This is a genomic window from Streptomyces sp. NPDC058663, assembly GCF_042716745.1.
In the GTDB taxonomy this organism is placed as follows: domain Bacteria; phylum Actinomycetota; class Actinomycetes; order Streptomycetales; family Streptomycetaceae; genus Streptomyces.
Genome location: NZ_JBHXRV010000002.1, coordinates 147810 through 203597 on the forward strand (window position 1 = coordinate 147810; position 55788 = coordinate 203597).

General features: G+C 68.0%; 62 protein-coding genes and 1 tRNA gene (2 of these 63 running past the window's edge). 53 read left to right on the forward strand and 10 right to left on the reverse strand.

All coding sequences use genetic code 11. The annotated features are described in order from the left end of the window. Positions 1-101: the 5' portion of an MFS transporter gene (locus ACFWVV_RS01910; RefSeq protein WP_384342659.1), read on the reverse strand. 1483 nt of this gene lie to the left of the window's left edge; 101 of the gene's 1584 nt are visible here — the first part of the coding sequence; the start codon lies at positions 99-101; the stop codon falls past the left edge of the window. A 113-nt stretch (positions 102-214) separates the two neighbouring features. Further along, a complete protein-coding gene (locus tag ACFWVV_RS01915; protein WP_384342657.1) occupies positions 215-883 on the reverse strand; it encodes a TetR/AcrR family transcriptional regulator in 669 nt (222 codons plus the stop codon). 328 nt (positions 884-1211) lie between these two features. On the opposite strand from ACFWVV_RS01915, the gene ACFWVV_RS01920 reads away from it, so the two are divergent. The 4 genes from ACFWVV_RS01920 to ACFWVV_RS01935 all read left to right on the forward strand — a co-directional run bounded on the left by ACFWVV_RS01920 (position 1212) and on the right by ACFWVV_RS01935 (position 4304). After that, positions 1212-2654, forward strand: a complete 1443-nt coding sequence (locus ACFWVV_RS01920) for a M6 family metalloprotease domain-containing protein (protein WP_384342655.1) — start codon at positions 1212-1214, stop codon at positions 2652-2654. A 170-nt stretch (positions 2655-2824) separates the two neighbouring features. Next, positions 2825-2897 (forward strand) — tRNA-Arg (locus ACFWVV_RS01925). 181 nt (positions 2898-3078) lie between these two features. Next, positions 3079-3993 carry a hypothetical protein gene (locus ACFWVV_RS01930; RefSeq protein WP_384342653.1) on the forward strand — a complete coding sequence of 305 codons (915 nt, stop codon included), beginning with the start codon at positions 3079-3081 and terminating at the stop codon, positions 3991-3993. An 80-nt stretch (positions 3994-4073) separates the two neighbouring features. Next, positions 4074-4304: a hypothetical protein gene (locus ACFWVV_RS01935; RefSeq protein ID WP_384342652.1), complete on the forward strand. Its 231-nt coding sequence runs from the start codon at positions 4074-4076 to the stop codon at positions 4302-4304. Positions 4305-4358: 54 nt separating this feature from the next. Here the strand turns inward: ACFWVV_RS01935 and ACFWVV_RS01940 are convergent, their stop codons facing one another. After that, positions 4359-5978 carry a tyrosine-type recombinase/integrase gene (locus tag ACFWVV_RS01940; RefSeq protein WP_384342650.1) on the reverse strand — a complete coding sequence of 540 codons (1620 nt, stop codon included), beginning with the start codon at positions 5976-5978 and terminating at the stop codon, positions 4359-4361. A 171-nt stretch (positions 5979-6149) separates the two neighbouring features. On the opposite strand from ACFWVV_RS01940, the gene ACFWVV_RS01945 reads away from it, so the two are divergent. The 3 genes from ACFWVV_RS01945 (at position 6150) to ACFWVV_RS01955 (ending at position 8653) form a co-directional block, all read left to right on the forward strand. Continuing rightward, entirely contained in the window at positions 6150-6344 is a 195-nt protein-coding gene (locus ACFWVV_RS01945; RefSeq protein ID WP_384342648.1) for a DNA-binding protein, read from the forward strand. A 500-nt stretch (positions 6345-6844) separates the two neighbouring features. After that, the gene (locus ACFWVV_RS01950; protein ID WP_384422588.1) at positions 6845-7615 is read left to right on the forward strand and encodes a zinc ribbon domain-containing protein; all 771 of its coding nucleotides are present in this window, start codon (positions 6845-6847) and stop codon (positions 7613-7615) included. Positions 7616-7750: 135 nt separating this feature from the next. Then, complete coding sequence (locus tag ACFWVV_RS01955) at positions 7751-8653, forward strand: MBL fold metallo-hydrolase (protein WP_384342645.1); 903 nt, start codon at positions 7751-7753, stop codon at positions 8651-8653. Positions 8654-8734: 81 nt separating this feature from the next. Here ACFWVV_RS01955 and ACFWVV_RS01960 read toward each other — a convergent pair whose 3' ends face one another. Next, positions 8735-9598, reverse strand: coding sequence for a helix-turn-helix domain-containing protein (locus ACFWVV_RS01960; protein WP_384342643.1), 864 nt, complete (start codon positions 9596-9598; stop codon positions 8735-8737). Between the two features lie 360 nt (positions 9599-9958). On the opposite strand from ACFWVV_RS01960, the gene fabG reads away from it, so the two are divergent. The 18 genes from fabG (at position 9959) to ACFWVV_RS02050 (ending at position 22203) form a co-directional block, all read left to right on the forward strand. Continuing rightward, positions 9959-10663 carry a 3-oxoacyl-ACP reductase FabG gene (fabG, locus tag ACFWVV_RS01965; protein ID WP_384342641.1) on the forward strand — a complete coding sequence of 235 codons (705 nt, stop codon included), beginning with the start codon at positions 9959-9961 and terminating at the stop codon, positions 10661-10663. 799 nt (positions 10664-11462) lie between these two features. After that, positions 11463-12440: a ParB/RepB/Spo0J family partition protein gene (locus ACFWVV_RS01970; RefSeq protein ID WP_384342639.1), complete on the forward strand. Its 978-nt coding sequence runs from the start codon at positions 11463-11465 to the stop codon at positions 12438-12440. A gap of 97 nt (positions 12441-12537) precedes the next feature. After that, on the forward strand, positions 12538-12768 hold the full coding sequence (locus ACFWVV_RS01975; RefSeq protein WP_384342637.1) for a hypothetical protein: 231 nt from the start codon (positions 12538-12540) through the stop codon (positions 12766-12768). Positions 12769-13015: 247 nt separating this feature from the next. Continuing rightward, positions 13016-13621 carry a hypothetical protein gene (locus ACFWVV_RS01980; protein WP_384342636.1) on the forward strand — a complete coding sequence of 202 codons (606 nt, stop codon included), beginning with the start codon at positions 13016-13018 and terminating at the stop codon, positions 13619-13621. 183 nt (positions 13622-13804) lie between these two features. Further along, positions 13805-14038 (forward strand): hypothetical protein, encoded by a 234-nt coding sequence (locus ACFWVV_RS01985; RefSeq protein WP_384342634.1) that lies wholly within the window; start codon positions 13805-13807, stop codon positions 14036-14038. A 34-nt stretch (positions 14039-14072) separates the two neighbouring features. Beyond that, positions 14073-14357: a hypothetical protein gene (locus ACFWVV_RS01990; protein WP_384342632.1), complete on the forward strand. Its 285-nt coding sequence runs from the start codon at positions 14073-14075 to the stop codon at positions 14355-14357. Next, positions 14354-14542, forward strand: coding sequence for a hypothetical protein (locus tag ACFWVV_RS01995; RefSeq protein ID WP_384342631.1), 189 nt, complete (start codon positions 14354-14356; stop codon positions 14540-14542). Before ACFWVV_RS01990 ends, ACFWVV_RS01995 begins: the two co-directional genes overlap by 4 nt. 203 nt (positions 14543-14745) lie before the next feature. Beyond that, complete coding sequence (locus tag ACFWVV_RS02000) at positions 14746-14997, forward strand: hypothetical protein (RefSeq protein ID WP_384342629.1); 252 nt, start codon at positions 14746-14748, stop codon at positions 14995-14997. Next, a complete protein-coding gene (locus ACFWVV_RS02005; protein ID WP_384342627.1) occupies positions 14994-15326 on the forward strand; it encodes a VRR-NUC domain-containing protein in 333 nt (110 codons plus the stop codon). Before ACFWVV_RS02000 ends, ACFWVV_RS02005 begins: the two co-directional genes overlap by 4 nt. A gap of 152 nt (positions 15327-15478) precedes the next feature. Then, on the forward strand, positions 15479-15685 hold the full coding sequence (locus tag ACFWVV_RS02010) for a hypothetical protein (protein ID WP_384342625.1): 207 nt from the start codon (positions 15479-15481) through the stop codon (positions 15683-15685). Then, positions 15685-15969, forward strand: coding sequence for a hypothetical protein (locus tag ACFWVV_RS02015; RefSeq protein ID WP_384342623.1), 285 nt, complete (start codon positions 15685-15687; stop codon positions 15967-15969). The genes ACFWVV_RS02010 and ACFWVV_RS02015 overlap by 1 nt, the downstream gene beginning before the upstream one ends. A 116-nt stretch (positions 15970-16085) precedes the next feature. Further along, the gene (locus ACFWVV_RS02020; RefSeq protein WP_384342621.1) at positions 16086-16496 is read left to right on the forward strand and encodes a DUF4190 domain-containing protein; all 411 of its coding nucleotides are present in this window, start codon (positions 16086-16088) and stop codon (positions 16494-16496) included. A 269-nt stretch (positions 16497-16765) separates the two neighbouring features. Continuing rightward, complete coding sequence (locus ACFWVV_RS02025; RefSeq protein WP_384342619.1) at positions 16766-17428, forward strand: ParB/RepB/Spo0J family partition protein; 663 nt, start codon at positions 16766-16768, stop codon at positions 17426-17428. Continuing rightward, the gene (locus tag ACFWVV_RS02030; protein ID WP_384342617.1) at positions 17425-18864 is read left to right on the forward strand and encodes a ParB N-terminal domain-containing protein; all 1440 of its coding nucleotides are present in this window, start codon (positions 17425-17427) and stop codon (positions 18862-18864) included. Before ACFWVV_RS02025 ends, ACFWVV_RS02030 begins: the two co-directional genes overlap by 4 nt. Then, positions 18861-19394 (forward strand): hypothetical protein, encoded by a 534-nt coding sequence (locus tag ACFWVV_RS02035; RefSeq protein WP_384342615.1) that lies wholly within the window; start codon positions 18861-18863, stop codon positions 19392-19394. The genes ACFWVV_RS02030 and ACFWVV_RS02035 overlap by 4 nt, the downstream gene beginning before the upstream one ends. Positions 19395-19480: 86 nt before the next feature. Beyond that, positions 19481-20038, forward strand: coding sequence for a GIY-YIG nuclease family protein (locus tag ACFWVV_RS02040; protein ID WP_384342613.1), 558 nt, complete (start codon positions 19481-19483; stop codon positions 20036-20038). Positions 20039-20126: 88 nt separating this feature from the next. Continuing rightward, a complete protein-coding gene (locus ACFWVV_RS02045) occupies positions 20127-20678 on the forward strand; it encodes a hypothetical protein (protein WP_384342611.1) in 552 nt (183 codons plus the stop codon). Beyond that, positions 20665-22203: a terminase large subunit domain-containing protein gene (locus ACFWVV_RS02050; protein ID WP_384342609.1), complete on the forward strand. Its 1539-nt coding sequence runs from the start codon at positions 20665-20667 to the stop codon at positions 22201-22203. Before ACFWVV_RS02045 ends, ACFWVV_RS02050 begins: the two co-directional genes overlap by 14 nt. 53 nt (positions 22204-22256) lie before the next feature. Here ACFWVV_RS02050 and ACFWVV_RS02055 read toward each other — a convergent pair whose 3' ends face one another. Further along, positions 22257-22721, reverse strand: a complete 465-nt coding sequence (locus ACFWVV_RS02055) for a hypothetical protein (protein ID WP_384342607.1) — start codon at positions 22719-22721, stop codon at positions 22257-22259. A gap of 258 nt (positions 22722-22979) precedes the next feature. Here ACFWVV_RS02055 and ACFWVV_RS02060 point away from each other — a divergent pair, with 258 nt between their 5' ends. After that, positions 22980-24803 carry a hypothetical protein gene (locus tag ACFWVV_RS02060; RefSeq protein WP_384342605.1) on the forward strand — a complete coding sequence of 608 codons (1824 nt, stop codon included), beginning with the start codon at positions 22980-22982 and terminating at the stop codon, positions 24801-24803. Here ACFWVV_RS02060 and ACFWVV_RS02065 read toward each other — a convergent pair. Next, positions 24775-25296 carry a hypothetical protein gene (locus ACFWVV_RS02065; RefSeq protein ID WP_384342602.1) on the reverse strand — a complete coding sequence of 174 codons (522 nt, stop codon included), beginning with the start codon at positions 25294-25296 and terminating at the stop codon, positions 24775-24777. The genes ACFWVV_RS02060 and ACFWVV_RS02065 overlap by 29 nt on opposite strands. A gap of 192 nt (positions 25297-25488) precedes the next feature. Here ACFWVV_RS02065 and ACFWVV_RS02070 point away from each other — a divergent pair, with 192 nt between their 5' ends. From ACFWVV_RS02070 to ACFWVV_RS02095, 6 genes are all read left to right on the forward strand, one after another. Next, the gene (locus ACFWVV_RS02070; protein ID WP_384342600.1) at positions 25489-26160 is read left to right on the forward strand and encodes a hypothetical protein; all 672 of its coding nucleotides are present in this window, start codon (positions 25489-25491) and stop codon (positions 26158-26160) included. Between the two features lie 100 nt (positions 26161-26260). After that, a complete protein-coding gene (locus tag ACFWVV_RS02075) occupies positions 26261-26689 on the forward strand; it encodes a head decoration protein (protein WP_384342598.1) in 429 nt (142 codons plus the stop codon). Next, positions 26686-27735, forward strand: coding sequence for a major capsid protein (locus ACFWVV_RS02080; protein ID WP_384342596.1), 1050 nt, complete (start codon positions 26686-26688; stop codon positions 27733-27735). Before ACFWVV_RS02075 ends, ACFWVV_RS02080 begins: the two co-directional genes overlap by 4 nt. Further along, on the forward strand, positions 27732-27947 hold the full coding sequence (locus tag ACFWVV_RS02085) for a hypothetical protein (protein ID WP_384342594.1): 216 nt from the start codon (positions 27732-27734) through the stop codon (positions 27945-27947). Before ACFWVV_RS02080 ends, ACFWVV_RS02085 begins: the two co-directional genes overlap by 4 nt. A 105-nt stretch (positions 27948-28052) precedes the next feature. Next, positions 28053-28346, forward strand: coding sequence for a hypothetical protein (locus ACFWVV_RS02090; protein ID WP_384342592.1), 294 nt, complete (start codon positions 28053-28055; stop codon positions 28344-28346). A 251-nt stretch (positions 28347-28597) separates the two neighbouring features. Continuing rightward, complete coding sequence (locus tag ACFWVV_RS02095; protein ID WP_384342590.1) at positions 28598-28957, forward strand: hypothetical protein; 360 nt, start codon at positions 28598-28600, stop codon at positions 28955-28957. 173 nt (positions 28958-29130) lie between these two features. On the opposite strand, the gene ACFWVV_RS02100 is transcribed toward ACFWVV_RS02095, so the two are convergent. Then, positions 29131-30150 carry a hemolysin family protein gene (locus tag ACFWVV_RS02100; protein WP_384342588.1) on the reverse strand — a complete coding sequence of 340 codons (1020 nt, stop codon included), beginning with the start codon at positions 30148-30150 and terminating at the stop codon, positions 29131-29133. Next, on the reverse strand, positions 30147-31481 hold the full coding sequence (locus tag ACFWVV_RS02105; protein ID WP_384342586.1) for a hemolysin family protein: 1335 nt from the start codon (positions 31479-31481) through the stop codon (positions 30147-30149). The genes ACFWVV_RS02100 and ACFWVV_RS02105 overlap by 4 nt, the downstream gene beginning before the upstream one ends. 421 nt (positions 31482-31902) lie before the next feature. Between ACFWVV_RS02105 and ACFWVV_RS02110 the strand changes: the two genes are divergently transcribed. The 3 genes from ACFWVV_RS02110 (at position 31903) to ACFWVV_RS02120 (ending at position 33842) form a co-directional block, all read left to right on the forward strand. After that, positions 31903-32940, forward strand: coding sequence for a sporulation protein (locus ACFWVV_RS02110; protein ID WP_384342584.1), 1038 nt, complete (start codon positions 31903-31905; stop codon positions 32938-32940). Positions 32941-33042: 102 nt separating this feature from the next. Beyond that, positions 33043-33498, forward strand: a complete 456-nt coding sequence (locus ACFWVV_RS02115) for a tellurite resistance TerB family protein (RefSeq protein WP_384342582.1) — start codon at positions 33043-33045, stop codon at positions 33496-33498. 80 nt (positions 33499-33578) lie between these two features. Then, positions 33579-33842: a GlsB/YeaQ/YmgE family stress response membrane protein gene (locus ACFWVV_RS02120; protein ID WP_384342580.1), complete on the forward strand. Its 264-nt coding sequence runs from the start codon at positions 33579-33581 to the stop codon at positions 33840-33842. 251 nt (positions 33843-34093) lie between these two features. Here the strand turns inward: ACFWVV_RS02120 and ACFWVV_RS02125 are convergent, their stop codons facing one another. Both ACFWVV_RS02125 and ACFWVV_RS02130 read right to left on the reverse strand, forming a co-directional pair. Beyond that, a complete protein-coding gene (locus ACFWVV_RS02125; protein WP_384342579.1) occupies positions 34094-35041 on the reverse strand; it encodes a M56 family metallopeptidase in 948 nt (315 codons plus the stop codon). A 4-nt stretch (positions 35042-35045) separates the two neighbouring features. Then, positions 35046-35483: a BlaI/MecI/CopY family transcriptional regulator gene (locus ACFWVV_RS02130; protein WP_384342577.1), complete on the reverse strand. Its 438-nt coding sequence runs from the start codon at positions 35481-35483 to the stop codon at positions 35046-35048. A 228-nt stretch (positions 35484-35711) separates the two neighbouring features. Here ACFWVV_RS02130 and ACFWVV_RS02135 point away from each other — a divergent pair, with 228 nt between their 5' ends. From ACFWVV_RS02135 to ACFWVV_RS02220, 18 genes are all read left to right on the forward strand, one after another. Then, positions 35712-36287, forward strand: a complete 576-nt coding sequence (locus tag ACFWVV_RS02135) for a TerD family protein (protein ID WP_384342575.1) — start codon at positions 35712-35714, stop codon at positions 36285-36287. A gap of 87 nt (positions 36288-36374) precedes the next feature. After that, positions 36375-36638, forward strand: a complete 264-nt coding sequence (locus tag ACFWVV_RS02140; protein WP_384342573.1) for a twin-arginine translocase TatA/TatE family subunit — start codon at positions 36375-36377, stop codon at positions 36636-36638. A gap of 46 nt (positions 36639-36684) precedes the next feature. Further along, positions 36685-37266, forward strand: coding sequence for a TerD family protein (locus ACFWVV_RS02145; RefSeq protein WP_384342570.1), 582 nt, complete (start codon positions 36685-36687; stop codon positions 37264-37266). Positions 37267-37580: 314 nt separating this feature from the next. Next, positions 37581-37955, forward strand: a complete 375-nt coding sequence (locus tag ACFWVV_RS02150; RefSeq protein WP_384342568.1) for a hypothetical protein — start codon at positions 37581-37583, stop codon at positions 37953-37955. Next, positions 37945-38364, forward strand: a complete 420-nt coding sequence (locus ACFWVV_RS02155; protein WP_384342566.1) for a DUF6093 family protein — start codon at positions 37945-37947, stop codon at positions 38362-38364. The genes ACFWVV_RS02150 and ACFWVV_RS02155 overlap by 11 nt, the downstream gene beginning before the upstream one ends. Next, positions 38361-38762: an HK97 gp10 family phage protein gene (locus ACFWVV_RS02160; RefSeq protein ID WP_384342564.1), complete on the forward strand. Its 402-nt coding sequence runs from the start codon at positions 38361-38363 to the stop codon at positions 38760-38762. The genes ACFWVV_RS02155 and ACFWVV_RS02160 overlap by 4 nt, the downstream gene beginning before the upstream one ends. Continuing rightward, complete coding sequence (locus ACFWVV_RS02165) at positions 38759-38995, forward strand: hypothetical protein (protein ID WP_384342562.1); 237 nt, start codon at positions 38759-38761, stop codon at positions 38993-38995. Before ACFWVV_RS02160 ends, ACFWVV_RS02165 begins: the two co-directional genes overlap by 4 nt. Continuing rightward, positions 38992-39438, forward strand: a complete 447-nt coding sequence (locus ACFWVV_RS02170; protein ID WP_384342560.1) for a hypothetical protein — start codon at positions 38992-38994, stop codon at positions 39436-39438. The genes ACFWVV_RS02165 and ACFWVV_RS02170 overlap by 4 nt, the downstream gene beginning before the upstream one ends. 259 nt (positions 39439-39697) lie before the next feature. After that, complete coding sequence (gene lexA, locus ACFWVV_RS02175) at positions 39698-40426, forward strand: transcriptional repressor LexA (protein WP_384342558.1); 729 nt, start codon at positions 39698-39700, stop codon at positions 40424-40426. Between the two features lie 557 nt (positions 40427-40983). Further along, positions 40984-44370 carry an RHS repeat-associated core domain-containing protein gene (locus ACFWVV_RS02180; protein ID WP_384342556.1) on the forward strand — a complete coding sequence of 1129 codons (3387 nt, stop codon included), beginning with the start codon at positions 40984-40986 and terminating at the stop codon, positions 44368-44370. Positions 44371-45094: 724 nt separating this feature from the next. Continuing rightward, complete coding sequence (locus ACFWVV_RS02185; RefSeq protein WP_384342554.1) at positions 45095-45595, forward strand: hypothetical protein; 501 nt, start codon at positions 45095-45097, stop codon at positions 45593-45595. Between the two features lie 117 nt (positions 45596-45712). Continuing rightward, on the forward strand, positions 45713-46303 hold the full coding sequence (locus tag ACFWVV_RS02190) for a hypothetical protein (protein WP_384342552.1): 591 nt from the start codon (positions 45713-45715) through the stop codon (positions 46301-46303). A 26-nt stretch (positions 46304-46329) separates the two neighbouring features. Beyond that, entirely contained in the window at positions 46330-46656 is a 327-nt protein-coding gene (locus ACFWVV_RS02195) for a hypothetical protein (RefSeq protein WP_384342550.1), read from the forward strand. A gap of 57 nt (positions 46657-46713) precedes the next feature. Further along, the gene (locus ACFWVV_RS02200; RefSeq protein ID WP_384342548.1) at positions 46714-51681 is read left to right on the forward strand and encodes a phage tail tape measure protein; all 4968 of its coding nucleotides are present in this window, start codon (positions 46714-46716) and stop codon (positions 51679-51681) included. Next, positions 51678-52604 (forward strand): hypothetical protein, encoded by a 927-nt coding sequence (locus ACFWVV_RS02205; protein ID WP_384342547.1) that lies wholly within the window; start codon positions 51678-51680, stop codon positions 52602-52604. Before ACFWVV_RS02200 ends, ACFWVV_RS02205 begins: the two co-directional genes overlap by 4 nt. After that, complete coding sequence (locus tag ACFWVV_RS02210; RefSeq protein WP_384342545.1) at positions 52601-53533, forward strand: hypothetical protein; 933 nt, start codon at positions 52601-52603, stop codon at positions 53531-53533. Before ACFWVV_RS02205 ends, ACFWVV_RS02210 begins: the two co-directional genes overlap by 4 nt. Further along, on the forward strand, positions 53530-54618 hold the full coding sequence (locus ACFWVV_RS02215) for a hypothetical protein (RefSeq protein ID WP_384342543.1): 1089 nt from the start codon (positions 53530-53532) through the stop codon (positions 54616-54618). The genes ACFWVV_RS02210 and ACFWVV_RS02215 overlap by 4 nt, the downstream gene beginning before the upstream one ends. Positions 54619-54639: 21 nt before the next feature. Further along, positions 54640-55788: the start of a hypothetical protein gene (locus ACFWVV_RS02220; RefSeq protein ID WP_384342541.1), read on the forward strand. It continues 2274 nt past the right edge of the window; the window shows 1149 of its 3423 coding nt (coding positions 1-1149); it begins with the start codon at positions 54640-54642; its stop codon lies beyond the right edge, outside the window.

Consider the following 55788-nt stretch of genomic DNA (forward strand, 5'->3'; position numbering starts at 1 on the left):
AAGACGAGTGCCTTCCAGCGGTTGGGGTCGGGCGCGGCCACGGCCGCGGGGCCGGGTATCGCGCCGCCCCGCTTCGACAGGGGGAGGTCTGTTTCAGGCATGGAGGTAGCCACCTAGGGGTGCGAAAGGTAGGAAAAGGGACATTGAGCGGCATCCGAGGGGCACTGCCGGTACGCGTTACTGCTTGCTCTTGCTCTTGCTCTTACTCAAGGGGTCACTGAGGTCGGCGGAGGTCTTGCAGGGTCGCCGCGCTGCCGGGCAGCTCGGAGCGTGCGGGTGCTTCCAGCCCGTCGAGGAACAGCTGGAGGTGGCGGTGGACGAACTGGTCGAAGTTCATGCAGCCGCTGCCGGGCAGCGGTCGGGTGAGCTGGGACAGCGCGACCATGAGGTCCCCGACGGCGACGTCGGTACGGAGCCGGCCGGCCCGCCGGGCGCGGCCCATCAGGTCATCGATGGCCACTTCCAGGCGCTCGCGCCCGGCCAGCAGGTCCGCGTGCTCCATGTCGAAGCCCTCGGAGAGCATGGGGCACAGTGCGCCGATCCTCTCGTCGGCGGCCTCGTGGACGAAGCGCCGCAGGGCCCCGAAGGGGTCCCCGCGTTCCTCGGCGACCTCAAGGACGGCCGCCTCCGCGCGCTCGGCGGTGCGGGTCAGGACCGACACCACCACCTCATGGATCAGGTCTTTGCGGTCGGGGAAGTTCCGGTAGAGCGTGGCGTTTCCGACGACCGCTCGCCGGGCGATCTCATCGAGGGGTACGTCGGGGCCGTGCTCGACGAACATCTCGCGCGCCGCCGTGACGATGCGCTCCCGGTTGCGCAGCGCGTCGGCTCGCGGGCGCGGGGCGCGCCGCTCCGCGACGGACGTATCGGATTCGCTGGTCACCACGACTCTCCCTTCCTCTGCCGTTCCCGTACGGGGACGGGGCGGTCCGTCCGAACCGGGGACGAGTTCCCCGTCCAGACAGGGCAGCCCGTCCGAACCGGGGACGAGTTCCCCGTTTGTTGCGGACTCCCTTGCAAACGGGGAGACGCTCCCCGTTTATTTCCGCCTGACCCACCTTCCTCTATGTGACCTGAATCACAAGGAAACCCACCTTCGGCCCACCCACCGCGCGCCCCTCCACGCCTCACCGGAGGGTGAGCGAAGAGGAGCAGTCAGGACTGTCCGGGACGGAACGGACAGGGCTGCGTGGAGCGGAAGGCGATATTCCATGCAGCAGCCGCGCCCCCGCCCCGGGATATCCGGCGGCCCCCACCCCGGTTCCGGCGGCCCTCAGGCGGGCCCCGGCTGCCCCCACGGCCCCGGCCGTCTCCGGATCGGCCGTACCCCGCGCCGTACCCTCACCCTCGCCACCCTGGCCTCCCTCGCCCTCACGGTCGTCGCCAGTGCGAGCACTCCGCTCGGCGACCCCCGGCACGCCTCGTCGGGGCCCTCCAGGACCCTGCGGACCGCCGAGGGTGCGGGTGCCGTACGGGTGCGGCCGGAGCCCGCGGGGCCGCCCGGTTCGACGGAGGCGCTGGAGGCGGCGGTGCAGCCGTGCCGCATCACGGGCTCCCGCGGCGTGCAGATGTCGGAGGGGATGCCGACGCCGGCCGGCTACACGCGCTCCACCGGCGAGGTGCGCGCCCTCAACCTGATGATCGACTTCCCGGACGCCGTGGGCCAGGGCCGTGCACTCGACCGGTTCCAGGAGTTCGCGCCGCAGACCGCCGCCTGGTTCGACGCCAGCAGTTACGGCCGTCTGCGGTACGTGCCGGAGGCGCCGCTCACCGACTGGCTGCGCATGCCACTGCCCTTCGCGGGCTACGGGATAGAGCGCGGCGCCCCCTTCGAGCCGGGCTACCAGAAGCTGGTGCAGGACATCGTGTCGCTCGCCGACCCCAAGGTCGACTTCTCCGCGTACGACCTCGTGAACATCCTGGTCACGCCGAACGCGGGCCCCTCCGCCCTGGACACCGTCCTGTCGGTGACCTTCTCCGGCAACAGCGAGGCCCCGGTCGCGGACGGCGTCCCGCTCGCCAACACCTCGTTCGTCTACAGCCGGCAGGACGACGGCTCGGGCAGCTACCCGGAGACCGGTTTCCGCGTCCTGCCGCACGAGAACGGCCACGTCTTCGGCCTGCCCGACCTCTACACCTCGGACGGCGGCGGAGCGGTCGGCCACTGGGACATCATGTCCGAGGACTGGGGGGCCAACAACGACCTGCTGGGCTGGCACAAGTGGAAGCTGGGCTGGCTCGACACCCGCCAGGTCGGCTGCGCCGCCCGGCGCGGCAAAACCGATCTCACCCTGTCCCCGCTGGCCGCCCGCACCCACGGCCGCAAGCTGGCCTTCGTACCGCTCTCCGCCACCTCGGGCTACGCGGTCGAGGTGCGCACCCAGGCGGGCAACGACGACGCCGTGTGCAAGCCGGGCGTGCTCATTTACCGCGTGGACGCCGACGTGGACACCGGCAACGGTCCCATCACCGTCGCCGACAGCGAGCGCGACAGCGGGGGCTGCACGCGGCGCCCCAACGTTCATCTGGAGCTCTCCGACGCCCCGTTCGTCCCCGGTACGTCGTTCACCGACCGCGCGAGCGGCGTACGCATCGACGTCACGGGCCGGGACGCCCGCACCGGCAACCACCGGATCCGCATCACCCGCTCCTGACCGGCACCCGCCCCCCTGACAGCGGTCCTGACCCACCGGCGGACAACCCCATCCCGTTGCGCCCGCCTCATCCGCTAGGCTGTGCTGGGCCGCTCACAGCAGCAGCCCACGATCTTGCACTGCGTACGGGATCCCTCCCTCCGGAGCCCCGCCACGTTCCCGCAAGACCGGCCTCCGTAGCTCAGGGGATAGAGCACAGCTCTCCTAAAGCTGGTGTCGCAGGTTCGAATCCTGCCGGGGGCACAAGTTTGACCAGGCAATATGCACCAAGAAGGGCCTCTGGGGATCTCCCCGGGGGCCCTTCTTGTCCCTCCGGGGGACAGGCGGGGGACAGCCCGTTCACCGCTGTTCGACAATCTCTTTTTGTCGGATTCCCCTGACAGAGGCGACGCCCATCCTTGACACTGGCGCAAGGAGGCCAGACATGGTGAAGCGGGTTCCCACGGAGTCCAGGTTCTCGGAACTGGAGGAGCGCCTTAGAGATGCGGGCAAGGCCAGGGAGCATCGCGGGCTACTGCTGGCACAACTACTCACCGAGCTCTCTGCTGAAGCCTTGCAGTCGGCCGTCGACAGCGAGAGGGCCCGCGGGACGAAGTGGGATGAGATCGGTGCCGTGTTGGGTGTAACTCGGCAAGCCGCTCACAGCAGGTTCGTCAACGAGGGGAACCGCCGCCCAACACGCGTTGCGTTTGCCCTCGCCAGTGCCCGCAATCGGCAGACCCGAGCGTGGGAGAAGATCCGACGGGTAGTCGAATACGCCCCGTACCCGTGGAAACGTCTGGCCATGGAGGACTTCTCAGCGGATGATCCCTCCACGGCTTCGACATCGGCTCAAGGAGACGTCTCAGAGCGACGAGACGGGACAGTCGTGTCGGGGTCTCCTGTGCCCTCGGCCGCGGGGGAGGACCCAGACCGCTCTTGGGGGGCGGAGATGGCACGTCGTATTGCCTTGAGTGCCGCATCAGGCCAGCTAGTCATCACGGCGGCCCCTGGAGAGGGGAAGAGTCATCTTGCGCTGAATATGGCTCGCTCGCTAGCAGACGCGGAGGCGGTGGTGGTCATGGTGCCCACCCAGGCCCCGCAAATCTTCGGAGGGCATCACGGGGTCTACCCCCATGAATGCAGCTACCCGACTGACTCAACGGACGTTCAACAACCGGATCTACCTGGCTCGCACCCGCCACGCTCCGTGGCCGAGGCCGAGGCCTGGAAGTTGATCAGGAACGAATCCGCTCCTCCTCACCCCGAGGAGCACGCCACCGTGGACGCACAACTCGGCGAGATCCTGCGCCGGTTGGAGGCTCTGGAGGCAACCGTCGGCAAAGTTCGACGCACATAGAACTCCGCCGGGCCCAAGCGACTTTCGACGGAGGCAAGGGCCCGGCGGGACCACCCGCTCACCAACAGAGAGGAGCAGTCATGGGCAGTATGCCCTTATGCCGTGCCGAAAACGATGGTCCGCCGTGGCCGGTGGCGGTGTTCGCCGCGCTGATCTGCGGCTACGCCCTGGGCGTTCACCAGGAGGAACTTGGTGCCGCAGTACAGGCATCGGCGGAGTTCCTAGGGCCGATCGTGGCCGACCACGTGGTGGGTGCCGTGCTGGCCCCACTGGCCGCCGGCGCTGTGGCGTGGGTGAAACGCCGCCGGTGATCGTTTGAGCGTTGAGGAGGGGCCCGCACGGTGCGGGCCCCTCCTCTTCGTTGTTCAGGCTGCTCGGGCCGAGGACGGCTGGTCGGGGACGAGGGCGAGAGCGGGGGGCTCCTGGTTTTTCGCCTCAGCTCGGGTCTTGTCCGGGTCGGGAGTGGGGGGCTCGGGCGCGGGTGCCTGCCCTGCGCGCGGGACGAGGCCGAGAGCTGCGTCGGCGGCTTCCTTCTCGAACTGCGGCATGAGGGAGGTGTACGTGTCCGCGGTGAGGGAGTAGGAGGAGTGCCCCAGGAGTGCCTGGATGGCTTTCATGGAGAGGCCGGCGGCGAGACTGAGGGATGCGGCGCAGTGGCGGAGGTCGTGGAGGCGGATGGGCGGGAGGCCGAGGCGCTTGATGAGGCGGATGAATGCCTGGCTGACGTTGCGGGGGTTCCAGGGGTGCCCGTCAGCCATGGTGAAGACCTTGCCGCTGTCGACGTAGGGCCCGTACTTCTCAGGGTCCTCGCGGTGCTTGGCTTCCCACTCCCAGCGTTGTTCCTGCTGGACGTCGCGCCAGGCGAGGAGGAGGGCGTGCGAGGCGGAGTCGAGCTTGAGGCCACGCTTGCTGGCTCGGCTCTTGGGGGTGTCTTCGTAGGACCCGTAGGTGTTGCCGCCGGTGGCTATGGTCTCCACGATCTCGATGTAGCCCTCGACCATGTCCGTCTCCGCCCAGGGCAGGCCAACGGCTTCGCCGCGTCTGGGGGCGCGGAAGGCCATGATGTGCCACATCGGGTAGAGGATGTGGTGGACGGCGGCGTCGAGGAACTCGCCGATCTGCTGGGGGGTCCAGACCATGACGGGGCCGGGGATCTCGCCGGTCTCGCGCCACCGTGCGACGCGGGCGTCGGTCCATACGAGCGGTTCCGGCTTTTCGTACTTGGGGAGAATGACCTCGTCGCACCAGTTCTCGGTGATCGACTTCTCCCGGACAGCGTGGGCGAGGGCGCCGGAGAGGGTATCGAGGTACTTCTTCTGCCGTCCGGGGCCGGTGTCCTGGCGGGGTTGGGCGCGGGCTTCCTTGAGTGCGGCGCGGGCGGCGTCCCAGCGTTGGCGGTAGTGGTGGGGGCGCGGCTTGGGGGCTGCTTTCCAGGCGGCGTGGGCTGCTTTCGCTTCAGCTTCGGCGTGTTGGGCGGTGAGCCGGTTGGCGGCCTTGACCTCGTTGTATGCCCAGATGTCCTCGAACATCGCCTGGATGTGCTCGGTACGCAGGTCGATCAGCTTGAGGTGGCCGAGGGCGGGGATGAAAACGCGGTCGATGTAGTCCTTGTAGTCGTCGCTGGTGCCGCGCTTGAGGTCGACGCGCTTCCTGTGCCAGCGGTGCAGGTATTCGGCGACGGTCTCTTTCGAGGAGGTATCGACGCCGGCGGATTCGATGTCCCAGAGCTTCTGGGCGGCGGTCTGGGCATCTTTCTGCGTGACGAAGCCGCCTTTGCGGGGGCGTCGGCGTTCACCGCGGGGGCCGTCGGGGAGTTTGACGTAGTAGTACCAGGACCCGTGGCCGCGGGTGTCGAGGTTGGGGCATGCGGAGCCGAGTTCGTAGGTCTTGGGGGTGCCGTTGGTGTGGAGCACGGGCTTGCCGTCGACGTCGAGTCGTAGTGCGGTGCACTTGCATCGCTTGTAGGTGCTGCCGTCGAAAGCCACGAGTCTCCCCCTGGTGAGCTGGGTTGTCCTTACGTGTCTTGATCTTTCTGTAGCGGAGGTGGCGCTTCCTTGGTCGCCGTAGGCTTCTGGCCAGGGGCGCGGGGAAGAGGGATGTGCCCACTTATGTCTGTTTCTTCTGGTGTTCGTCGTTCGGGTTCCGGTTCCGTGGGGATGACCCTGGATGAGGTGCTGGCGCTGCCGGTGAGCGTCAGCGTTTCTGTCGCGGCGCGCGCGTTCGGAATTGGCCCGGACAAGGCGTACGCGCTGATCAAGGCGGGGGCTTTCCCTGCGAGGACCGTCCCGGTGGGCGACACGCTGAAGGTGGCGACGGTGACGATCTGGAAGGCGCTCGGGATCGAGCACTAAGAGGGTTCTGTTAGGACCTATTGGAGGCGGGGTCGGTCATCCGTTGGGTGGCTTGAGGCCCCGTTTGCACTGTCCAGAGAGCTGCGACCGGACGTCAAACTCGTAAGGAGTGCGACAAAGTCACCGTGACGCACATCACGCTCACCCGAGGGGCCTGGGTGCTTGTACGCCTCTGACCTGCCCTGTTGCTGAGTTAGGTCTAACCTGACCGACCAGTTCGATACTCGCGCTTTATTCAAGACGTAGTGTGGCCTATTAAGGAGCTAAGCAATCGCTAAGTGGCAGGTGATTGCGCTCCCGACGGAGGGACAGGCATGGGCGGGCGGCTAACCGGCTACGCGAGTACGGGGGTGCTACATCCTCACGAGGCAAAGGGGCTGCGTATTGCCGCATCTCTGCTGCTGGGCGAATCGCCGACGACAAAGGCCGACGTAGTCCGCTCCATCAACATGCAGGGGTACCGCACTGCCCGGGGCAGCGAGTGGCGAACCTCCGTGCTGATGCGCACCCTCCTCAATCCGCGCATGGCGGGTTTGGACGAGGACGGCAACCCGATCGACGGTCACGAGGAAGCGGTTCTCACCGTCGATGAACGCAACAGGCTCCACGCGAAGTACGGCGCTCCTGAGTCGGCCGAGGAGGGCGACGGGCCGGCACTGCCTCGTGAGGCGTACGACTACCTGGCAACCGGAGGTCTGTCCGCCTGCGGCGGTTGCCAGCACACGATGGTGGGCGCGCGAGTGACCGGCGAAGGCGCACCGAGCTATCGCTGCCCCTCCCCCACGGACAGCGCCCAGTCGTGCGGCCGGGTCCGCATGACCGCTGAGCTGCTGGAAACCGCGCTGGGCGAGGAGGTGCTGGCGGAGCTGATGCGCCCGGGCGTCCGTGATCAGCTCGGCCAGATCCAGCAGGACATCCGGGATGAGGTTGCCCGGTTGAGGGTTCACATCCAGGGTGCGAACCAGCGGTTCACCGAGCTGGGCGACTTGCACGGGCGGGGACTGCTGGTGAAGGCAGCGTTCCTCGCCGCGCAGAAGGCGACGAAGCAGGATCTGAAGGATTCGCGTTCCAGACTGCGGCTGCTGGAGCAGATCGAAGGTGTCGACCTCGGGCACGTGGAAGACCTGGTCGCCTGGTGGAACAACGCCCCCCAGGCATCGCGTCGCGCTCTGGTTGCCCTGGTGGTGGAGCGGGTCTACGTTCTGCCTTCCGGCCACGGGCCGCACGATCCGCATGAGCGCCTCAACATCGTCTGGCGCACCAAGAACTGACTGCCTCACACAGGGATACTGGTCCTTCCCCCACTCGGACCAGCATCGCTGCTCCGCCGGCATGCACCAACAGAACTGGAAGTTGTTTTGACCGCGCCGTCCCTGCGCCCTCTGTCCGCTACGACCTGGGCCTGGGTGCATGACCGCATCGCTTGGGGCTACAGCAACTGCGGGCTGATCGCCTGCGGCGATGAAGCCCTCCTGGTGGACACCCAGTTCACCCTGGAGGAGACGCGCGTCCTCCTGGACGCGGTACGCACTGCGGCCCCCGGCGCTGAGATCACCACCGTGGTGAACTCGCACGGCAACGGTGACCACACCTGGGGCAACCAGTTGATACCGGACGCCGAGTTCATCACCTCGGTTTCGTCCGGGGCCAATATGTGTCACGAGATGAGCCCCGTGCAGCTCACCGCGTTGAGCCAGTCACCGCCGACGACGCCCGTTGCCGCCTACGCGGCTGAGCACTTCGGGATGTTCGACTTCTCCGGCATCACGGTGCAGCCCCCGACTCGCACGTTCACCGGCCGCATGGACCTCCAGGTGGGCAACGTGCCGGTCGAACTCCTCGACCTGGGGCCGGGTCACAGCCACGGCGACGTCGCCGTGCACGTCCCCGACGACGGCGTGGTCTTCGCCGGGGACGCCCTTTTCAACGGCGCCCACATGGTGGTGTGGTCCCCGTCTCTGCGCGCCTGCATCACTGCGTGCGACACCCTTCTGGAGACAGGGGCTGCGGTCTTCGTCCCCGGGCACGGGAGGATCACTGACCGGTCCGGGGTCACGGCCATCCGTGATCTGCTGGCCCGCATCTTCGACGCGTCCGCCTCGCTCGCCACCGCCGGGGTGGACCTGCACGAGGCGGCTCGCCGGGTTCAGGCAGCTCACGGCGGGGCGCTCGCACATCCCGAGCGGCTTTTCACTGCCGTGGCCGCTGCGTACCGGGACGCGGGAGTCGGGGGTGTCGCCGCGGGGACGCTTCCCCTTGTCGAGGGAATGGCCGCACTGGCCGCTGTCCCCGCGGGTGGGCACAACTGAGGAAGGGCGGCGGCCCCGGCGACGCCGCCGTTTCCCAGCCCCGTTGGGGTCGTCGCCGGCAGGACCATCCATGACTCGGCGCTACCGGCTCTCCTGACGCCCAGGCTCTCTCACCGAGGAGGAAGTTCGGGCTATGGGGATGTCGGGGACAGCCCCGATCTCTGCTGCGGGGACGACGAGCATGAGGCGTTGCGAGCGTGCACCCATGGGCTCGTAGGCGCGGAAGATGACCTCGAACTCCTCGTCTCCGTGCCCGGGCAGGTACAGCCACCTGCGGTCGCCATCAGGGTGGGTGACGGTCGTGAGGTCGTCGGTGAGGAGACGGGCGGCGACCTTGTCGCGTTCCTTGATCTCGTGAACGACGGCCTGGAGGCGGTCGTGGCCGCGGTCGGCTTCCGCGCGCAGGCGTAGCTGTGAGGCCATGGGCTTGGCCCACCGCTCTTCCCAGTTGATGAGCTGCATCCGGGCTTCGGGGTATGCCAGCGCCCAGACCATGACGTTGACGCCGTGGCGCATCCAGGGCCAGTCGCGGCCGGCTGCCTCGTTGAACATCAGCACGTCCCACGCCCAGTCGGAGATGTAGGCGGGCCAGGGCTGGACGCGGATGAGGGCGGCGGTCGAAGGGTCGACGTCGGAGGTGGGCTTGAACGACTGCCGGGGCTCTTCGCCGCGTGTGTAGATGTAGAGGGTGTGGCGCTCGGCTTCGTTGAGTTCGAGGACGCGCACCACGCTCTCCAGCAGCTCTGGCGTGGGGTTCTCCAGCCGCCCCGATTCCAGCTTCTGGTACCAGCCCTCGGTGATGCCGAGGAGTGCCGCCATTTCCCTCTGGTTGAGTCCGGGCTCGGTCCTGTTCCCGAACATCGCCGTGAATCCTGCGACCTGTGTGGGATCACGCTTCTTGCGCCATTTACGCAGAAACGGCGTGATCCTACGGTTGCTGGACATGCGCGACTCACTCCCGTGTTCTAGGTAAAGACTTCTATAAGACTTACGGGACCCTAACGGCTAATTCCCCCAACCCGGACACCCCCCTCTCCGTCCAGGGGCACGCACATCCCACGCAGATCTTCCGGACATTAGTGGATCTTTGCCGCCATAGCTACCGCCCAGTAGCCACATCGGAAGTACCCGTAGTGCCAGTACCGGAAGTGGAGGAACCGCCTTATTGATCGAACTGGCTTCCGAGTCGGTGTCAGAGTTGATCTCCCGTCAGCCCTCTTACGAGGTCAACGGCGGTGGCTTGCGCCGGCGTGACCTGCCAGCACGGAGCCAGCAACGACCAGAACCGTGAAAAGGGGACCCTCCATGGGCCGCAGCGTTTTCATCACCGGTGGCAACCGAGGCATCGGCCTCGCAATAGCCAAGGCCATGGCCGCCAATGGGGATAACGTCGCGGTCACCTGTCGATCGGGGGAACCCCCCGCTGGGATTCTGGGCGTGTACTGCGACATCACCTCCGCCGAAGACATCGACGCGGCGTTCACACGGGCCGAAGAGGCGCACGGCCCCGTCGAGGTCCTGATCTCCTGCGCGGGCATTGCCCGCGACGGGCTCCTGATGCGCATGTCGGAGCTCGACTTCACGGACGTCATCGACACCAACCTGACGGCCGCCTACCGCGTGGCCAAGCGAGCCAGCCGCGGGATGCTCCGCGCCCGGTCCGGACGCATGATCTTCGTGTCCTCCGCTGTCGGCCTGCTCGGCGAAGCGGGCCAGTCGAACTACGCAGCTTCCAAGGCGGGTCTCGTCGGCTTCGCCCGCTCTATCGCCCGCGAGTACGGCTCGCGTGGCATCACGTCCAACGTGGTCGCCCCCGGCCTCACCGCCACCGAGATGACGCAGGCCCTCCCGCCGGAGCGCACCGAAGCCATGGTGAAGCAGATACCCCTGAACCGCATGGCGCAGCCGGAAGAGATCGCGGCCGCAGTGTGCTTCCTGGCCAGCCCCGAGGCGTCGTACATCACCGGCGCCGTGCTGCCCGTCGACGGCGGAGTCGGCATGGGCCACTGAGCCCACACCGGTCGGGCGCCAAGGGGGGTGCCCGGTCACCACACGGGGCCGCAAAGGAGCGGCCCCGGACAGAGGGGGCAACACAAACGTGGTCATCGACGCGCAGCGCGTAGCTGCGCTCGCAAAACAGCCCCGGCGGGGACGCTCGGGCAGCGAGAAGTTCGACCCCTCGGGGGTAACCCAGGCGCTGGGCCACCTCGGCGGGACGAGCAGCCGGCTGGCACGGCCGGTCCTCTGGAGTGCGGCTTCCTGCCTGAACCTCGTAGCGGGTGAAGGCGATGTTGGGCGGGGAAGCACTCGGGGGTCCACGGATGCCGAGGTGTGCGAGCACTGCCCGATCTTCGGGGATTGCTCGTCGGCCCTCATGGCGGGTGCTCCCGCCCCAGTGCGTCAGTGGCGTGATCGGCTGTCTCGGGGTCGCACGCTCGGCGACTGAATAGCAGGAGGGGAAAGGGCCTGCGGCGGTGCTGGATTCCAGCGCCACCGCAGGCCCTTCGCGCGTTGCGGGGGGGGCGGGCGGCGGTCCGGCGCGGGGGTGTCTGCCGGTCGGGGGCTGGCCCGGCCGGGGGGCTGCCGACAGCAGAGCGGGGCGCGACCGGGAGGGCGTCGGCCTAGGGGCTCAACCGCGCACGTCGGGGAGTTGTCGCAGGTCAGGGAGCGGGTGGCCCCGCATTTCGAGTGTGGCGCAGGTCACTTGCCCCCAGGTCAGGGGAGCTGGACCCTCCCCCCAAACCTAGTAGAATTTAGATACAAGGTGAGGGCAGGAAGTCACACCGAAAACACCTCTTGGAGATACGAAATGCTGCGCAAGCTCAAGATGACCCAGATCCACGCCAACCCGAACCAGCCCCGCGAATACTTCAACGAAGAGAAGATGGAGGAACTGAAGACCGCCATCGAGACCTACGGCCTGATCCAGGCGATCGAGGTCCGGCCCGACAACGAAAAGGGCGGGTACGAGATCGTCTCCGGGGAGCGGCGCTTCCGCGCACACCAGATGCTCGGGCTGACCACGATCAAGGCCACGATCACCTCGGAGAAGAGCGAACTCCAGCGGTTCAAGCGGTCGATGTCGGAGAACGTGAACCGTGAGGACATGACCCCCTTCGAGGAGGCGCACGGATACCAGCGCATCCTGGACGAGGAGGAGGGTGCGACGGTCGAGACGGTCGCCAAGGACTTCGGGAAGACCGTGGCCTACGTCAAGCTGCGCCTTCAGCTGCTGGACCTGCGGGTGGAGTTCCAGGAGCTCGTGAAGGAAGAGAAGATCGGCACGCAGGCAGCCGTGCAGATCGCACAGCTGAACTTCGCCAACCAGGGTGCACTGCTGAGCAAGTTCGTGCGGGGCGAGTTCAAGTCGGACAACGAGATCGTGCACTTCGCCTTCGCGATGAAGCAGCAGCAGGACCAGCCGGTGCTGATGATCGTCGAGGACATGACGGAGGAGGAGCGCGCAGAGCGCACCGCGACCCGCACCAAGACGCGCAGCACGCTGGATGACATCGAGCGGCTGATCGCCAAGCTGGACGAGATCGGGAAGACGGACCCGTTCAAGCTGGCCGAGGCCCTTGAGGGGCAGATCGGGGCCCGGCAGGCGCAGCTCAACCGGGTGAGCAAGACCCTCACGAAGGCACGGTTCCAGCTGAAGCAGGCCAAGGCGCATGCGGAGGCCAAGGAGGTCGTGACGGTCAACCCGGAGGCGGAGGCCCCGGCGGAGACGACGGTGACGGCCGCCCCGGAGGCCAAGGCCCCGGAGAAGGAACTCGTAACGGTCTGAGCAGGGGTCTGGCGGCCCGCGAGAGCGGGCCGCCCCTCGGCCTGGGGGCGGCCTCACGCCCCCTCCCGCAAGCCTCTCTGCCGCTGGAGCACCCGTCATGAGCAGCACTTCCCGCCGGCCGCAGTGGGCCTCCCTGCAGCGCGCCGACTTCGACCGCACCGCACACCACGCACTTCCCCTGGAACCGATTCCGGCGCGCATCCCGGCCGCCGTTGACAGGTCGGGGACCGAGGCCCTGTTCGGGGAGCCCGTACCGGCACCGCAGGGGCGGCCTCGCACCGCTCCGGCGAAGCCACAGGACGCCGACGGCCAAGACGAACTTTTCTGATCAGGAGACTGCGATGCCCGTACGCCTGGACCCGCCCGCACCGGCACGACCCGCCGGAGGCTGGAACCGCCTTTCCCTCAACGCGCACATGTGGCACGGAGGCCAGCAGTGCGCCCTGCGCCCTCGCTCGTACCCGACGTTCACCGAGAGCCAGAACACCTTCCGCGCCCGGTGGGGCGGTTTCGGAGACTGCATACAGCCCGGGGCCGACTGCCGGTCGTGCCCTCTTCTTCAGGCGAGGGAGGTGATGCCGTTGAACGCGCCCGCGGTGCTGGTCAGGATCGAGACGCTGCACGTCGGGGACATGTTCACCACGGCGGCGGTGGACAGGCTGTGGCTGACGCTGGGGCCCGAGGACATGTCGTTCATGGAGCGGGAGCCGTGGACGTGGGAACGTCTGGCCCGCCTTGAGGGGTGGGCGGTGGGGGCTCCGTACCGGGACGCCGCCAGCGCAGGGCTGTGGGTGCACCGCACCGCCCACGCTGTCGCTCCTCACGTGGAGGTGCGCACGAAGTCCTGGTCTTCGATGACGCGGCACGCGTTCCTGGTGGGTGGCGTGAGGGCGGCGCTGCTGACGTGCTCGGGCGGCTGCCGCCACGACAGCGGTGAACTTCTCAACAGCATCGGGCACTTCGTGCCGGAGGAGCCTGATGACGGCCCGCTGGGCATGCGGGTGTGGAGGGTGCCTGTGCCTGCGGGGGCGCGCGGTGACAGGAGGCTGGTGCCGGGCAGTGATCATGTCGCCCTTCAGGAGGGCAGCAGGCTGGTTGCCCGGCTGTCATTCCATGGCGGCGGGTGGTCGCAGGCGCAAGTGGCGGGGGCCTGGGCGGCGCTGCTGGATCACGTGGCCTGACGGCCTCGGCGCCGGGACTTCGGTCTTCTGGTCCCTCGGTCCCTCGGTCCCCCGATCGGGGCTGTAGGCAGGTGTTTTGGTGGGGGTGTGGTTTCTCGGCAGGACTGGACACCCCCCACATTCCTAGTAGAATTTAGACAAGAGGGAGGGGGGACGCTCCTCCTGGCTACCAAGGAGGATCGCATGTCCACAGCGCCGGTCGAGTGCTTCGAGCGTTACGGCCACGACGCACCCGAATGCGAGAACTGCGAGGGCGCAGGGCAGGATGCCTACCTGCTCGGGCCGTACGAGGTGCAACGCGAGTGCCCCGACTGCCACGGCTCAGGGCGTGCCCTCAAGTGCCCGGACTGCTCCGACGGGACGTGGCCCACTGGCGACTCCTGCCCGTCGTGCGGTGGCTACGCCTTCTTCCTCTGACCTCAAATAGGCCGCAACTATTGAAAGGAATGCCATGACCCTTACCCTTGGCGACTCCCTGACCCAAGCCGCCCTCACCGCGGGGGGCGGACACACCCGGCACCACTGCGACGACGGGGCACTCCGCCTCGCCATCCGCACCGAGGACGGAACCCAGCACTTCCAGCGCCCCGCCGACGGAGGGGCAAGCGACTGGCGGGCCACCGACCTCCACGACCCGCTCGGGGACTTCGCGTTCGACGAACCCGTCTCCCCCGCCTGGGGCAAGGGTCTGGAAGCCCTCGCATCCGGCACCCCGGCCCCGAAGGGCGCGTCATGAGCTTCGAGAAGGACGATCACGTCACCACCACTTCGCCCATACCTGCGGACAAGCTCCGCCCGTTCGGCGTCGTCACAGGGCGCGGCACCTGTCCCTTCAGTGGCGAAGAACTCGTCATGGTGCGCTGGGGCGGATCACAGAGGGCTACCGCGCACCAGCCGAACAAGCTGGTACACGTGGACTGACCCCCGAATAGGCCGCAACATTAAACCGTGCTAGGTTCTTGATCGTTGTCAGGTCCAGGCACGACCCGACCACCCACCGCCTTCCGGACGGGCAGCGACACCCCGCGCCCCGCCCGCCCGGAACGGCTCGTCAGATACGAGCCACCCCTCCGGCCGGGACCCGCCCACCCAGCGGGTCCCGGCCCACCCATGGAGAGACCCAGATGCCTGCCGACAGCAGCCAGTACGACAAAGACCTCTACGCCGCCCTCATATTCGAGCGGTACAACCGGCCCCTGGCCGACATCCTCCAAGAGGACGCACCGCGCCCCGTGCCGGAACTCCTCAAGGAACGCCACCGCCGCCCCGCCGCGCCCCGCAGGTCCGCACCCTTCCATCCGAACCCGGACCCGAACGCAGCCCAGCACCGCGCACTCGCCCTCGCGGAGACCGCTCCCCGCCGGAGGGCCACGTGAACACCGACATGACCGAAGAACGGTTCCGCCGTCAGGTCAGACAGCTGGCCGCCATGCGCGGATGGACCCTCGCCTACCACACCCACAACTCGCAGCGCAGCGACGCCGGGTGGCCGGACGAGGTCTACGGGCACCCCACAGCGATCCGGACCCTGTTCGTGGAACTCAAAACGAACACCGGCCGCATCCGGCCCGCGCAACGCGACTGGCTCAAGCACCTCGCCGGCTGCGGCTTCGAGGTCGCCCTGTGGCGGCCCCGGGACCTCGGCCTGATCGTCAACACCCTCGCCCCCGGCGGGCCCCGTGCCCAGCTCCTCGACAACCTCTGAACCGAGAGATCGCCATGACCGCCAACGAACGCACCACCCACGGCACACCCCCGTCCCCCGGCTCCGTGTGGTGCTCCAGCTGCGATAGCTGGTTCAACATCGTCACCAACACCTGCCGCTGCAACAACCGTTAACCGCCAATGCTGAACCTCATGGCACGCCCCGCGAACAACGAGAGCACAGACCGCACCGAGCACCAGGGCCAGCACCCCGACACCCGGACCGCCCTGGGCGCCATTGCCGAACTGGCGAACCTCCTGTGCGACCACCTTGCCGACGGCCAGTGGCGCACCGCCGACCACATCCGCCGCCTCGCCGAGACCGCCCTCTCCCCCAACACCCCGAACGGAGCCCCCTGATGCACGTGCGCTTCGACACGCTGCCCGCCCCGCACCGCAGCCAGGAGGCGTTCGACACCGCCCAAGCCCTCCGGGAACGCCCCGGCGCCTGGGCCCACATCGACACCCACGAAACGATCAACCGGGCCGCCAACCAATCCCACCGCATCCGCACCGGCAAGCTCGCAGCGTTCCGACCGGCGGGCACGTTCGAGGCGAAAGCACACAGCACCCGCGACGGCAACGCCGAGGTCTGGGCCCGCTACACCGGCCCCCTCGCCGAGGCGCCAGCGCCCGCAGCGTGACCAAGCAGGATCACGGCCCGATAACTCTTGGACGCCGGTGCATTCCGACCCCAAGGGTGGGCACATGGGCGACGTACGACACCCGTCGGATCGGATACAGAGATGAGCGTGAGGGCATGTCCTTCTCCCCCAACCAGACGCAGAACGACAGCGGGCAGACCCACACGGGCCCAGGGGTGAAGCACAAGAACGGGATGGCCATCGCGGCGCTGATCCTCGGCATCCTGTCGCTCCCCCTCATCCTGACCGTTTTCGGCGGCATCGCCGCCGGTCTGCTGGCCCTGATTCTTGGCGTCATCGCCGCACGCAAGGCTCGGGGCGGGCGGGCTCCGCACGGCGTGCTGGCCATCATCGGCGCGGTGCTCGGCGCACTCGCCATGGTTGTGTCGATCGTGATCCTCGCCATCGGTGCCTCAATCTTCAACTCGTCGGAGTTCAAGAGCTTCGAGGAGTGTGCCAACAAGGCGAAGACGCAGAGTGAGCGCACCGCATGCGAGCAGGACTTTAACAAGGACATGAACAACTGACAGGTGCTCCGCAGGACGAGCACCTGATGAAACGGTGCACTCCTGCTGGCTATGACATTTGACTGAACCCCGGCACGGCCGCGCTCCCCGCTCCTTCGATGGGAGACAGCGCGGCCGTTCGTCGTGCGTTACGAAGTGACTGGCGTGCAGCATCTCGCCGAGCCAGCGAGCCAGGCGCTGGCGGTGTCCGGATGGGGGCCGGGACCCACCCGCCTTCACCACGCCCGGTCACCTAGGGTCGTGGGTGGGTGCGGGGCTGGAGCACCGCCGTGTCTCAAATCCGTATCCCGGCCTCGCTGGCAGACCTCGCGGTCCCCGTGGCTGACCTGGCGCACTACCACCGCAACCCACGCACCGGCGACCTTCGCACCATCGCCGCAAGCCTGTCCGCGAACGGCCAGTACCGCCCGATCGTCGTCAACCGGGGCACCCTGACCGGCCGGGCCAACGAGGTCCTGGCGGGCAACCACACCCTGAAGGCCGCCCGGCACCTGGGCTGGGAGCAGATAGCCGTCACCTGGCTCGATGTGGACGACGACGCGGCGGCAAAGATCGTCATCGTCGACAACCGATCCAACGACCTCGCGGGATACGACACCGCCCTCCTCGCGGAAGTTCTCTCCGAGCTGCCCGACCTGGAGGGCACCGGCTACGACCAGGAGCAGGTGGACGATCTCCTCGACACCACCGCCCTGCCCGCCCCGATCGAGCTGCCGACCGACGGCGCCGGAACCGGTGCCGCCGCCACGGTGGACTACCTCCAGTGGGGGTACATGCAGTGGTCCTCGACCCGGGTGCGCATCACCCAGGCCGAGGTCGAACTTCTCGACGCCCTCTACCAGCGGTTCGTGGCCGACCAGGACAGCGATCTCGGGTTCGGGTGGCACGTCCTCAACGAGGAGCACCACGCGTCCGAGGGGGCCATCGCATGACCCGCCTCGACGTCCGCTTCGATCCCGTCTACCCGCTGGCGAAGCTGCGCCCCGCGGACTACAACCCGCGCCGCCTCTCCCCCGAGTCGTTCATCCGCCTCCAGGGCTCACTGAGCCGCCACGGTGTCGTAAAGCCAGTCATCCTCAACGCGGACGGAACCCTCGTCGCCGGCCACCAGAGGACCAAGGGTCTGAAGGCGATCGGGCAGGAGACGACTCCGGCGATGATCCTGCCGCAGAAGGTCCGCCTCCAGGACGAGATCAAATTCAACCTCCTCCACAACCGAGTCGAGACCGAGTCCTCTCTCGTCTACGCGGAGCCCGGGCCGATCGGCCAGTGGTGCTGGATTCCGTGGCAGTCCATCCAGGTTGCCGAGTCGAAGAACGTCCCCTTCCAGCAGGCGATCGCGTTCATGACCGCCGCCCACGGAGCGTGGGGGTCCGTCGTCATCGACGACCAGGGGCGCGTCGTCCTGAACGCCGAATACGCGGCCGTCGCCAAGACCCAGCGGTTCGACGTCCTCGCCTGGACCTGTGCATCCTCGGACGCCGGCGAGCTGGTGCAGGATCTCACCGGCGAGTACGGCGTCTACGACTGGACCGGCCTGGAGGAACAGGCCCCGGTGTGGAACCAGCACATCGTGCAGCCCAACCGGCTGCGTGAGCACTCCTCGAAGGCGAAGGCCGACCAGGTCCGCTACAAGTCCGAAGTGTGGGAACGGCTCGTCCGGCCAAGGATCACCACTTCTACCCGGATCGTGGACTTCGGGGCCGGTCACGGGGACTACGCCCGGCACTTGCGCGCCGAGGGGTACAAGGTTCAGGACTACGAGCCGTACCGCACCCTCAAGGGCAAGTATTCGCTCGACATCCGAACGATCGTCGGCCAGATCCGCAGCATCGAGCGGGAGCTGCGGGAGCGCGGCCTGTACGAGGTGGTGGTGCTGGACTCCGTCATCAACGCCACCACGTCCCTGGACTACCAGCACTGGGTGCTCCTCACCGTGAACGCATTGTGCGCGGCGGACGGCCAGGTGTGCATCGGCACCCGCAACCTGGAAAGGGAGCTGGCGTACGAGAACTCCGGCCACTCCATCAGCCGCGACTCGACCCGCCTGAACTTCCTCGACAGCGAGAACGTCGACATGCGTTTCGTGAAGGGGAAGTGGCAGCGCATCCGCTTCCATACCCCCGAATCCCTGCGCGGTCTGCTGCTGCGGTACTTCGAGGACGTGCAGCTCAGCGACGCCTCCCGGGCAACCGTGAAGGCCGTATGTCGCAAACCTCGCGCGTTTCCCGCCGAGGAATACGAAGAGGCATTCCGCAACGAATTCAATATGCCGTACCCGAACGAGTACCGGCATAACAAACATGAGGGAATTGTCGCAATTCTGATAGAATTGATCAAGGATAGGAATAACAAATTGGAGGGGTGAAGGAAATGAAATCGGGGGCGAACCCACAAAAGGTTCGCATCGACATAGAAGCTCGGGACACCTACCGCATCATGTGGCTGGCAGGTGTCCGCGAGGTCGACCTCACCGAGCACTGCCTCAAGACGTTCGCCGAGTGCGACCGCCACGACGTCACCCACCGCCGACGCACCCAGACTCTTCTGCTGCCGGCACACAACCCGCCCGCCGCCTGGTACCTGTGCGCCCTCCCCATCCCCTGGGACTGGGGCCGCAACGCACACCTCGCGTTCGAGCACGCACCCGGCGAATCCTGGGAGGGAGACGCCACCGTTCCCGGCCTGACGGTCAAGCTGACCAACGCACGCCCCATCACCGGGTGGGGTGAGCACAGCATCCCCCTTGACGCACCTCTGCGGTCCGGGCGCAGGTACCGAACTTGCCGTAACTGGCAATTCGGTTGGTGGCTGAAGGCTCATCGCGGAGTTCCGGACGCCGCTCCGGTACCGCCAAAAGCCACACCAGGAGGAGCGGAGCAACTGACCCTCGGGTGACACCCGGCGGCTGCCCATCCTCTGGGCAGCCGCCAAGTCCGCCCTGGTCAGCGAGCGTTGTCAGTCCACCCTGCTATCACCTCTGCATGGCCCTTCGACCAGAGATCCCAGCCGCCGTATACGCCATCCACCACCCCGGCTACGGAGCCGTGAAGGTCGGCGTCTGCTCCGAGCCTCGACGGCGGATCACCACCCACGTGCGTGCCGGCTGGCAACTCCTCGCCGACTTCGCCACGCCCACCGCACGCGACGGGGAGGAGATCGAGCGCACCGTGCTTCGCACCCTCGCTCACCGCGTGTGGGAGGCATCCGGCTTTGGGAGCTGGCGCTACGACGGACTTCCCTGGCACGGAACCATCGGCGGATGCGCGCATTGCGGGAGTCCACCGGCCACTCCCGTCCTCCGCATCCGCCACGAAGCCTTCCTCACCAAAGCGCAGATGCCGCAGGGCGGATCCTCGGAGACCTTCGACGCTCGCCTCGTCAGCCCCGAACGAGCGCAACTCGCTCTGTACTTCGCAGAGGCCGCTCACCGGGCAATCCGGTATCCGGAGCGGGACGACGGCCGCGACCCGTTCGACGTGCGGCGAGCGAAGGTAGAACAGGCCGTCCGGGAGGAGCGGTCTCACATCGTTTGCCGCTGACGTCCAGACGACAGAACACCTTCACAGGCCCGGCCTCCTTCTTGCGTCAGTGATCATGTAAGGGTGGCGTGGGGCTCGGGAGTTGTTCATGGGCCGCCCCAACCGGGCGATCAGGGCTGCGATCACCCAGCGCCGCGCGGACGCCATCGACCTCAAGCTCGCCGGTGTCGACTGGCTGACCATCGCCCGCAAACTTGCCGCGGACCCGTCGGTGAACACCGACGGTGTCGCGTACCCGCAGGGGTACGGCATCGACAAGTACAAGCGCGGCCAGGAACCGCCCACCGACAAACGCCTCATCGAGCTGGCGTGCAAGGACGTCTCCAAAGCCCTCCTGGAGCGCACCACCGTCCTCGACGGGAACAGCGACGAACTCCGCCAGCTCATGGTGGAGCGACTGGAGCGACTGTTCTTCACGGTCTACCGTGCGGCGATCCGCTCCGGGGACTACCAGGCCGTAGACCGTGCGGTGCGGATCATCGAGCGCAGCAGCCGCCTGCTCGGCCTTGACCGGCCTGTCCGTACGGAACTGTCCGGGCCGGACGGCGGTGCGGTGCAGGTCGAGACAGCGGGCCTGGCCGAACTGGAACGCCTGATCGCCCTTGCCGGAACCTCCGAGGGCGAGAGTGCCGAAGGCTGATGAGGCTGCGGTCCTCGCCCTATACCGGTCGCTTCCCGCGCACCAACGCCGCGAGATAGCCGCAGCCTCCACCCCACAGCTCCGCGCCCAGCTCGTACGCATTGAACGCGAGCTGGCGATGGACCGCTCCCCCGGCGCGATGGCGTCCGTCCTCACGGACGGCCGGGAGATGCAGGCCCCGCATCTGGCGAAGATCGACGCCGCCTTCGAGCGGGTCGCTGCCGGGAAACCGACGAAGCTCCTGCTGACGATGCCCCCGCGGCACGGCAAAAGCCGCCGCGCCGCGAGGTGGGCGCCGCTGTGGTACCTGCGGCGCCGTCCGGAGCACCGGGTGATGATCGCCTCCTACTCCTCCGACCTCGCCGACGACCACGGCCGGTGGATCCGCGACGCGATCCTCAACTACAGCCCCCAGCTCGGCATCAGCCTCCGTCCCGGCTCGTCGGCCGCGAACCGCTTCGACCTTGCCGGAACGGAGGGCGGGGCCGTCATGGCAGGTGTCGGCGGCGGCCTCACCGGCAAGGGCGCCCACCTCGCGGTGGTGGACGACCCGATCAAGGACGCCGCCGAAGCGTCCTCGCCCACCATGCGCAAACGCCTGTGGGAGTGGTGGCAGGCCGTCCTCCTCACCCGTATCGAGCCGGGCGGCTCCGTCATCCTCATCCAAACCCGGTGGGACGAGGACGACCTCGCCGGCCGCGTCCTGGCGGACGAGGGCGACCGGTGGACGGTCATCGACCTGCCCGCCCTCGCCCTCTCCGAGGATGACGCTCTCGGCCGCAGCATCGGCACACCGCTGTGGCCCGAGAGGTACGACCACGACGCCCTCGCGGAGATCCGCCGCTCGGTCGGCGAACGCGTCTGGTGGTCGCTTTACATGCAGCAACCCCGCCCGCAGGACGGCGGCGTGTGGGACTGGGCATGGATCACCAACAACCGCATCAGCGCCGCCCAGTTCCGTGGCATCGACCTCACCCGCATCGTGGTCGCAGTCGACCCCGCAGGCGGGGAATCCGCTGTCGGAGACGAGACCGGCATCGTGGCCGCTGCGACCGACCGCGACGGGCACCTGTACGTCCTGGACGACCGCTCCGGCAACCGGGGTGCGGACGCCTGGGGGCGGGAAGCGTGCCTGCTCGCGATTGAGTTGCGAGCAGACGCGATCGTCGTCGAGTCGAATTACGGCGGCGACATGTCGAGGCAGATCCTCAACCAGGCGTGGCAGGAGCTTCACCGCGAGAAGCGCACGGAGAACATGCTGATGCCCGCCGTCCTGTCCGTCACGGCGAAGCACGGCAAGAGGCTGCGGGCGGAGCCGATCGCCCAGTTGTACGAGCAGGGGCGTGTTCATCACGTTGGTGAGTGGCCCGTGCTGGAGCAGCAGATGGTGACCTGGGTCGCCGGCATGGACAGTCCTGACCGGATGGACGCGGCGGTCCACGCGATGACGCAGCTTGCCGACCCGCAGCACAGCGGCGTGTCCTCGTCTGCCTACCAGGACGGCAGGCTCAGGGGCCGTAGGTAGCTGGGCGGCCCCGGCGATGCCTGCACGGCAGCGCCGGGGTGCCGTTCCTCGGCCTACCAGTACCGGTGAACGTGGGCCTCGCGCTCCTCAAGCAATCGGTACGCCGCGTGTACTCGGGCGCGCTGGGGCTCGTCCAGCAGGGGTTCTGTCCAGACCGTCGGTTCTCCTTCTGCGCGAGGGAGAGGTGTCCGGTAGAGCAGAGGTTGGCATACCTGTCGCACGGCGTGGAGTACGTCGGCGACACAGCCAGTGGTGAAGTAGTGGTCCCGCTCCCACAGGCTCTCTCGTAGCTCGGCAATCAAGATCAAGAGCCCTTCGAGGCCTTGCTTGTCGAAGGTGTCGTGCAGACGCCTGCCCAGCTCTGAGTCTCCGTAGTGGAGTGCGACGTCAGTGTCCGGTTCGTCGCCGCCCGGTGCCGCGTGGCGGCGGCCTCGTCGCATCCGCGCCTCGGTATAGCTGATACCCGCCTCGGCGGCGAGGTTGCGGTTGGTCTTCTTGGACGACCTGTTGCGCGTCATCGTGCACCCCGCCTGGGGAGTCCCACGCCCCACCCAGGTCTTCGCTGCGGGTACGACGATTGACCCGCAATTCCTGAGGGGCGGCGATGCCGATGCTCCTGAACCTTGTTGCTCCTCGGGCGTCCGCTCGTGCTGCGTGGAAGCCAAGCGGGCTCGGAGTAGGCAGGCGAGACTGCCGGGCACCACCGTAGAGCAGGAGCTGAGCCCCGCACACCTACTCTGGGATTTGGCGCGGGGCTGTCGAGGGGACCGTCCTTCGTGGGCCTGCACGCCTTCCTTACCGATGCCTGGTCGTGGCTGAACTACAAGCCCTCTATGGCGTCCGCCACCGACCGTCGCCCGCACAGGGCTCTGTCGCCGGAGGCGTACGCATCGTGGGTACCCGACGACGCAGTGCGGCGCCTCGCCGCGTACAAGCTCCTCGCCGCCTACGACTCCAACCAGGCAGGCGAACTCGCCGCGCTCACCGGCAACGAAGCAGGTTCCGAGCGCCGAGAGTTCGGTGATCCGGCCACATTCGTGGATACCGCGCTTGCACATCTGCTGGGCCAGTCCCAGCAGATCATCGTCCCCGGTGCGGAACATGCCGGCGAAGAGGACGCCTCGCCGGAAGCGGTCGCCGCGGCGGAGGCGCAGCAGCGTCTCCGGGAGTGGGCGGAGGTGGAGCTGCTGCCGCTGCGGATGCAGGCCGCGGAGCGCAAGGCGGTCCTGTTGGGGGATGGGGTGTACCTGCTGGCCTGGGACGCAGTGAAGGGCCGGGTGAGGTTGAAGACGTACGACCCGGGGTTTTACTTCCCTGTCGTGGAGGATGACGCCGACCCGGGCGACTACCCGAGCAGGGTGCACTTGGCGTGGGAGATCCCCGAGGACCCGAAGCGGGGTGTGAAGGCGCGGGTTCGGCGCATCACCTACGAGCTGGGTCCGATCGAGATCGCGTCCCGTGTGGTGCGGGAGAAGGACGGTCGGATACGGCGGGAGGCGGTGGAGACCTCCGAGGGCATCATGCTGAATCCGGGTGACGTCTACCGGCTGGAGACCGACACCATCGAGCGCACTTACCCGTGGGCGCGCGGGCAGGCGTCGACGACCACGTGCTATCTCACCGACGCCGAGTGGACTGTGGACGATCTCCGGCACGGGCAGTCCCTTGATGACCTTCCCCTGGACAAGGCACGGTTCCGGACGCGGGCAGACGGGGTGATCCTCAGCCGTCTGGATCTGCGCCTGGACTTCATCCCCCTCATCCACATCAGCAACACCGTCGCCGACGGCGAGCACTTCGGACAGTCGTCGCTGGCGAAGGTCATGCAGGCGTTGGACGAGCTGGCGGAGACCGACACCGACTCGGCGCGGGCCTCCGCGACTACCGGGGCGCCGATCATCGGCCTTGCAGGGGCGCGCGCTGAGGTCGACCGGGTCACCGGGCGTCCCAAGCCGTTGTCTGTCGAGCCCGGCACCGTCTTCCAACTGGCGGACGGGGGGCGCATGGACGTCCTCGACACATCCGGGCAGCTCGCTGAACTCAGGGCCCGGGTCGAGGAGATCCGCGACAGAGCGGCCGTCAACTCCCGGCTCCCTGCCGTTGCCCTTGGCACCGTGGACCCCTCACGGGTGCCCAGCGGGTACGCGCTTCAGCTGTCGCTGGGTCCGCTCGACTCCCTGGTGGGGGCGCTGCGTCTCGCCCGTGCCCACAAGTACAGCCTGCTGCTCAAGATGGTGGGCCGCATTCACCAGGCAGGCCAGGCCCCCGGCTGGCCGCTCGGTGAGGCCTTCCCCGCGCGTCTCGTATTCGGCCCGCACACCCCCACAGACCGCACCGCGATCCTCGACGAAGTCGTGAAGGGGGTGACCGCGGGCGTGCTCTCGCTGGAGACCGGCATTCGCATGTTGCAGGATGCGGGCTACCCCATCGAGGACACACGGGAAGAGATACGACGGATCGTTGAACTCCGCAGGTCGGAGGACGAATCCACTTCCAGTCCGGGGGCGGCGGAGGATGGCAACGAGCCGGCGGCCGATGATGCCACGGCGGGGCCCCGTAAGGGGGAGGCCGTCAGCTCTTCGGCTTCTTCGACGTCTTGAAGTGCTCCTGCTGGTCCTCCACGGGACGGCGCAGATCGCTCTCCTTCATCTCCGTTCGGGTCCCGCCGCCCCATTCGGAGATGTAGGTGCCGAGGCCTCCGGGCACGTTGTCGATGCGAGTGACGATCATGCAGTGGTCAGCGAAGTTGCCGTACTCGGCTCCCAGGAGAGTGCCTTCCTTTTCGGCCCGTCCGGCTGCCAGCCGCTTCCCGTCCGTGTCGTAGATGACGGTTTCCGCCTCGGAGCCAGAAGTGCGCACGCAGGAACCAGGAGACGATCCCGGTGTCGTGTGCGTGGCGTCTTGCAAGCTGACTCGGTACGAGGTGAACGGCGCACCGTCGACCCACGGCCTCCAGATCGCCAGGGCTGCGCCCAGCACGGCTACGGCGGCGCCCGCCGCCAGTACAATGCGGGCCGTGTGCCCTCTCTTCGGCTTCGCCTGCTCCCCCGCCGTTCCCACGAAATCCCCACCCTCATCCATGAAGATGATCATGCCAGGGCGTCTCAACGGTGCCCCTCGGGCTCCCCTTGGCCCGGCGAGAGCCAGAGTGCGGTGGGGCACCGACTGAAAGAACGCTCGGAGATCGTCGGGAACACGGGCCGCAGCAAAGGTTGCTGAGGGCGCAGTCTTGACGTCCGTAGACTCACTCATGGCGCGGGGCCATCGTGGGAGTAGCACTCTTTGATGACCCGCAGCCTGCCCTCACCGCGCACCGTGCTCGGTTTCCGCCGTGACGGCCGCCCGATCTTTCCTGTCCTGGGTGCGTCCTCGGAAGACCCGTCGAACGACGACGCGACCGTAACGCTCACTCAGACGAAGCTGAACACCCTCCTGTCCCGGGAGAAGGACCAGGGCGGCCGAGCCGCGCTGCGTTCCCTCGCCGACAAGCTCGGCTTTTCCAGCACTGCCGATCTGTCCGACTACGTAACCGGGCAGCGGCAGGCCGAGCAGGAACAGCTCACCGAGGCCCAGCGCCGCGAGCAGGAGCTCGTGGAACGGGAGAAGGCGGCGGTCACCCGGGAGGCACAGGCGCTGGCCCGGGAACGGGATGCCACCCGGCGTGCTCTGCTCGCCGGCGTCGGTGCGGTGGGCCAAGATCTGGATGACGCGGTGGCCCTCCTGCGGGTCCCCGATGATGCCGAGGAGTCGGTGGTCGGAGAGGCGGTCCAGGACCTGAAGACCCGTCGTCCCGAACTCTTCGCTCCCGCCCAGACCGGAACTTCTGTGGTTCCGGCGGCTCCGGGTGGCGCTCCGGCCTCAGTGCCGCCGCCGCGCCCCGGCAACGTCGAGCGCAAGCCCGGCGCGGCCGGTACGGAGATGGCCCGCCGTCGCGGCCTGCTCCCCGCCAACGACTGACTCGCTTTCCGCTGTTGGGGACCACGCCCCCCTTTCTCTTCGTGGACGACGCCACCGGCCGGTGAGCGTGCGCAGCTCCAGCACCATCAGGAGACGCGGCGTGATCCAGCCGTTCACGACCTCCGTGACGGTGACCGCTGACCGGGACTGGCTTGCGTCCCGGCACGGCACCGACAGCACGGACACCATCACTCTCGACCTGCCGAAGTTCACCAAGGGCACGCACTACGTCGAGCCGTCGCCGGGCAACATCCACGGCTACGTCCGCTCGGGCGTTCCCGTCGGCCGCATCACCGCTTCCGGCCTGTACGGACCGTACGACCCGCTCGCCAAGGACGGGCGGGAAGTCCTTTCCGGCCTCGTGTACGCCGAGGCCGCGTACACGCCGGGCGCCACGAAGGTTCCCGCCGCCCTGTTCTGGCACGGCACCGTCAAGACCGGGAAGATCCCCGGCGGCATCGACCCCACGAAGATCGTCGCCCACCCGGCCGGTGCGCAGCTCCGCTTCCTCGGGGCGGTGGGCGCGTGAGCATCGCCGACCTCCTGAAGAACGTGTCGGTGGCCGACCTGACGGTCTACGCCCGCACTATTCCCACCCCGGCCGACTTCCTCCTCACCCAGTCCGTGTTCGCCGAGACGCGGGTCAACGATGTGAAGTGGCGGGTGCGTCAGTCGAAGCGGCGCGTGAACGCCGCCTCCTACCGTGCGTACGACACGAGCGTGCCATTCGCGAAGCGGCAGGCCGAGACCACCCAGACCGAGGGCACCCTGCCCGCCCTGGGTCAGAAGCTCCTCGTCGGCGAGATGGAGCAGCTGCTCCTGGACGCGTCCCGGGGGGCGGATGACGACCGGCTCGTGGAACTCCTCTACGACGACACCGAGCGGCACGTAGAGGCGATCCGCTCCCGCCTGGAGCTCGCCGCGGGCGATGTTCTGGTGGACGGCAAGTTCTCCCTCCAGGGCGAGAACGGTCTGACCGTCGAGGTCGACTACGGGGTCCCGGCGGCGAACATGCCGACCGCCCCGAAGCCGTGGTCGTCCCCTGATGCCGATCCGATCGCAGACGAACTGCGGTGGATCGAGTACCTGGATTCGATCGGTGCGCCCGCTCCTGAGCAGGTCATCACCAGCCGCAAGGCGTACTCGCACCTGGCGTCGAATCAGGCGTACCGGGCCGCCTACTACGGCACCCCGGCCGGCGGTCAGACACCGACGTCGACGCTCAATCCCGAGCAGGTCAACTCGGTGCGCGGCACCTACGGTCTGCCGCCGGTCACCCTGTATAAGGCGCAGGTGTGGCAGGACGACGTGTCCAAGCGGGTGCTGCCCGAGGACCGGTGGATCATGCTGCCGCCGGACCGGGCGAAGTGGGGTCAGACGCAGTACGGCACGACCGCCGAGTCCCTGGCCCTGTCCCGGGGGACGAACCCGCAGATCGAGCGGCAGGAAGCGCCGGGCATCGTCATCACCCGCGACGTCCAGGACGACCCGGTGCAGGTGTGGACGAAGGGCGCCGCTGCGGCGATGCCGGTTCTGTACGCCCCGGACTGCCACGTCACGGCGACGGTTCTGTGAGCGCCGCCGTCCGTGCGCGCGGCACCCTGAGCTGCGCCGTTCACGTCCTGGACCCGGTCGAGCGCATCCCTGTGGTGCTCCTGCCCGGAACCGAGGTGGCGGACCCGGCCATCGCGGAGCAGATCACCAACCCACGCTGCTGGCAGGAGGGTGCGCCGCCCGCCCCGAAGGCACCCCCGAGTACGTCCGCCCGGAAGACGAAGACCGTCTAGGGCCGACCCTGCACGGCGGGGAGCAACCCACTGCGCGGATGCTCCCCGCCGTCACCCTTACCTCTCTGGAACCCCCCTGTGAACAGCGACGTCCTCAGCTGGCTTATGTCCCAGCTCGGCCCCGTCACCGATCCGGCCGATCTCACCCACCGGTACGACCGGCTGCACTCCGCCCGCAGCGTTGCCCTGGAGGTCCTGCACGAGCGGATCGCGGGCCTGCTCGCCGAACCCTTGAAGGTCACCGTCAACGGGGTCGTCACGATCGACAACTCGGCCAACGTGACCGCCCTCGAACGTCGTGCCGCCCAGCTCCTCACCGAGCCGGCCCCCGATGACACCCCGTCCGGCGGCCACGACCTGGTGGCGGCCGTCCAGCTATGCGCCAGACCCCGCCGATGACGTTGCCCGCCGACCACCCTCAAAGCTGGCAGAACACCTACCCAACCCCGCCGCCGGTCCTCCCTCTCGGTCCGACAATGGGGTGGCTGGCCGCGTACGCGGGAGCACTCCTCGGCGCGAACCTCCTGACCTCATCACACGGGATGATCCCTGTCGGGCTCGGGCAGACAGCGACCGCTGGAACGGTCCTCGCTGGGTTCGCGCTCATGGTCCGTAACTCGCTTCAGGATCTCTTGGGGCGTCGCGGGGTCATGACGGCGGTCCTTCTCGGCTCTCTGCTGTCCGCGCTCATCGCCCCGCCTGCCCTGGCGTTCGCGAGCGCGGCATCCGTCCTCGTCGCCGAGAGCGCAGACATGTGCCTGTACACCCCGCTGCGCCAACGCGGCTGGGTGCGGGCAGTCGTCCCCGCCACCCTCCTCGGCTCGCTCCTCCACACGATCATGTTCCTCACCCTCGCCGGGATTCCCGTGTGGGCTGCTGTGCCTGGGCAGATGGTCGGCAAGACGTGGGCCGTCACTGTACCGGTTCTGTTGGTTCTGCTTCGGCGCAGTGCGTGGCCTAGTGCCGGTCGAGTACGCCGCCAGGCCCGGGACTGGGTGTCGCCTTCATGAGCGCAGTCGTTCGGTGCTGTACCTGTCCTCGCCTCCAGTCCGGCCTCCGGCGAACCAACGGCCAGTGCCTGAGAATCGCGCCATACCCCTGAAACAGGGTGTCCTGGGGCTCACCGCAGTCATCGGGTGTGCCTGGCAGGCAAGTGCCTGCCAGGCACGAAGGGTGCCGCCGGTCAGCCGGTCGGTCCGGCCCCGACGAGTTCGTCCAGTACGTCTTCCATGGTGACGAAGCCGATGACGGTGCCCTTGTCTCCGGTGACGGCGGCCAGGTGGGTGCCGCCGGCCCGCATCGCGGTCATCGTGTCGTCGAGCGGGGTGTCGATCTCGACGCGGATAATCGGGTGCAGGGCGCTTTGAGGGAAGGGCTGGGAGCGTTCGGCGACGCCCAGAGAGTCCTTGATGTGCAGGTAGCCCAGTACTTCGCCGCCGGCGCCGGTGACCGGCAGTCGGGAGAAGCCCGACTGTGCCGCAGCCCGTTCGAGTTGGCGAGGGGTGGTTCCGTCATCGACGGTGACCACCTTGTTCAGGGGCACCATGACTTCTCCGGCGGGGCGGGTGCCCAGTTCCAGTGCGTCTCGCAGGCGTTCGCCGTCGGAGGGGGCGAGCAGGCCAGCTTCGCTGGAGTCCTTCACCAGGCGGACGAGTTCGTCGTCGGTGAAGACGGAGGTGACCTCGCTCTTGGGTTCCACCTTGAGCAGTCGCAGCAGGGCGTTGGCGAACGCGTTGATGCCGAAGATGACCGGGCGCAGGGCCCGCGTCATTGCGATCAGCGGGGGGCCGAGCAGGAGCGCGGTCGGGGCCGGGGCTGCCAGTGCGATGTTCTTGGGGATCATCTCGCCGAGGAGCATGTGCAGGTACGTTGCGGCGGTCAGCGCGATCACGAAGGCGATCGGGTGGACCAGCGCGTCCGGTACGCCCACGGCCTTGAAGGGGCCTTCCAGCAGGTGGGCGATGGCTGGCTCGGCGACGGCGCCCAGCACCAGGGAGGAGATGGTGATGCCGAGTTGGGCGGTGGCCATGACCGCGGAAAGGTGTTGCAGGCCCCAGAGGGTGGAGGTGGCTCGCCGGTTGCCCTTGCGGGCGGCGGGCTCGATCTGGCTGCGCCTCACGGAGATCAGCGCGAACTCCGCGCCGACGAAGAAGGCGTTGGTGACCAGGGTGAGGGCGCCGATGAGCAGTTGGACAGCGGTCATCGGGCTTCCTCCGTACGGGGCTGGGCTGCAGCGGGTGCGGTGACTCGGACGCGGTCGGCGCGGTGGTGTTCCACGCGGAGCACCGCGAGCTGCCAGCCGTCAACGTCGAGCCGGTCGGAGAGGGTGGGGATGCGCTCCAACCGGGTCGCGATCAGGCCCGCAAGGGTTTCGTAGGGCCCGTCAGGGACGCTGAAGCCGATAGTTTCGAGCTGGTCCAGACGGATGCTTCCGTCGGCCTCCCACACGGAGCGTCCGTCCGGTGCGTCCTCGGTGAGGACGAGGTCGGGGGCTTCGTGGGGGTCGTGCTCGTCGCGGACCTCGCCGACGACTTCCTCGACGATGTCCTCGACGGTGGCCACGCCGGCGGTGCCGCCGTACTCGTCGATAACGACGGCCATGGTGCGTGCCTGGCGCAGTCGGCCGAGCAGCTTGTCCACGGGCAGGGAGTCCGGCACCAGTAGGGGTGTCGTCGCCAGGTCGCTCACGCGGGTGAGGCGGCGCTTGTCCTCGTCGAGGGCGAGTACGTCGCGGATGTGCACGGTGCCGATGACGGTGTCGAGAGAGGTGCGGTAGACGGGGAAGCGGGACAGACCGGTGGCCAGTGTCAGGTTGGCCGCGTCCTGGGCGGTGGCCATCGCTTCCAGGGCCTGCACGTCGATGCGAGGGGTCATCACGTTCTCGGCGGTGAGGTCGCCCAGGTGCAGGGTGCGGACGAACAGCTCGGCCGAGTCCGCCTCGATAGCTCCCTCGCGGGCAGAGTGCTGGGCGAGGGCCACCAGTTCCTCCGGCGTCCGGGCCGAGGCCAGTTCCTCCTGCGGTTCCATGCCCATGCGGCGCACCACGCGGTTCGCCGTGTTGTTGAGGTGGTGGATCAGCGGGCCGAAGGCGGCGGTGAAGGCACGCTGCGGCGTGGCCACCACCTTCGCGACCGCGAGCGGGCGGGAGATCGCCCAGTTTTTCGGTACGAGCTCGCCGATCACCATGAGCAGCACCGTCGACAGGGCGACACCCAGCAGTGTGGCGGTGGTGCTCACCCCGCCAGCGGGCATGCCGACCGCTTCCAGGGGGCTGCGCAGCAGCGCGGCGAGGGACGGCTCCGCGAGCATGCCGATGACCAGGGAGGTCACCGTGATGCCCAGCTGGGCACCGGAAAGCTGGAAGGTCAGCCGCTTGGCCGCCTGGAGCGCGCTCGCGGCGCCGCGCTCGCCCGCCTGGGCGGCCCGCTCCAGCTCACTGCGCTCGATCGTGGTCAAGGAAAACTCGGCTGCGACGAACACCGCGCACGCCAGCATGAGTGCCAGCGCCAGGAGCAGCAAAAGGACCTCGGTCACCGTGCCACCCCCGATCCCTGGCCTGCGGAAAGCGGTCGGGCTGCGGCACGGCACGTACTGGGAGGCTCACCCATTGCGGGTCTGCCACTCCTTCGTCACTCGGCGGATCGAGATGATCCGGGGATTGTTCGGGTCGGACAGTCTGCCCGAGTACATCGTAAAGAGATAGTAAAACATGCGCGGCGGACAGGCTCGCGGACTGGTCGGCGGGGGTTCTTTTCGGACGTTCTTGCTGATTCGGCCAAGCGTGCTCCGCGCGGGAGTCACTCAGCCCTATGGTTCTACATGCTTGTAGAAAAAGCGAGGGGTGTCTTTCTCCCTGCCCGTTCGCCCTGGCCGTGTGCGTTCTCGCAACCAGGCGGCCGCAGGGTGCACCCCTTCACCTGAGATCCACGTACAACGTGAAGGAGCGGACGCCATCATGGTGTTCAAACGACTGCTCGGCTCTATCGGGGTCGGCGGCCCCACTGTGGACACGGTGCTGGAAGGGGGGCCGTTCCTGCCCGGCCGAGCGGTGCGGGGCGAGGTGCAACTCATCGGCGGCAAAGCCGATTTCGACATCGAGCGGATCACGTTGGAGCTGGTCGCCCGCGTCGAGGCAGAACACGAGGACGGCGAGGCGGACGGTGTCGTCGTCTTCGACCGTATTCAGGTCGGTGGAGGCTTCCGGCTCGCGGAGAACGAGCACCGAAGCGTCGCCTTCACGTTCCCGTTGCCATGGGAGACGCCCGTCACCGAGCTTCGGGGCCAGCCGCTGGGCATCGTTCTCGGTGTACGGACGGAGCTTGCCATCGCCGGCGCCAAGGAGAAGGGCGACCTCGACCAGCTGACCGTCCAGCCCCTTCCCGTGCAGGAAGCGGTACTGGAGGCGCTCGGCCAGCTCGGTTTCGGCTTCAAGTCGGCCGACCTGGAGTACGGGCGCATCGGCGGCACCAGCCAGCAGCTCCCCTTCTATCAGGAGATCGAGCTCACCCCGGCCCCGCAGTACGCACACGCCATGCGCGAGGTCGAGGTGACCTTCCTGGCCAACCCGGGCGGCGTCGAGGTCGTACTCGAAGCGGACAAGCCCGGCGGACTCTTCTCCTCCGGCCGGGACGCCCTCACCCACTTCGCCGTCAGTCACCAGAGCATCAGCCAGTACGACTGGAACACCGAGGTCGACAGCTGGGTCCGCCAGCTCGTCGCCTCCCACGGCATCCCCGCCCCGCACGCGGGGGGAGGGCACGGTCACGCATACGCCTCGCACGGCGGGCACGCGCACAAGGGCGATCACGGCCACCACTCCGGCGGGCATCGCTCCGGACCGGGCATGGGCACGGTGGTCGCCGCGGGCGCCGCGGGCCTGGCGGTCGGCGTGGTCGGCGGCATGGTGGCGGCCGAAGTCGTCGACGAGGTGGGGGACTTCTTCGAGGGCGACGAGGAGGAGCCCGAGGAGGAGGAAGGCGGCGACGAGGGCTAAGGGCCCACCACCCCTGCTAAGTTCTACTTTGTTGTAGAGCAATGTGGGTGCCGGGTCGCGCCTTCGCCGGCCCGACGCTCCCCCGACACATACGGAGTTCCGATGGCCCTGTGGGACCGTTTCAAGGAGTCCGCATCCACGATGCAGACCCAGCTCACGGCAAAGAAGAACGACCTCAAGAGCGGCGCGTTCCGCGACGCGAGCATGGCCATGTGCGCCCTGGTCGCCACGGCCGACGGCACCATCGACCCCGCCGAGCGCAGCAGGGTCGCGCAACTCATCGCCACCAACGAGGTGTTGCAGAACTTCGCCGCCGAAGACCTCCAGAAGCGATTCGACGACAACCTCGCCAAACTCACCGCCGACTTCGACTTCGGGAAGGTCAGCGTCCTCCAGGAGATCGCGAAGGCCAAGAAGAAGCCGGCCGAGGCACGCGCGGTCATCCAGATCGGCATCGTCATCGGCGGCGCGGACGGCGACTTCGACAAGACCGAACAGGCCATGGTCCGCGAAGCCTGCTACGCCCTCGACCTGCCGCCCCACGAGTTCGACCTCTAGGACATCAGGCGGCACGCCGTAGGTCATGACTGCGGAGGCGCGGGGCACACCTCTTCCAGGACGTACCGAAAGGGACAGCTATGGAAATCTCCGGCATTATCAGCGCCATTGTGATCGGCATCGTCATCGGAGTGTTGGGGCGCCTCGTGCTGCCGGGCCGTCAGCACATCGGTGTGCTGTGGACGATCGCCGTCGGCATCGCCGCGGCGTTCATTGGCACGGCCATCGCCGCCGCTTTCGGTGTCGCAGACACCAAGGGCATCGACTGGGTCGAGTGGCTCATCCAGATCGCACTCGCCGTCGTGGGTGTGGCCGCGCTGGAGCGGTTCAAGTCCCGCAGCTGAACATCTTGGCTTGCCTGCCGGTGACGGGATGAAGAAAGTTCGGCGGGCCTGCCGGGCCAAGACGGTCCCAGGCCTGCCGGACCCCCTCAGCACTGTCTCCGGTTCGCGCGTACTACGCGCGGTCCCGGAGCTTGCTCGGCGCACGGCATGGAAGCCTGGCCGACCACGAGCGTCACCGTCCCCGCAAGGTAGCTAAAAAGGCGGCGCGACAGGCCTGCGTGAACTGCGGGTGGAAATACTTTCGGGCAGGCCTATCCGTAGGTGGCGGCCTCCAGGACGAAGAAGAGGGCAACGGCTGCGTTGAGGGCGGAGAGCGTGGAAGCGGCGGTTCCGGCCGCCGCGACGATGGCCGCGATCCCGGCGGAGGTGAGCGCAGGCGGCCAGCTGTTGGCGGGCGGGCCCGGGCGGAGCAAGGCGGCCACCCGGCGCGGGACAGGCCCCGCCTCGGCGAAGGCCGGCAGCCCCGGGAAGGCCCCCCGGGCAGTAGTGCGCGGGAAGGAGACAAGAGCCGCCTTGCCCACTGCGCGGGCTGTGGTGCGGCGGTCGCCGATGGCACGGGCGGCCTCTTCGTCGGCCCATCGCTCGGTGCAGTAACCGACGGCCTTACGGAGCGGACGCAGCAATGGATTAGCACCGCTCGCAAGCTGCACGGCGAGGAGCAGGCGGTGGTGGCGTCCGGTGAGGTGTGCGCGTTCATGGGCGAGCAGGGCGTGGCGTTCGGTATCAGTGAGGGCGGCCAGCATGCCAGTGGAAACAAGGATGCGACCCGGCGCACCGGGCAGGGCGTATGCGTACGGCGCCTCGTCGCTCAGGACGGCCACCTCCGAAGAAGTCCGGAGACCGGCCAGGGCTCGATGAGCCTGGACACGAAAGCGGCGGTGCCGGTAGAGGGTAAGCCCGCATGCCAGCACGACCATCGCCAGTGCACCGATCGAGAGCTTTCCTGCGATCTCATCGTGCGGGACGGCCTCGCGCACCTCCGGGTCGGACCAGCTGTCGGGCAACGGATTGCCGGGGAGCTGCGCGGTGCCGACGACCACGAGCAGACCCAAGCAGACAGTGCTGCATGTGGCGAGGATCGCTGCGACAGCTGTGAGGAGGCGGGCTGCGGTCCGCGGGTGAAGGTGCTGTTCGGCGAGGCGGGCTATGGGGACGGCGGTCAGCGGCAGGATCAGCGGCAAGAAGACGAAAACGCCCACGGGCTCAGCTCTCCGGTCCTTCAGTGCCGACCGACTCGCTCTCGCCGAGAAGAGTGCGCAGCAGCCGCTCGTCGTCCGCCGAGAGCGCCGATACGAAACTGGACAGCACGGCGTCCCGGTCATCCTCCCTGTCCAGCAGCTTGCGCATCCGCAGCGCGACCAGCCCCGCCCCGTCCGCGACCGGTGTCCACGCGAAGGACCGCCCGGACCGGGTGCGGGCCACGGCTCCCTTCTCGTACAGCCTGCCCAGGATGGTGATCACCGTCGTGTAGGCGAGGTTGCCTCCGAGGCGTTCCTGCACCCATCCCGCAGTCACCGGGCCGGGCGCCGTGCCGAGCAGGGACAGCACCAGCGTCTCCAGTTCGCCCTGCCCACGCCTGCGCTCGCGAGGGCGCGCGGCCTCCTTGCCGTCCTTGCCGCCGCTTCTGTCTTCGGCCGTCATGTTCGGCGCCCCTCTCGTCCGCTGCCCCGCAGCCGCCGTGCGGGCATCGCGACATCGTAGGCAGACCCACCGCACGACACGGCCCACCGTAAGGGGGCATGGCCGGAAAGCTCGTGTCGGCAGACGCAGTTCCTACGCACGAATACTTCTACAGTGCTGTAGTTTTTGGTCCTGTCACACCTGCTGCCAGGGTGCTCGCGCATCCCGGTACCGAAGAAGGGAAACGACATGGGCGTGAGCCTCTCCAAGGGCGGCAATGTCTCGCTGAGTAAGGAGGCCCCTGGTCTGACCGCCGTCGTGGTGGGCCTGGGCTGGGACGTAAGGACCACCACGGGCACCGATTACGACCTCGACGCCAGCGCGCTCCTGGTCGACGAGGCCGGGAAGGTGCTGTCCAACGAGCACTTCGTCTTCTTCAACAACCTGAAGAGCCCGGATGGTTCCGTCGAGCACACGGGCGACAACCTCACCGGTGAGGGCGAGGGAGACGACGAGTCGATCAAGGTCGACCTCGCCGCCGTGCCTGCCCAGGTGGCACGGATCGTCTTCCCCGTGTCCATCCACGATGCCGAGGCCCGCAGCCACAGCTTCGGCCAGGTCCGGGGCGCCTTCATCCGCGTGATCAACCAGGCCGGTGGCGCGGAGATCGCCCGCTACGACCTGAGTGAGGACGCCGCCACCGAGACCGCGATGGTCTTCGGCGAGCTCTATCGCAACGGCGCGGAGTGGAAGTTCCGCGCGGTCGGCCAGGGCTACGCGAGCGGCCTGGCCGGAATCGCCACGGACTTCGGCGTCAGCGTCTGACCCGTCCGTCTCCCTCCCACCGGGGTGCAGGGTCTCACTTGCACCCCGGTCCAGCAGCTCCACCCCACATCAAGGAAGCGGATACCGGTGTTCGGACTCAGCGAGCTCGCCCTCCTCCTGATTGTCGTCCTCGTCTTCTTCGGTGCCAAGAAGCTGCCCGACCTCGCCCGGAACGCGGGCAAGGCCGCGCGAATACTCAAGAGCGAGGCCAAGGCGATGAAGGCAGAAGGGGTCACCACCCAGCCGCAGGACCCGCACGTCATCCAGCTCCGTCCCGAAGGTAGGACCGACCGGAAGAGCGCGAACGGGCCCACACAGAACCTGACGGCACCTGCCTGGACGCACCGCTAGCGCCCCCACCCGAACTACCGCACACCCGTAAAAAGGGAGACACCGCGTGTCCGTGAACCTAACCAAGGGCCAGCAGATCAGCCTGAGCAAGTCCGACGGCGGCGCACTCACCGTCGTACGCATGGGGCTGGGCTGGAAGGCCGCACCCCGCAAGGGCTTCCTCGCCAAGCTGACCGCCCGCGAGATCGACCTGGACGCCTCGGCGGTCCTCTTCGCCGACAAGCAGCCCGTGGACGTCGTCTACTTCCAGCACCTCGTCAGCGACGACGGCTCCGTCACCCACACCGGAGACAACCGCGTCGGCGGCGCAGGACAGGGCGGCGACGACGAGTCCATCGTGGTCGACCTCTCCCGAGTGCCCGTCCACGTCGACCAGATCGTCTTCACCGTGAACTCCTTCACCGGACAGACCTTCGAGGAAGTCGACAACGCCTTCTGCCGGCTCCTGGACGAGACAAACGGTCAGGAGCTCGCCCGTTACACCCTCACCGGCGGCGGACGTCACACCGCGCAGGTCATGGCTAAGGTGGTCCGGCAGGGAACGGGCTGGCAGATGGCGGCCCTCGGCTCACCGGCTGACGGCCGCACATTCCAGGACCTGATGCCCGCCATCGCCTCACACCTCTGAGTGCATCGCCGCTAGAGGCCCCGGAAGACGAACCCCACTTCGCCTCCTGTGCAAGGTCAACTATTCCGAACGCCCGTGCTAGACCGGCTCCACATCGGCCTCCCCCACTGGTGTCGCGACGGTGAACCTATGCACAGACCAAAGAGCGCACAGCACCGCGCCCCGTCCCACAGAGCGTGGGACGGGGCATATCCAGCAGCACCAAGAAGCAGCCAGCAGCTCGGTTGATTGGATGTTTCACACGCTACGCCAGCCAAGACGACGCCTCCTCTGTCGCCGGTTTCAGCGTTCTCCGCACACCTACGCTCAAGGTCATGAGCACAGTTCAGGACCCCCGCCGCGTACGAGTCGCCGCAAGCTCGCGCGACGGTGCGGTGATCGAGATCGACGGCCACAACGTCGCGTCAGCAGTCGAGGCGTACCGGATAACACAGACGGTGGACGAGGGCCCCGAGCTGACCCTCTACGTGCAAACGGGTTGGAAGGGCTTGGAGTTCGATGGCCTCGCGGACGTGTCCGTTGAGCCTGCGGACGTGCGGCATGTCGTGATCGGGTTCCTGGACTTGGTGGACGCCGCGAAGCTCGATGCGGCGGTCCTCGACCGCGATGACCTCGACGGCGCTCCGGGTGAGCTGACGCGCGGCCTGCTGGCACAACTGCGGGAGTGGGCGGTCAAAGGTGCTGCTTGATCAGCAGGGCATTGCCCGGTTCGCGCAGCGGCACCTCATGCCGGACACCGTGCGGATCACGCGGGAGGCGGCCGGCGAGGTCTTGGACCCTGAGACGGGCGTCCTCGTCCCCGTCGACAGGTTGGTGGTGCACTCCGGACAGGCGGGTCTGTACGGGCACCAGGAACGCATCCGCAGCCGTGGCGGGGCTGAGGGGGCGTGGGTGCAGGAGGTACGTCCGGGGTACCGGATGCTGCTTCCCCTGTCGGCTCCCGAACTCTGTGAGGGGGACGAGGTGCGGGTGGTCGAGGCGCGAGACGTGCAGGCGGTCGGCCGTATGTACCGGGTGACGGCGCTTCCCGAGGTGTCGTCGTTCCCTGTGCTGCGGACGGTGTGGCTGGAGGAACACAACCGGGAGGCCGCAGCATGAGCGGCGGATCGTTCACTTCTCCCGGCGCCCTCGCGGCGGCTCTGGAGCGTGGCGCGCAAAGGTCGGTGGTCGCTGCGGAAACCGTCATGCGGCACAGTGCCCAATCACTGGTGCAGCAGGTACAGCAGAACGCTTCCGGGCGTCCCGGCCCCCGTGTGATCACCGGCCGCTACCGGGCGTCCTGGCGCTCCGAAGTCCAACGGGCGGGAGCAGTCGTTGTGGCCGAGGTCGGCTCTGCCGCCCCACAGGCGCGCAGGCTGGAGTTCGGGTTCGTCGGCGTCGACTCCCTCGGCCGGCACTACGCGCAGCGCCCGTTCCCACACCTGGGGCTTGCTGTCCAGTCGGCTGGGCCCACACTGGCCCGCACCCTGGGGATGGCCGTGGAGGTGACGCTGTGAGTCTGACCGGCGACATCGAAGAAGCTCTGGCCGAAGTCCTCGCGGGGCACGAGTACGGCATGCTCGCCCGCGCGGTTGTGGTCGCCGAACTCCTGGACACTGACGGTGATCGGTCCTTGAGCGTGCTGGCCACACCCGGGGTTCCAGAGTGGGACGTGCTTGGCCTGTGCCGTTACGGGGTGCTGTCCATCGAGGGCCCTGCTTCCTCCCAGTTCGCAGAGGACAACGAGTGATCGACAGACTTCCGGTGACACGGGCACTCCAAGAGCTGCTGGCCGTGGCGACCGGACGGCCTTGCGGGTTCGGCTCCCTCCCTGTGGTCGCCGGGAAGCCCGTCCCCGTGCCGTACACGGTTCTTTATGCGCTCGGGGGGACAGTCAGCGGCGCCCCCCTTGCCGACCGGGGCGAGGATGCAGAGCTGGTCTATCAGGTGACAGCGGTCGGCGGGCGTGCGGACCAGGCTCAGTGGCTTGCTGACAAGGTGCGGCAGGCAGTTCTCGCACGCGCCGCAACTGGACAGTGGAGCAACCCACTTGTGATACCCGGGGTGGAGGTCTGGGCCCGAGAACTGGACACCGACGCCGGTACAGACGACGCGGGGGCCTCGGACGGGGTGGTGACCAGCAGCCAGCGATACCGGCTGTCTGCCACCAGCAGCCCGGAGGCAACACCTTGAGCACCGTAGTGTCGGAGACGAGAGCATCGCTCCAGCCCGCCTGACCCAACTGGTAGAGGTGCGCGGTACCGGCCCCCCGACGGGGAGATCCGTACACAATCCGCAGAGTTCCCGGTTCGATCCCGGGGGCGGGCGCAGGCCCCGCAGAGGTTCCACCCAAAAACCTGTCTCACGCATGGCCCATATCCGGGAATCGCGTGTTCCCTTTCGTAGCGGCCGGCGTTACGGTCGGTCGGTTCAAGATCGGTGGGGAGCGGCCATGCACGACAGCACCATCGGTCCCGGCGTGCCCGCACGCGATGACGCGGACCGCCTGACGCCCCGCCAAAAGGCTGTTCTGGAATGCATCACTGACTCGGTACGCACCCGGGGCTACCCGCCGTCGATGCGTGAGATCGGCGAGACAGTGGGCCTGTCCTCAACCAGCTCGGTCGCCCACCAGCTCAGGGAACTGGCGCGTAAGGGCTTCCTGCACCGCGACCCACACCGCCCACGCGCCTACGCTCTCGCCGCCCGCGCACTAGCCCTGGTCAGTGACCCACGGCCCACCGACTCCGACGACTACCCGGCAGAACTCGTCGAAGCAGACCAGCAGGAGACCAAGGTCGCCTGGGTCCCCCTCATCGGCCGGTTCGCTGCCGGCTTACCGCACCAGGCCGGGCCGGAGGTGCAGGAGGTGCTGCCCATGCCGCGCCGTGCGGTGGGCGACGGGGAACTCCTCGCGGTGACGATCCGCGGCCAGAGCATGATTGATGCGGGGATCAGGGAAGGTGACGTGGTGACCGTGCGACGCCAGCGCATTGCCGCACACGGCGACATCGTTGCCGCCCTGCTGGACAGGCAGGGCGGCGAAGTCACCGTGAGGAAACTGCGGATCACGGAGGACGGAATGTGGCTGATGCCGTGCAACCCGGCCTTCACCCCCATCCCGCTAGAAAGCAGCACGGCGATCCTGGGCAAAGCCGTCTCAGTGCTTCGCTCACTGTGACACCGGCGTCCCCCTTCAGCTTGCGAACGCGCTACTGACCGCACGCGGCCGCCCACTGGCGGGGCACACGCCCCGAGCGAGGAGCCCATGAAGGAACGTGTCATGCAGCTCAACTCCGAACGGGTAATCATCTGCAAATCACCTCTCGCCCGGAATGACAGGCTCAAGCGATGCCTCACTGCTGGGCAGCCGTTTTCCCAGCACGCTAAAGAGCACCCGAGAGACCTCCCCTCCCTCTCCGGGCGGAAGCGTGACACCTCGACACTTTGCTCGACTGTGGCATATTCCGGTCTTCTCTGTAGCAAATGATCATGGAGGTGAGAGGGAAAGGTACAGGCCAGATTTCACGGCGATACCCCCGCCCTCCTTGCCAGAACCTCCATCTCACCTAGGTAATATCCCACCATTTCACCCCTAACCGGAGGGGCTTATTCCTACGCGCATGCGTTCGATTCTTCGGGGTACGGCAGGGCGCCCTGTGTGCGAAGTGTGTGACTGTGTGCGCCTCCGGTGACCGTTGGGGACATCGGTAGCTAACTTTCCGTGGGGGGAAGTTGATGCAGAAGCACACCCATGCCCGTGCGCAGGTACGGGCAAGACGCACGTTGACGGTTGCTCTGGCGGTGCTCGCGCTGGGCGCCGGCGCGCTGCCGACCGCGATGGCCGACCCGGTGAAGCCGCCGCCGGTGCCCGCGAACTCCGTATGGGGCAAGGACGCCCCCCGGCTGCCGATCCCGCCGGTGAAGGTGGGCACGAACAAGGCGCCGGCGCCGGTCGCGGAAGCGGCCCCGTCGAAGAACCGTGCCGCGTGGCGGGCCGCACAGAAACAGCGTTCCAGCTCGTCGCAGAAGGCCCGCCTCGCGGCCCCGGCAGCACCCCTGCTGGCGGAGATCCCGAAGGGCCAGGGCGGGGTCCCGTGGCACCGGATCTCTGACTTCCGGATCACGGACTCCCTGGTCGCCAGGGTGAACTACTCGACCGGCAACCTGATGCTGGCGGGCACGGACTTCGACGTTCCGGGAGTCGGCCAGAGCCTTCAGCTGACCCGTACGTACAACTCCATGGACGCCCCGTGGGGCAAGGTCTCGCAGCGGTGGTGGCAGGGCTGGGAGCGGTACGCGCAGATCTCGGACACGGAGTTCGTGTGGTTCGACGCCACGGGTGCCTCGGTGCGGTTCGCCAAGAAGGCGGACGGGACGTACACCACCCCGGCCGGCTACTCCAAGGACCTGACGAAGAACGCGGACGGGACGTACACCCTGACCGACCGCAAGTCCGGCTCGAAGGAGACGTACAACGCGGGCGGCACCCTCACCAAGGTCACCGACCGCAACAACGGCACGATCACCGTCACCCAGCACGACGAGGGTCCGGAGCACAAGGGCTTCAAGCTGACCGAGACCCGCTCGGGCCGCTCGGTCGACCTGGTGAAGACGGACGCCTCGCAGTGGCAGGCCAAGGACCACACCGGCCGTACCGCCGTCTTCGACCTCAACGCGGCCGGTGACCTGGCGAAGACCACGGACACGGACGGCAAGGCCACGGCCTTCGAGTACGACTCCTCGCGCCGCCTGACCCGGATCACGACCCCGGACGGCCGGGTGACGAACTTCGGCTACGACGCGCAGAGCCGCGTCACCTCCATGCAGCGGGCGACCGCCTTCAACGGCAACGCGCACACGGGCCCGACCTACACGTACGCGTACGAGGCCGGGAAGACGAAGGTCACCGACCCGGAACAGCACACCACTACGTACGAGTTGAACAAGGACGGCGGCGTCACCAAGACGATCGACGCCCTGGGGCACTCGCGCTCCTCCACCTACGACGCGAACCACAACGTCAAAACGGCCACTGACGCCATGGGGGTCGGCACCACTCCGGGCAACGAGACCGCGTACGGGTGGGACGCCCGCAACAACCCCACCTCCGCCAAGCTCCCCACCGGAGCGACGTCGGCGGTAGGCGCGTACGCCACGAAGGCGGGCCGGGACGTTCCCGGCACGATGGAGTCCGCGGACGGCGAGAAGACCTCGTTCACCTATGACGCGGCGGGCAACACCGAATCGGTGGCCGTCTCGGGCACGGGCGGCGGCACGGAGAAGTACACCTACAACAAGGCGACCCCGACGTGCGGCGGCTTCGAGGGCCAGCGGTGCACGGTCACCGACGCGCGCGGCAAGGTCACCAAGTTCCAGTACGACGCCAAGGGCAACCTGATCGAGGTCACCCCGCCGGCGCCGCTGGGCAAGAGCACGTACACCTACGACGCGCTCGGCCGCGTCGAGACCTCGGTGGACGGCCGCGGCGTCAACTCCGTCTTCACGTACGACAATCGCGACCGGATCAAGGAGGTCTCCTCCTCCACTACCACGGTCACCTACGTCTACGACGGCGACGGCAACCTCTCGCAGCGCACCGACGACGGCGGTCTCATCAAGTACGCCTTCGACCCCCTGTCCCGCGAAACGATCCGCACCCTCCAGGACGGCTCCCAGACCGAGCTGACCTACACGCCGGCAGGCAACGTCGACACCTACAAGGACCCCGCCGGACTCACCGACTACACCTACGACGCGGCAAACCGGCTGAAGTCGCTGAAGGACCCGGCGGGCAGGGAATCCACGTACGACTACAACGCCAACGACGTCCGCACGAAGACCACTTACCCCGGCGGCACGGTCCAGGAGGTCACCCCGGACAAGTCCGGTCGGCCCACCCTGATCAAGGCGACCTCCCCCAAGGGCACCCTGACGAACACCTCGTACACGTACTCCTACGTCTCCGGGACGGCGACGAAGGACGGCATGAAGATCCGCACCGTCACTGACGGCGTCATGGGTCTGAAGAAGAGTTTCGAGTACGACAGCGCGGGCCGCTTCTCCTACTCCGAGGAGAAGAAGGGCACCACCCTCGCCGCCTCCTACCAGTACTGCTACGACGCAGCGGGCAACCTCACCTCCCAGGGCTCGACGAAGGGCTGCCCCTCCGGCATCGCCCTGGGCTACAACGACGCCTCCCAGCTCATCTCCCGCGCCGGCTCCACCGCGGGCTGGGGCTACGATAAGGCAGGCAACGAAACCGACGGCGCGAGCGGCGCCGAACGGGCCCGCACGGGCGGCATCTGGTCCGATCACTCCCAGCAGACCTCGGTGACCGTCGCGGGCAAGAAGTACACCGGCCTCTACGGCTCCACCGACCAGTCCGAGCGCCTCTTCTACGGCGACACCACGATGCACAACGGCCCGCTGGGCCTCTCCGGCAGAACCGACCCGTCCGGGGACATGGGATTCAACCGGGAACCCGGGGGCACCCTCAACTCCATGACGACCGGGGGCAAGTCGTACTACTACCTCACCGACGCACTGGGCTCCGTCCTGGCCATGGCCGACGAGACCGGCACCAAGGTGAACGAGTACCGCTACAGCCCCCGCGGCGTCGACGGCACCTTCACCGAAAAGGTCCCCCAGCCCTACCGCTTCGCGGGCGGCTACCAGGACCCGACCGGCCTGTACCACCTCAAGGCCCGTTACTACGACCCGCGCATCGGCCGCTTCACCAGCCCGGACCCGTCCGGCCAGGAGAAGAACCCGTACCTGTACGCGGAAGGCGACCCGGTCAACCGCATCGACCCCAACGGTCTCTTCTCGTTGAGCAAGTTGGCCAAGGGTGTCGCTAAGGAGGCCGGAGGTGCGTTGGCCGATGTTCAGGTAATCAGCGAGGGCGCCGCAGCCATCAAGGCCGGGGACTGGGGCCAGCTCGGTGCCGTTGCTGCCGGAGCCGTTGCTGGCGGCATAACGGACGCGGCCTGTATTTCCGCCGCTGGTGCAGCTAGCTTGCCTACGGCCGGGGCAGGAGGCGTAGCCGTAGCGGGCGTCTGCACACTTGCAGGTGAGTTTGTGGGCGACCAGGTTCAGGGCGCTGCTGAGGAGGCTTGGTCTTAATACTCCCCCTGGGGTCACGGCATCGCTACAGATGCCGTGACCCCAGGGCTCTAGAGGTTACAAGAAAGGAATTTCATGGGATCGGTGCAGTTGGCGGGGCGAGGAAGCTGGATACCTGACGGAACCGCCGGTGCCCTTATAGGCGTGGCGATTTTCCTCCTCGTCGCCGGAATGTTTGCATATGGGATTTGGAACAAGCGGCGTAATCGTTAGTCGCGGAAGGCAGTGGGCGGGTTCGGAAAATGGGTATTGCACTCGTGGTAGTAGGGCTCGTCGTTGCTGCGCTGAGCCGCACTGTCGCCCGGAGGATGTCGCGCGACAAGGAAAGCTCAGGACGCGTCAAAATCCTCGTCTACGCGGTTATGATGCTCGGCGGCCTCGCACTATGCGTTCTGGGATTCACGCTTGCTTCCTGAGGACACCTGAGAGGACTTCTCTGCCCATCGCGAGTCCTGAGTGAACGAAGCCGCCCCGCCCCTGTATCGGTGCGGGGCGGCTTCGTAGCGGGTGGCTGTAAAGCAAGCTCCTGACAGCATCTCGCTTGCTGACAGTAGAATAAGCGTGCACAGCGGCTAAGAACACATCACCGTCCTACTCCTGTGCCCCCTCACCGCGGAGGCCCGCGCGGACGCCCTCCTCCCTTGAGGTGGGCCGGTTCCCCGACACGACGTCGAGGGGCGGGGCCACCCTTGTCTGTGTGGGCTGCCGTCCCGGAATCGGACGGATGACCTTGCAGGTCAAGAAGTATTCGAGGCGCGGTGTCACCCGCGTCCTGTGGCTCAAGACGGTGGTCCACGAGGGCCACGTGCCGACCCGGCCGGAGCTGACCGCCGGCACGGACCTGACGAACGCGATCGCAGCGATCGACGGCTGGGCCCTCTCCAACCAGGCGATCGAGACCCCGGACCTCGGCAGCACCTTCGAGTCGAAGATCCCCGGCACCGATCAGGCCGACGACTCGTCCCTCGGGTTCTACGAGGACAAGGTCTCGGACGAGATCGAGCAGCTGCTCAAGAAGGATGACACCGGCTGGATCGTCTTCCTCCGCAAGGGCGACGTCCCGGCATCGAAGTCGATGGACATCTTCCCGGTACGCATCGGTTCCCGGTCACCGAACTACTCGACCGACAATGAGGCAGCCAAGTTCACCGTGAACTTTTCGATCACGGAGAAGCCGACGCAGGACGCGGAGATCCCCGCACTGCCGAAGTCGCTGTCCCAGTAGCCCGGCCTTGAACTGCCCGGCCGGGCAAGCGAACGGCGCCCCTCCTTGCTCACCCTGCGTTGCGCACACCCGGCCGGGCTCCCCACTTCCCCTCATCTCGCCTGTGTGGAGTCCTGTATGCCCAGCACCACCCGCCCTGTACCGTCCCCGCCCGCTTCGGCTGTCTCCCGTGATTCCCATTGGGCGGCGAAGCTGGCCCGGCTGCGTGCCCGACAGCTTCCGGAGCACACTCTCCAGCTCTGCGATGACCTCGCTGCGCGCAAGCGCCTGGACCAGGCGAAGCTGAATGCTGCCCGTCTGCGGATCGCCTCCGCCGAAGAGGACACCGCCGAGCTGGGCGCGGAAATCAAGGCGGCGGAGACGGAGCTGCGGGAAGCGCAGGAGGCGTTCGACGCGGCGTCGCTAGAGCTAACGTTCAAGGCCCTGCCGCGCCCCATTCTGGATGGTCTGATCAAGCGGTTCCCGCCAACGGAGGAGCAGGCAGAGGACGGCGACACCTGGAACCCTGAGACGTTCCCCGCTGCCCTGGTGGCCGCCGCCCACATCGAACGCGACGAGACGGGCCAAGCGGTCGAGGGCTTCACAGAGGACGACGCCCAAGACCTCCTGGACTCGTGGTCGGTGTCGGAGTCCAACGCGCTGTTCGCGGCCGCCTGGCAGGCCCAGCAGATCACCCGTGCCAGCACCGCGGAGCTGGGAAAAGACTGATCGCGGACGCACAGCTCCGTACTGAGTTGGAGCTGTGCGACCGCTTCCGCATCCCCCACAGTCTCTTCCTCGGGGCCGGTGACGGCCGGTGGACGGAGACGGACCGGGTGAAGGCGCTCGCGTTCGAGGCGTACCGGTCCAGCGTGTGCGACCAGTGCGGTACGAGGGCGGCGGAGTGGGATGAGGAGCACGGAGGTGACCGGTACGCCTACGTCACCACGACCGTGCGGTGCGTGGGCTGCGAGCTGATCACCGCCGAGCAGGACCAGGTCCCGGACGGGGCCGACGGGTACGGCGTGCGGATCGGCCTGGTGCCGCGCACCCAGTGGGAGAAGCAGGAACGTTCGTCCTGATGGTGCCGAGGGGTCGGCCGGTAGAGAAAGGGGCGCGGGGAGTAAGGGCACCGCCCGGTGTCGAACTACACGCTCAGCGTGCAGATGCGCGCCGACGCGTCGCACCTCCTGTCGTCCGTACGGCAGGCTTCCCGCGCCCTGCGCGACCTCGGCCGGGACACGTCCTCCCTCAACCGCAGGCTCGGCCAGATCGGCACCGGTGCCCGCACCGCCGGTTCCGGGCTGCGCACCCTGGGCCGGGACGCTGACGGTGCGCGTGCCGGTCTGCGCCGGATCGGCACGGACGGCGACGCCTCGATGCGGCAGCTCCGCCACGGGCTGATCTCTGCCCGGCAGGAGATGCACCACCTGCGGGGCCTGGTCGTCGGCGGCGGCATCGTTGCCGGGCTGGCGGAGATCGCCAAGGAAGGCAACGAGTACCAGCGCGCTATCAACAAGTGGGGTGCGGTCACCGGCGCCTCCGGCCAGGAAATGGTGCAGGCGGCGGCGAAAGCCCGCCAGCTCGGCGCCGATCTGAACATCCCTGGCACTTCTGCGGCGAAAGCCGCCGACGCCATGCTGGAGCTGGCCAAGGCAGGCCAGACCTCCACCTCGTCGATCGCGAACGCGCGCGCCGCCATGCAGTTGGCGGCGGCCGACAACCTCTCGGCCGCCGATGCCTCCCGCTACCTGGGCGACGTGATGGACCAGTTCGGTCTGTCGTCCAACAACGCCGGACGGGCCGCTGACGTTCTTGCTGCGGGAGCGAACGCCGCCTCCGGTGGGCTCCAGGACATCTACTACGCGATGTCGTACACCGGGCCGGTCGCCGCCCAGCTCGGCATCTCGCTGGAGGACACCGCCGCGGCGGTGGCGATGCTCGCCCGCTCCGGCATCCTCGGCTCCAAAGCAGGAACGTCCCTGCGCGGGATGCTCACCAACCTCGCGAAGCCCACCAAGCAGATGAAGCGGGGGCTGTCGGAGCTCGGCATCGAGGCGTGGGACGCGCAGGGCAACTTCAAGGGCCTGCGCACGGTGATCGACGGGTTCGAGAAGGCCCAGCACCGGATGTCGCAGAAGGACTTTCTCGGCAACCTCGCGATGGTCGTCGGGAAGCCGGCACTCGCCGGTGCTGCGGCCCTGGCGCATCAGGGTGCCGAGTCGTACGACCAGATGCACACGGCGATCGCCCGTACCGGTGCCGCTGGCGAGATCGCGGCCTCGCAGACCAAGGGCCTGGCGGGTGCGGTCACCCAGCTCAAAACGACGGCGAAGAACACGGGCCAGGTCCTCTTCACGGCCGCCGCGCCTGCCATGGAGAAGGTCACCCGCCTGCTCACCGCCGGCATGAGCGCGGCGACTCCGCCTCTGGCGAAGGCCCTCGACTATGTGCAAGACCTGTGGACGCTGGCGAGTCCCGGCGTATCGAAGGCCGTGGCGTCCGGCTTCGACGACATCACTGACTCGTTCGACGGGCTGGGCGGCGCCGCGAAGAACGTCGCGTTCGATGTCGTCGCGGCCGGGGTGAACGTCCTGGTGAACGCGGGCCGGGCCGCGTTGGAGATCCTGCGCAACATCGGCTCCGCTGTCTCCCCCGTGGTGCAGGAACTCGCGGAGCTGGGGAACGAGGGAGAGGCCGGATCGACCGCTCTCGACATGGTGGTCACCGCTTTGAATCTGGTGTCCTCGGCGGCGGCCACCGTGTCCGGGGTGCTGGTGCCGGTCGGGCAGACGGTGGCCTGGTTGGTGCGCGGGTTCAGTGCCCTGCCCGGCCCGGTACAGACGGCGATCATGGCGATGCTCCTCGCTCGCCGGGTCACCCCGATCCTCACCCAGCAGGCGCGCACCGTCGCCGGTCCGCTCACGGGGGCCTACCGCTCCTTCGGTGAGCAGATGCGCGTCCAGGCCCAGTTGGGAGCCGCATCGGGGCAGTCCGTCGGCAAGGTGGGGCAGGCATTGGCCGTCCTCCAGACTCGCATCCCCATCGTGGGACAGATGACGGCGGCCTTCCGGGCCGCGAACGGTCCCGTCACCGGGCTCGCCCGCGCAATGGGAACCGGACTCGGTGGTGCCGCCCGCGGATTGATGGGTGCCTTGGGCGGACCGTGGGGTGCTGCGATCGCCGCCGCTGGTGTGGGCCTGTCGCTCCTTTCGTCGCACCAGCAGAAAGCGGCGCAGGCTACCGCCGAGCACCAGTCGCGGGTCAGCAGCCTGACCCAGGCGTTGCGGGACTCCAACGGTGCGGTCAATGACGCGGTCCGGACGACGGCTGCGCAGGCCGTCATGGACACGAAGGTCTTCGACGGGAAGTCCCGCCTGGTCGACGTGATGCAGAAGGCGGGCGTCTCTGTTCGTGATCTGACCACTGCCTACCTCGGACAGGGTGGCGGTCTCGACGCTCTTCAGCAGCGGTTGACCTCGGCTGCCCGGGCCCACGGTGACGTCACGTACACGGCGGCAGGCGTCGTGCAGTCGTACGACGAGGAGGGCCGTGCGGCGCTGCGGGCGGCGGACGCCTTGGGCTCGGTCAAGGGCGAGATGTCGCAGGCGGTGACGGACGCCAAGAACCTGGCCGACGCCACGGGGTCGGGCGGCCGGTCGGCCGCGGACGCGGTGGGTCCGTTCGGGAAGTTCTCCGACGCGATGCGCACCCTGTCCGACAGCGCCGCCGACGCGGACACCCGGGCACGTGCGCTGCACGATGCGCTGACCGTTCTGGCCGGTGGGTCGGTGAACCTGTCGGCTGCCGAGGCCCGCCTGAACCGGTCGGTATCGGATGCGGCGGAGTCGTTGAAGGGTGGGGTGCAGCACGCCGACGGATACGGCAAGTCCCTGCTGAACATGGACGGTTCGCTGTCCACAGTCACCCGCAATGGTCAGAAGCTGTATGACCTCCTTCAAGGACTGTCGACGAACTCGGCGGACGCCGCCCTAGCCGCCTATCAGTACGCGGAGGCGAACGGGAAGACCCTCCCTGAGGCGTTGTCCGCCGCCCAGGCGCAGATGCAGACGGCCCGGGATGCGGCGATCTCCACCGCCCAGGGCTACGGCGTAGGTGCGGAGGCGGCCGGGCGGCTCGCGGACGCGGCCGGGCTGATCCCCGAGCAGGTGTCCATCCTTCTCCAGACCGCCGGCATGGACGAGTCCGTAGCTGAACTCATGGCTGTGCAGCAGACGTTGAAGGCCACCCCGGACAAGAAGACCGTCACGATCGCCACCCTCAGCAACGAGGCCCGCGAGGACCTGGACAAGCTCGGGTTCAAGGTGCAGGACCTCAAGGACCGGCGGGTGCAGATCACCGCTCCTACGGACCTCGCTCGCACGGATCTGGATGCGCTGATTGCGAAGATCGGGCAGACCCCGGGTGCGAAGCACGTCACTGTGAGCGCGTCGACGGCCGCCACGATCGCCAGCTTGGAGGCCGTGCGGCAGAAGATCGCAAATGTGCCCGGAGGGAAGACGGTCACGGTCAGCGCACCCACAGATGCCGCGCGAGAACAGCTCACGCAGCTCGGTTTCAAGATCACCGACATCCCCGGCAGCAAGAACGTCTCTGTCACCGTGCCGACCGGCCCCGCCACCGGCAACGTCGCCAGCATCCAGGGCGCGATCAACAACCTGCGGGACAAGTCCGTCACCATCTCGATCTTCAAGAACGAGTATCTGAGCCAGGGCCGCGGGCCCGGCCCGTGGGCGGACGGCTACAGATTCAAGGCGGATGGCGGGATTGTCACCTATGCCAATGGCGGCGTCCGCCGGGAGAACCACGTCGCCGAGATCGCGCAGGGCGGTGACTGGCGGGTGTGGGCGGAGGACGAGACTTTCGGGGAGGCTTATATCCCCTTTGCGTCGTCGAAGCGTGCGCGCTCCAAGATCATCCTTGACCAGGTGGCTGCCCGCTTCGGCGGTGAGGTCACGTACAACGCCAACGGCGGACTCTCCAACTGGTCGTACCAGCCCGTATCCGGGGCCGGGTTCACGGTGTCCGACGTCGTGTCGAAGTCGCAGCGCAAGGACAACAAGGGCAATGAGCACTTCGACCTCGGCATGTTCGAACGCAACCTCCGGAAGTCCGCAAACTTGGCTGCGGGTTGGCGCAATGACCTCGCCACCGTCTCGCGGCGAGCCGGTACGGACGTGTCCAAGGCCCTGGAGGACATGGGTGAGGACGGTATCGCCCTCACCCGGAAGATGGCGCGCGGCTCCAACCGGTATGTGAACGACATGGCGGCGCAGCTCACCAAGCTCGCCGGCACCGCGAAGACGTCGCTGGGGGACTACACCGGCCAGTTGAAGACCGCGGTGAAGAACACCACCACGTTTCAGAACAACCTGGCCGAGCTGTCCGCAAAGGGATACGGATCGCTCGCCTCCCGCCTCGCCGAGCAGGGCGACGCGAACGCGGAGGCCCTGGCTGGACAGGCGCTGAAGGACCCCAAGAATGCCAAGGAGGCCGACGACGCGTCGAAGGCCGCGTCGAAGGTCTTGGAGGGGGACCAGCTCACCGACCTGCTGAAGATCATCGGCTCGTTGGGTACGGGGCGGGGCATCCACTCGGTGGCTGAGCTGACCGGGCTGGACGAGGACCGGCTCATCGAGGTCGCGAACTTGTCGACGGGCCACCTCAGGAAGGCGGGCACCAAGGCGGACCGGTTCCTGTCCGACCTGGTGAAGGCGAACGCGGGCAAGGCGTACGCGGACGGCGGCCTGTGGGAGCCCGGCGTGTACGCGTCGCAGCCGAACGGACTGATCAAGTTCGCCGAACGCTCCACCGGCGGCGAGGCGTACCTACCCATGGGGCAGGCCAAGCGCGGCCGGTCGACAGCCGTGCTCTCCCAGGTCGCCGACAAGTTCGGGTACGGGCTGACCCCGAAGACCCTGGTGGGCGCCTCCGACGGGCGGACCCGCGTCGTCATCGTGAACCAGGCCCCTGCAATCGGCACCCAGACCATCCACGTCACCCAAAGCAACGCCACCCCGAACGACATCGCGTCAGCCGTGTCCTACCAAATGCGGCGGGCCAAGCGCGGGGGTGTCCTGCGATGACCACTGCGCAACTTCAGGAATGGCAGCTGGAGTTCGGCGGCACCCTTCTGGGGCACAACACCCGGATTCCGGTGGCGGAGATCGAGGGCTTGGGGCTGGCAGACATGCGCGGCGACGCCGTGCCGCGACCGGGTGCGGACGGGGTATGGCCTGCACCCGACTGGTACGGCACCCGCACCCTGCGCATCGACTGCGGCATCAAGACCCCCGGGGACCCTGCTGCGGGCGGGCGCCTCCTCGGCGCACTGCAGCGTGCTGCGGACACCACCCGTGTGCGGACGGCGGGCGGGGCGGTGATGGCGTTGCGGATCAAGTGGCCCGGTGCGCCGGTGCGGGTGCTGTGCGGGCGGATGCGGAAGCTCGACCCGGTGTGGGCAGAAGCCGCCCACGGGTGGATTCCACTGGACGTGGAGTTCCTGGTGACCGATCCCCGCTTCTACGCCGACACCGAGCAACAGGCCACGCTGCGGTTGGCCTGGCTGTCCGGGGGCGGGTTCACAGCCCCCGTGCAGGCGCCGATCCGGGTTTCGGACGGTGTGGACGCAGACGACCGGCCGGGCTGGGTCTTCAACGGCGGGGACACCGACTCCCACCCGGTCCTCACCGTGCACGGACCGTGTACGGGCCCCACGATCCGGCACATGGCGTCGGGACGTGTTCTGAGCCTGCCTGACCTGGTCCTCAAGGCCGGGGAGTGGGTCGAGCTCGATACCCGGCCGGACCGCATGACCGTGCTTCGTGAGAACGAGGGCTCGGCCGCCGGCTCCCTCACGACGGCTTCTCGGCTGGATGAGTTCGTGCTGCCGCCGGGTCGCTCGGAAATCCGTTGGGCTGCCACCGATCCCACCTCTTCCGCCCGCCTGACCGTGCGCTGGCGTGACGCCCACGTTGCGCTCTACGACAAGGAACTTGCAGACCGATGACACTCGCCCAGGCGCCGCTGCTCGTGAACGGTGCAACCCACTCCGCCCAGAGCTTCAGGGCGATGATCAAAGACCTGTCCCGGGGTTCGGAAGGCATCACCGAAGCCGCCGATCTGAAAGTGACGCCGCTGCCGGCCCCCGGGGCGGGAGTGCAGGTGAGTGACGGGTCCGCTGTGATCCGGGGTAAGTCCAGTGCGTGGCAGGGCTCGTACACGGCCTACAACATCGGCACCGCCGCCGTGCCGATCGCCCCGACCGGTGCCACGCCGCGCTCGGACCTGATCGTCCTGCGGGTCATCGACCCCGAATACGAGGGCAACCTCGACCCGGCCCGGGACCAGCTGAACATCTTCCATGTCGTGTCGAACGTGGCCTCCACCGCCACGACCGCACCAGCAGGGGTGACCGGGGTGGCCCTGGCCCGCATCGACCTCCCCGCGAACACGAACTCGGTCACCGCGGGCATGATCCGCGACGTACGCACGGTGGCCAACCCGCGCCGCGAACGCACGCTCTACACGTCGTACCCGACGAAGCTGTCCAAGGCGTGGAAGAGCGACGAGAAGTGGTACGACTGGCCGGCTGAAGCACGGTGGATGGTCCCGGTCCCCGACTGGGCAACCAAGATGATCTGCACCGTCACTCTGGCCGGGCTGCGCCTGGACCTCGGGAACGTGTTCGGTTCGATCGCCTCCGTCCTTGGCACCCAGCAGGGCCAGAACGTCGTGGTGGACGACGACCAGGGCAAGGGAGTACGCCGCCAGACGTTCATCGTCGCCGAGACGCTGACTCTGCCCCCCGCCTACCGGGGCACCCGGCAGCCGCTGTTCCTGCGGGCCATGCTCGCCAAGGGCTCCACCGGTGATCTGAGTGTGGACGTCGCCAGCACTCTGATAGCGGATGTTGAGTTCACCGAAGGCCCGGTGTGAGTTACCGGTACCTCACTCAGCACGCCCTGTCGGGAGAGTGGCTGTCCCACCACCTGCCCCTGACCGGTGTGGAGTTCGGCCCTGACCTGAACGGGCCCGGCTCGTTCAAGGGGTCGCTGCAACCCCGTCTGCTGGGCCGGTTCCCGGAACTGACCGCCCCGGGGACAACCCTGCTGTACGCCGAGCGGGACGGGCTCCTGCGGTGGGGCGGCCTGGTCTGGCAGGCGGAGCCCGAAGACGGGGAACTGAAGGTGGAGGCCGCCGGTTGGACCTCGTACTTCCAGCACCGGCACGACCTCGACGGTGAACTCGGCGGACGCGGCCCTTACGTGAACACCGACCCGTGCAAGATCTTCCGCGACGTCGTCACGTACGCCCAGTCCGTTCCGGACGGGAATCTCGGGATCTCCGTCGACACCACGGAGTCCAAGGCCAAGGTGGGGGCCCCGAAGGAGCCGTGGCGCTCTCTGTGGTGGGAGACCCCGGTGCTCGGCGATCACCTCGACGACCTGGTGAAGGGGCCGGACTCTCCCGACTACACCTGCGACACGTGGTGGGACGCGGACCACAGGCCGGTGCGGCGGATCCGGCTCGGCTACCCCCGCCTCGGTGCCCGCCGTACGGACATCGCGTTCTCCTCCGGGGTCAACATCGTCGACGCCCCGCCGGTGACGTACAGCGCCGACGAGTACGCGCAGGTCGTCATCGCGACCGGCAGCGGCGAAGGGCGGGCGCAGCAGCGGGCCGTCGACGCGGTGCGCAACAACCGACTCCGCCTGGAGCACCACCTGGAACTTCCCGAGGTACGCGGCAAGGACGTGCTGGCCCAGCGCGCCAAGGCGGAGCGCGGGTGGCGGCAGTCCCTCGGCCATGTCGAGGAGATCACCGTCCGCGACCACCCGTCCGCCCCGATCGGTTCGTGGCAGATCGGTGATGACGCGCGGGTGACCGTCCGCAACGAGTTCACCGACTGGACGGGGTGGTGCCGCATCACCGGGTGGACCATCCGCCCGGACACCGACGCCGGCGAGACAGCGACCCTCCAACTCGAACGTGCGGATGCCTTCCACTACGGCTCCGCCTGACCACCTGAAGGAACCTTTCTCTTGCCCACAGATATAGGTGCCCGGCTCGTACGCCTGGAGAAGCTGCTGCGTGCCTCGGTGCGCGCCCCGAAGCTGGCGAACGCCTCCGTGGAGGGCGGCAGCATCGAGGTGTACGACGACGACGGGTCGTTGCGTGTGGTGGTCGGACAGCAGCCGGACGGCACCAGCGGAGTGATCGCCGTGAACGGGCCACCGCCGCCGCAGCCGAGCCCGCCGCTGGTGGTGGCCCGGCTTGGTGGTGTGGGCGCCACGTGGGACGGCACGTTCGCAGGTGGGGCGACGTTGCCGATGGACTTCTCCCGGGTCGAGGTGCACGTCTCCGCCACTGGCCAGTTCGAGCCGGGCCCGGGGACGCTTGTTTCGACGTGGGAGTCCCCGCGGGGCGGTACCTGCCTTATCCCCACCGAGGCTCCGGTGTTCGTGCGGCTCGTCGCACGCAACACCTCGGGGGCGGGTTCGGTGCCCTCTGATGTGGTCGGCCCCGTCGAGCCGTCGAAGGTGGTGGCGCAGGAGGTGTTGGACGGGATCGTCACCGAGACGAAGCTCGCCGAGGGTGCAGTGACGGCGGCGAAGGTGGCGGTGGCCGCGATCAACAAGGACGCCCTCGCGGCGGGTGCGGTCACGGCGGAGAAGATCGGCCAGCAGGCCGTGGAGGCGGGGAAGATCGCCGCCGGGGCCGTGGACCTGTCCACGCTGGGCGGCGCCCTGTCGGACAGTGCGGTGCAGCGGTACACGGACACGATGGGTGACGCCGCCGCATGGCAGGTCGTCCAGACACGTCCCGGCGCCGCCTGGACGCACCGTACAGGGGTGGCGGATGCGCCGACCGGGCAGACGGTGGGGCAGGCTAACGGGCACATAAGGGTGCGAGGCAACACGCTGATCCCGTACGAGCCGGGAACCCTGTACCGGGTCAGTGCCCGTATCCGGGCCACAGCCGAGCCGACCACCGGCCCGGACAACGTGTACGTCGGTGTCCTCGGGGTGGGTGCGGACAAGACGACCCTGGTGAATCGGCAGGGTGCGAACTCCGCCTCCGGCCACTACTACGTGGGGGCGTCGGGGCGCACGATCGCAGCAGCGGACGGCTGGGTGACGATCGTCGGCTACCTCAAGGATCGTGCCCCGGCCGGCGGGCAGGGCTCGGCC

Bases quoted from the DNA above. Each gene is read 5' to 3' on its own strand.
- ACFWVV_RS01920 (WP_384342655.1), top strand. From the start codon at position 1,212: ATGCAGCAGCCGCGCCCCCGCCCCGGGATATCCGGCGGCCCCCACCCC.
- ACFWVV_RS01930 (WP_384342653.1), top strand. From the start codon at position 3,079: ATGGTGAAGCGGGTTCCCACGGAGTCCAGGTTCTCGGAACTGGAGGAG.
- ACFWVV_RS01935 (WP_384342652.1), top strand. From the start codon at position 4,074: ATGGGCAGTATGCCCTTATGCCGTGCCGAAAACGATGGTCCGCCGTGG.
- ACFWVV_RS01945 (WP_384342648.1), top strand. From the start codon at position 6,150: ATGACCCTGGATGAGGTGCTGGCGCTGCCGGTGAGCGTCAGCGTTTCT.
- ACFWVV_RS01950 (WP_384422588.1), top strand. From the start codon at position 6,845: ATGCGCACCCTCCTCAATCCGCGCATGGCGGGTTTGGACGAGGACGGC.
- ACFWVV_RS01960 (WP_384342643.1), bottom strand. From the start codon at position 9,598: ATGTCCAGCAACCGTAGGATCACGCCGTTTCTGCGTAAATGGCGCAAG.
- fabG (WP_384342641.1), top strand. From the start codon at position 9,959: ATGGGCCGCAGCGTTTTCATCACCGGTGGCAACCGAGGCATCGGCCTC.
- ACFWVV_RS01970 (WP_384342639.1), top strand. From the start codon at position 11,463: ATGCTGCGCAAGCTCAAGATGACCCAGATCCACGCCAACCCGAACCAG.
- ACFWVV_RS01975 (WP_384342637.1), top strand. From the start codon at position 12,538: ATGAGCAGCACTTCCCGCCGGCCGCAGTGGGCCTCCCTGCAGCGCGCC.
- ACFWVV_RS01980 (WP_384342636.1), top strand. From the start codon at position 13,016: ATGCCGTTGAACGCGCCCGCGGTGCTGGTCAGGATCGAGACGCTGCAC.
- ACFWVV_RS01985 (WP_384342634.1), top strand. From the start codon at position 13,805: ATGTCCACAGCGCCGGTCGAGTGCTTCGAGCGTTACGGCCACGACGCA.
- ACFWVV_RS01990 (WP_384342632.1), top strand. From the start codon at position 14,073: ATGACCCTTACCCTTGGCGACTCCCTGACCCAAGCCGCCCTCACCGCG.
- ACFWVV_RS01995 (WP_384342631.1), top strand. From the start codon at position 14,354: ATGAGCTTCGAGAAGGACGATCACGTCACCACCACTTCGCCCATACCT.
- ACFWVV_RS02000 (WP_384342629.1), top strand. From the start codon at position 14,746: ATGCCTGCCGACAGCAGCCAGTACGACAAAGACCTCTACGCCGCCCTC.
- ACFWVV_RS02010 (WP_384342625.1), top strand. From the start codon at position 15,479: ATGGCACGCCCCGCGAACAACGAGAGCACAGACCGCACCGAGCACCAG.
- ACFWVV_RS02015 (WP_384342623.1), top strand. From the start codon at position 15,685: ATGCACGTGCGCTTCGACACGCTGCCCGCCCCGCACCGCAGCCAGGAG.
- ACFWVV_RS02020 (WP_384342621.1), top strand. From the start codon at position 16,086: ATGTCCTTCTCCCCCAACCAGACGCAGAACGACAGCGGGCAGACCCAC.
- ACFWVV_RS02030 (WP_384342617.1), top strand. From the start codon at position 17,425: ATGACCCGCCTCGACGTCCGCTTCGATCCCGTCTACCCGCTGGCGAAG.
- ACFWVV_RS02040 (WP_384342613.1), top strand. From the start codon at position 19,481: ATGGCCCTTCGACCAGAGATCCCAGCCGCCGTATACGCCATCCACCAC.
- ACFWVV_RS02045 (WP_384342611.1), top strand. From the start codon at position 20,127: ATGGGCCGCCCCAACCGGGCGATCAGGGCTGCGATCACCCAGCGCCGC.
- ACFWVV_RS02055 (WP_384342607.1), bottom strand. From the start codon at position 22,721: ATGACGCGCAACAGGTCGTCCAAGAAGACCAACCGCAACCTCGCCGCC.
- ACFWVV_RS02065 (WP_384342602.1), bottom strand. From the start codon at position 25,296: ATGATCATCTTCATGGATGAGGGTGGGGATTTCGTGGGAACGGCGGGG.
- ACFWVV_RS02070 (WP_384342600.1), top strand. From the start codon at position 25,489: ATGACCCGCAGCCTGCCCTCACCGCGCACCGTGCTCGGTTTCCGCCGT.
- ACFWVV_RS02090 (WP_384342592.1), top strand. From the start codon at position 28,053: ATGTCCCAGCTCGGCCCCGTCACCGATCCGGCCGATCTCACCCACCGG.
- ACFWVV_RS02095 (WP_384342590.1), top strand. From the start codon at position 28,598: ATGACGGCGGTCCTTCTCGGCTCTCTGCTGTCCGCGCTCATCGCCCCG.
- ACFWVV_RS02100 (WP_384342588.1), bottom strand. From the start codon at position 30,150: ATGACCGCTGTCCAACTGCTCATCGGCGCCCTCACCCTGGTCACCAAC.
- ACFWVV_RS02110 (WP_384342584.1), top strand. From the start codon at position 31,903: ATGGTGTTCAAACGACTGCTCGGCTCTATCGGGGTCGGCGGCCCCACT.
- ACFWVV_RS02115 (WP_384342582.1), top strand. From the start codon at position 33,043: ATGGCCCTGTGGGACCGTTTCAAGGAGTCCGCATCCACGATGCAGACC.
- ACFWVV_RS02120 (WP_384342580.1), top strand. From the start codon at position 33,579: ATGGAAATCTCCGGCATTATCAGCGCCATTGTGATCGGCATCGTCATC.
- ACFWVV_RS02130 (WP_384342577.1), bottom strand. From the start codon at position 35,483: ATGACGGCCGAAGACAGAAGCGGCGGCAAGGACGGCAAGGAGGCCGCG.
- ACFWVV_RS02135 (WP_384342575.1), top strand. From the start codon at position 35,712: ATGGGCGTGAGCCTCTCCAAGGGCGGCAATGTCTCGCTGAGTAAGGAG.
- ACFWVV_RS02150 (WP_384342568.1), top strand. From the start codon at position 37,581: ATGAGCACAGTTCAGGACCCCCGCCGCGTACGAGTCGCCGCAAGCTCG.
- ACFWVV_RS02160 (WP_384342564.1), top strand. From the start codon at position 38,361: ATGAGCGGCGGATCGTTCACTTCTCCCGGCGCCCTCGCGGCGGCTCTG.
- lexA (WP_384342558.1), top strand. From the start codon at position 39,698: ATGCACGACAGCACCATCGGTCCCGGCGTGCCCGCACGCGATGACGCG.
- ACFWVV_RS02180 (WP_384342556.1), top strand. From the start codon at position 40,984: ATGCAGAAGCACACCCATGCCCGTGCGCAGGTACGGGCAAGACGCACG.
- ACFWVV_RS02185 (WP_384342554.1), top strand. From the start codon at position 45,095: ATGACCTTGCAGGTCAAGAAGTATTCGAGGCGCGGTGTCACCCGCGTC.
- ACFWVV_RS02190 (WP_384342552.1), top strand. From the start codon at position 45,713: ATGCCCAGCACCACCCGCCCTGTACCGTCCCCGCCCGCTTCGGCTGTC.
- ACFWVV_RS02205 (WP_384342547.1), top strand. From the start codon at position 51,678: ATGACCACTGCGCAACTTCAGGAATGGCAGCTGGAGTTCGGCGGCACC.
- ACFWVV_RS02210 (WP_384342545.1), top strand. From the start codon at position 52,601: ATGACACTCGCCCAGGCGCCGCTGCTCGTGAACGGTGCAACCCACTCC.